We start from the raw sequence: 52,809 nt of genomic DNA, 5'->3' as shown, positions 1-52,809 counted from the left end.
TTGTGGACGATACAGGGATTGAACCTGTGACCCCTACCGTGTCAAGGTAGTGCTCTCCCGCTGAGCTAATCGTCCGAGGCGGAGACGGGAATCGAACCCGTGTACAGGGCTTTGCAGGCCCTTGCCTAAGCCACTCGGCCACTCCGCCATTGCCTTGAACACTAGCATCAAGACTTTGGCCTGAGCCCAAGGGGCCCTCTGCCGAGCGGACGACGAGATTCGAACTCGCGACCCTCACCTTGGCAAGGTGATGCGCTACCAGCTGCGCCACGTCCGCACCGCTCCGCGAAATTCTGGAACCTTTTGCCCTTTTGGGGCTTGTTGTTCCGGTCTTCCGTGGTGCTGAGGGAACTTTATTACACACACCGCGTCAGGATCAAATCGGGGTACCCGTAAAGCCGTTACGGGCCCCCGACCTCGGGTTTTCAGGTCAGGTCGTTGGAGATGAGGTGGGTCAGGGCCTCGTCGACGTTGACCCACAGGTGCTCGTTGCCGGGGACCACGACGTCGTAGGTGCGGTCGAGGAAGTCGGCCAACTCCTGGGCGGAGGCCTCGAACATGGCGTGGCCCGACGGGGAGCTGAGTTCGATCACCACCACTTCGGGGTCGTCGGCCGCGGGCCGGATGCGGACGTCGCCGTCCCCCGCGTCGGCGATCAGGCCGTCGGCGAGGAGGTCGCGGGCGTAGACCCACTCCACCCAGCCCGCTCGGCCGGTGCGGAACGCGGCTACCACCGCGTAGGGGTCCTTGGTGTCGTATCGGAGCTCGACCTGCACCGGAACGGCCGGGGTGCGTGGCGCCAGCAGGTCGAAGACCGCTGTCGAACGGAGCGTGACGTGATCGTTGCGCATCGTCGTTACCTTTTCTCCCTTCCCGGTCCAGGAAACGACCGAGCACCCATCTTGTGACGTCTATGTGGTGGAAAACGTATGGCGAGCCAGTTCGGATCACCCGATCGTGGCATCCGCGCTCCGTTCTGCGACTTGATCGCTGCGTTCCGTGGCCGCTCCGGGGTCGGCGCCACCCATCTTGCTGGGTTTAACCTGAACCTGGTACCGGCTGTTGTGCGAATGTTGGACGTGAGGACCTTTCTGGTGGCTGACTCGCCCGCTCCACCGCCGCAACCGATGCCCGCCGACCCCAGGTCGGCGGACGTCGGAGGCCGCGCTGGCCGACCAACCGACCCCGAACTGGTCACTCGACTGGCCCAGGGCGACAGGACCGCGTTCGGCGAGCTCTACGACAGGTACGGGAAGCCGGCGTACTCGCTGGCCAGGCGCATCTGCGTCGACCCCGACCTGGCCGAGGACATCGTCCAGGAGGCCTTCCTCGCGCTGTGGCGCAACCCCAGCCGCTTCGACGCGTCCCGCGGCGGGTTCGGCACGTGGCTGATGACCGTGGTGCACCACCGGGCCGTCGACGCCGTACGCAAGGAGAACACCCAGCGGAGGCGGAATGTTCCGCTGACCGACGAGCTGTCCGAGCGCAACGTCCCGCCCGCGCCCGGGTCGGACCTCGACGCGCTGAACAGCGTCGTCGGCGCCGAGGTGCGGGAAGCGCTGAAGAAGCTCCCGGAGGACCAGCGGCAGGTCATCGCCCTGGCGTACCTGGGCGGGTACACGCAGATAGAGGTGGCGAAGTTGACGGGCGTGCCGCTGGGCACGGTGAAGTCGCGCACGTTCGCGGCCATCCGCAGGCTCCGGGGATCGCTCTCGGCCGTCTGGACAGCGGAGACAGGTGGAGCAGGGGACCTCGCCACGCCGAACAACACCAAGGGAGCGCACCGGTGAGCGGGGACCGGAATACCGAGTGGTGCGACCAGGAGGAACTGGCCGTCGGATGGGCCATGCACGCCCTGGAGCCGGACGAGGAGGCGCTGCTGCGCGCCCACCTCCCGGAGTGCGCGACGTGCAGGCGAACGGTGCGGAACACCGAAGCGGTGACGGCCGCGATCGGCAGTTCGGTCGACCAGCACGACCCGCCCGCGCGGCTGAGGTCCCGCCTCATGGAGGCGATCGAGCACACGCCGCAGGAGCGGCCCGCGCCCGCCGTCGTCACGGTGCCGGACCGCCAGGAGGTGGCGGAGCCGGTCCGGCTCGACTCCCGGCGGAACCGCGGGTCGAACCGGGCGCGCGTGCTGCTCGCGGCAGCGGCTGTGATCCTCGTCGCAGTCGTCACGGGAGTGGTGGGGACGCAGCTCGGCAGCCTGTCCGAGCAGGTCGAGGCTCAGAAGTCCCGAACGGACCAACTGGAGCACACGTTCCGGCTGGCCACGGACCCCGTGACCAGGAAGGTGGTGCTCCGCTCGCCGGACGGAACACCGATGGCGGTCCTCTTCTCGGGTGACGACGACGCCGCGGTGATCCCGGAGGGGATGCCCTCGAACGACGCGGGCTCGCAGACCTACGTGGTGTGGGGCACCAGCGGTAACAGTCCGGTCGCGCTGGCGACGTTCGACGTACGTCCGGGCGCCCAGGACATCATGCTGGCCTGGAACAAGGACGCGTACGCGCACAGCGGCTTCGCCATCTCGCTGGAAGAGGGCAAGGTCGCGCCCGCGTCGCCGTCCGCGGTGCTAGCGGCGGGTCAGGCGACCCAGACCTGACCGGACACGGGAAGATCGGACGATGACGACCGACCAGCACGACGACACCACGCCAGGGACCGAGCGCGGTGGGCACGAGCACGGCCGAGGGCCGCGACACTGGTTCCACCGCAACCCGGCCCTCAACCTCGCCTACCGCATCGGCGTGGGCGTGGTCGGTGGACTCGTGCTGGTCGCGGGCATCGTGATGATCCCGTACCCCGGCCCCGGCTGGCTCGTGGTGTTCGCGGGCCTGGCCATCCTCGCCACGGAGTTCGAGTGGGCGGGCAAGGTCCTCAAGTTCGCCAAGCACTACTACGACCGGTGGGTCGAGTGGCTCAAGCGCCAGTCGCTCTTCGTGAAGTTCCTCGTGCTCGCGGCAACCGGCCTCGTCGTGCTGGCCACGCTCTGGTTGCTCGGCGCGTTGGCGCTGGTCGGCGGCTGGTTCGGCGTGCACGAACCGTGGTTGGACAGCCCGATTTTTGGGTCCAGGGGTTGATGTTGTAAGCTATCCACACACCGCGAGAGCGGGGAGTGGGAACAACTGAAGATGGGCGTTTAGCTCAGCGGGAGAGCGTTCCGTTCACACCGGAAAGGTCACTGGTTCGATCCCAGTATCGCCCACAGCAAGCAGAGAGGCCCTGACCGGGTAGGTCAGGGCCTCTCTGCTTTGTGCGCGCTGTTCGGCGCTGTCGAATTCGAGGCACCGGTGCCCGAGGTGGTGGGAAGTCGGGTGTTCGGCGGTTGACGCGTCGAACGTCGTTCGGGACCATCGGGGCATGATCGTTCGCCAGGAGACCGTTCCTGCGTAGACCGCCTCGGCGCGGACCTCCGGGACGGCGGGAGCACGAGACCACCCGCCCGCCCCTCGGAGACGAGCATGTCCGACAGCACGACGTTGCGGGAGCTGAACGAGCACGTCTGGTTGGCCTACCGAGCCGCCTACCGGGCGGGTGACGCCGCGGCGTTCCTCGCGTTGCACGACCCCGGCGTGATCCGCGCGGGTGGGCCCGCGAAACGGGTGTCCGGGTTCGCCGAGCTGGCGCTCGACACCACCCGGTGGTTCGCGGACCTGGCCGAGCGCGGTGGCTCCGTCGCCATCGACTTCCGGTTCACCGAGCGCATCGCCGGTGGTGGGGTCGCCAGTGAGCGCGGCGTCTACCGCCTGGTCGCGACGCGCGCGGGTGGGGACCGCAGGACGTTCCACGGTCGCTTCCACGTGTTCACCCGCCGGGTCGAAGGGCGTTGGCGCATCGTGGTCGACTACGACTCCGACGAGCAGGGCACGGTCACCGCGCCGGACTACGAGTCGGCCACCCCGCTCGACGACGTCTCCTCGTGGCAGGTGTCGGACGTCGACGCCGCCCGGTGAGGGGGGCGCCCGCCCCGCGAGTGCTCGAAGGCGTCCACCTCGACCATGGTCGTCATGGTGCTGTCCTCGCGCACGTCGCGCATCCCCGCGATCAGGCGTCGGTGTTCCGGGTCGCGCTCGTGCGCCCGGAACGACTCGGCGTCCGCCCAGTCGCTGCACACGTGGAACGTGCCCGCGTCGTCGCGGAAGAGCCGCTGGTCCAGGTTCGCCGGGTTCGCCGCGACCGCGGCGCCGATGGCGCGCACGACGTCGAGGAACCGGTCTTCGCGGCCGGGTGCGACGCGCATCGTCAGGACCACCCGGAACATCAGACTCCCCCGTCCACGTTGAGGGTCTCGCCGGTGACGTACCCGGCCAGGTCGCTGGCGAGGAAGAGGACGGCGCCCGCGACCTCGTCCACGCTGCCGAGCCTGCCCAGCGACGACTTGGCCTCGTAGGCGCAGCGGCGGTCGGCGGGGAGCGCGGCGGTCGCCTCGGTCTCGATGATGCCGGGCGCGACCAGGTTCGTCCTGATCCCGGCGGGTCCCAACTCCTTGCACAGGGCGCGCACCAGGCCGGTGAGGCCCGCCTTGGACGCGACGTAGTGCGCGGCGGCGGGCATGCCGGCCTGTGCGACCCGCGAGCCGACGACGATGATCGACGAGCCCTCGGACAGCAGGGGGAGGGCGCTGCGCACCAGCGTGAACGGGCCGGTGAGGTTCGTCGTGAGCGTGTGCTGCCACACCTCGTCGGTCAGTTCGACCACCGGGTGGTGGCTGACGGTGGCGGCGTTGCTGACCAGGGTGTCGATGCCGCCGAGGTGCCGGTGCGCCTCGGCGACCAGTTCCTCCACGTCCGCTCGCACGCTCATGTCGGCCCGCACCACGTGGTGGTCGCCGCCGATCTCCTTCAGCTCCAGCAGCAGGCCCGCCGCGGTGGTCTCGTCGCCGCGGTAGCACGTGAGCACGGACGCGCCCGCCTCGGCGAAGGCGGTCACGACGCGCCTGCCGATGCCCTTGGTGCCGCCGGTGACGACGACCCGCTTGCCGGTCAGGTCGAGCCTCACCGCGCCTCCCAGGTGTAGAACGGGGTGGCCATCGCGTCACGGGGTCCGCGCCAGTCCGGCGAGTAGGGCCGGACGTAGGGGCTCAGCTTGGTGTTCACGTCCTGGAACAGCGGGTGGTCGCGCACCGCCGCGATGTTCTCCCCGATGTCCACGGAGGACTCGATGAGGTGCAGGTACAGGTCGTGGAAGCGGAACAGGGTCCGCGACGAGGCGCCGAGCAGGTGCGGCATCTCGGTCCGGTCGGACTCGGCGAAGACCTTCGCGACGACGTCGGCGTCCTTCGGGTCGAACCGGGCGACGAGCAGACTTCGGTACATGGCAAGCCCTTCCAGCGCTTACGCGCGATCGGCGATGAGCACCCGCATCGGCACTCCGGGCAGGCGGTGCACCTCGGCCGCGGTGAACCCGGCCTCGGTCAGCATCCGGTCGTAGGCGCGTTCGGAGTGGACCTCGCCGCCCTTGGTCCACGCGAGCATCAGCACCGAGAACAGGTACGGCGCGGGGTCGGTGTCCGGTGGCTCGTCGGTCGTGGTGAAGCCGACGACCACGATCCTGCCGCCGGGTTTGATCGCGCGGGCGGCGCGCGCCAGCAGTTCGGTCGCCCGGTCCTCGGCGAAGTGGTGCAGCACGTTCGTCACGAAGACGACGTCGTACGGCCCGCCGAGCGGCACCTCGAACATGTCGCCCTCGATGAAGTCCACGCGGTCCCGCACGCCGAGCCGCGCGGCGTTCTCGGCGGCGATCGGCACGACGTGGGGCCAGTCGAGGCCCCACACGCGCAGCGCGGGCTGCCGGGCGGCGAGGGTGAAGCCGTACATGCCGTGTCCGCACGCGACGTCCAGCGCCGTCGGGTTCGGGCGTGAGCCCAGCCAGTCGGCCAGCTCGTCGGCGACGAGGCCCGCGGTCGGGCCGGTCGCGGCGGTGGCGAAGGTCGCGAAGTCCTTCCAGTACGCGAAGTCGGACGACTCGGCGTTGTCGTCGACCACCGCGCCGCCGCGTCGGACGGCCTCGTCGAGGACCTTCAGCGCGTCCCACTCCCAGTCGCTGGCGAGGATGGTCGCCAGGTGCGCGACCGACCTGGGGCCCGCCAGCAGCTCGTCGGCGCCGTCGACGAGGCGGAACTCGGTGTCCTTGCGCTCCAGCAGGCCGATCGCGACGAGCGCGTTCAGCAGGATGGTCGCGCCGCGCGGGTCGACCCGGAGGCGTTCGGCCAGTTCCCCGGCGTCGGCGGGTCCCTCCGCGAGGGAGGAGAACACGCCCAGCCGGATGCCCGTCCGCAGCAGGCTCGTGTTGCGATAGCCCTGCATCAGGTCGAACACCCGCTCACGGGTGAGCACTGCGTCGGTCACTGCCGTCACTTCCTCTCGATGTCCAGCACCTGCTCGACCAGTGATGTGGTGTGCTTCCCGTCGCGGAACAGCGGATGACCGAGGATCTCCGCGAGGAACGGGATCGTCGTGCGGACGCCCGCGCCGCGGACGCGGAACTCGGCGAGCGCGCGTTCCACCCTGGCCACGGCCTGGTCGCGGTCCGGTGCCCACGCGATCACCTTCGCCAGCAGCGAGTCGTAGTCGGGGGTCACGCGCGCGCCGGTGAACCCGTGGGTGTCGACGCGGGTGAACGGGCCGCCGGGAGGGACGAACTCCTCCAGCACGCCCGGTGCCGGGGCGAAGCCGCGGGACGGGTCCTCGGCGTTGACCCGGCACTCGATCGCGACTCCCCTGCGCTCCACCCGCTCCTGCGTGGTGGTGAGCGGTCTGCCCGCCGCGACCAGCAGCTGCTCGCGCACGAGGTCGATGCCGGTGACCATCTCGGTGACCGGGTGCTCCACCTGGATGCGGCAGTTGACCTCCATGAAGGTGAACTGGCCGTCGGGGTCGACCAGGAACTCGAACGTGCCCGCGCCGACGAACCCCGCCGCGAGCGCGCCGCGCACCGCGGCCTCGCCCATCCGCGCGGTCAGCTCGGGGCTCAGGCCCGGCGCGGGTGTCTCCTCGATGAGCTTCTGGTGCCTGCGCTGCACCGAGCAGTCCCGCTCCCCCAGCCAGATCGCGTTGCCGTGCTGGTCGCAGAGGATCTGCACCTCGACGTGCCGCGCGGCCTCCTGGTACCTCTCCAGGTAGACCCGGCCGTCCTCGAACACCGCCTGGGCGGCGGCGCGGGTGCGCTGGTAGTGCTCCAGGAACGCCCCCGGCTCGCGCACGACCGCCATGCCCCGGCCGCCGCCGCCTGCCGCGGCCTTGATGATCACCGGGTAGCCGATCTCGTCGGCCAGGGCCCGTGCCTCCGCGGCGCTGTCCAGGGTCTCGGTGCTGCCGGGCAGCAGCGGCAGGCCCGCGTCGGCCATCAGCTTGCGCGCGGTCGCCTTGTCCCCCAGCGTGCGCAGCACGGAGGCGGGCGGTCCGATGAACGTGAGCCCGTGCGCCTCGCAGACCTCGGCGAAGTCCGCGTCCTCGGACAGGAACCCGTAGCCGGGGTGGATCGCGTCGGCCCCGGTCTGCGCCGCCGCCTCCATGATCGCGGGCACGTGCAGGTAGCTCCGCCGCGCCGCCGGGGGTCCTATTTGGACAGCTCGGTCCGCGAGCCGCACGACCGCGGAGTCGCGGTCCGCCGTCGAGTGCACCGCGACCGTGCGCAGGTTCAGCTCGCGGCAGGTGCGGGCGACGCGCAGCGCGATCTCGCCCCGGTTGGCGATGAGCACCGTCTCGATCACCTCGTGGCCCTCCCGCTCACACCAGGAGTCCGACCACGTAGACGTTGATCACCAGTGCCAGGATCACCATGACCGCGCGCGCCGCGTTCCAGTTGCGCCAGCGCTCCATCGCCCGCGACTCGGCGAAGTCGCCGGGCAGGGCCTCGGGGTCCAGGGTGGCCAGCCACCTGTTGATCGGCACGTTCTTCGTCAGCGCGATGAGGATCGCCTTGAGCTGCAACGACGACGAGATGATCGTCAGCACGTGCGCGAGCGTGCTGCCCGCGAAGAACCCGGCCGCGCCGGTGAAGATGGTCCCGCCGACCAGCAGGGCGGGCATCAGCGGCTCGACCTTGGGCAGCAGCAGCTGGTGCACCTGGACGGAGCGCTCGTCCGGCAGGGCCAGCCGCAGCGGCGCGACGCCGATCATCGCGATCAGCAGTGCTCCGGCGGTCAATCCGTTGCACAGCAGAGCCAACGGCAACAGAATCTGCAGCATCGTCCTAGGCACTCCTCGTCCGGTTCGGTCCTGCCGCCAGATGCTCGCCGCAGGCGATCGCGGGCGGCTGACGAACGGCTCAGCGATCGAGCAGGTCCGCGTTCAGCGGGTCCTGACGCCTTCTTCAGGATTTCCCCACTCCGGTCGGTGACAGTCGCGGGCAACGACCGCCGACACACAGGAGCACCCTTGTCCACGCAGGAGATCGCGAAGGTCGCCGCAGCCGACGTCGAGCCGAACCGCCGTCGCGGCGGGGAGCTGCGGGTCGTGCTCGGTCCGAAGACCGCTGGCGCGACCACCGGATTCCTCGGCGTCCTCACGATGGCGCCGGGCGACTACGTGAGCGAGCACTACCACCCGTACTCCGAGGAGTTCCTGTACGTCGTGCGCGGGACGCTCCTGGTGCGGGTCGACTCGCAGCCCGTCGAACTGTCCGCGGGTGAGGGCCTGCTGGTGCCGATCAACGCGCGGCACAGCGTCCGGAACACCACCGGCGAGCAGGCCGAGGCGGTGTTCCACCTGTGCCCGCTGGCACCGAGACCCGAACTCGGCCACGTCGACACCGAGGCGCTGCCCCGCCCGGACGAGGCGCAGCCCGGTGTGGGGGCGACCAGATGACCGACCGGCGCGCGGTGATCACCGGCATCGGTGTCGTCGCTCCGGGTGGCATCGGCACGAAGGCGTTCTGGGACATGCTGATGGCGGGCCGCACGGCGACCAGGGCGATCTCGACGTTCGACGCGACCCCGTTCCGGTCCCGGATCGCCGCCGAGTGCGACTTCGAGCCGGACAAGGAGGGGCTGACCCCGCGGGAGGTCCGGCGGATGGACCGGGCGACCCAGTTCGCCGTGGTCAGCGCGCGGCAGGCGGTGGAGGACAGCGGCCTGGAGTTCGACGTGCTGCAACCGCACCGGCGGGGTGTGGCGATCGGCAGCGCGGTCGGCTGCACCATCGGGTTGGAGACCGAGTACGTCGTGGTCAGCGACGGTGGCCGGGAGTGGGTCGTCGACCACCGCTACGGCGTGCCCCAGCTCTACGACTACCTCGTGCCGAGCGTGTTCTCCGCCGAGGTCGCGCGGCTGTGCGACGCACGGGGGCCGGTCGCGACCATCTCCACCGGCTGCACGTCGGGCCTGGACGCGATCGGCCACGCCGCGGCGCTGGTCGAGGAGGGCTCGGCCGACATCATGATCACCGGCGCGACGGACGCGCCCATCTCCCCGATCTCGGCGGCGAGCTTCGACGCGATCAAGGCGACGTCGCCGAACAACGCCGACCCCGAGCACGCGTCCCGCCCGTTCGACCGGGACCGGGACGGCTTCGTGCTCGGTGAGGGCGCGGCCGTGCTGGTCCTGGAGGAGCGCGAGCACGCCCGCGGGCGGGACGCGCGGATCTACGCGGAGATCGCCGGGTTCGCCAACCGCAGCAACGCGTTCCACATGACCGGGCTGAAACCCGACGGGCGCGAGATGGCGGAGGCGATCGGCGAGAGCATGCGCACCGCCCGCGTCCGGCCCGAGGACATCGGCTACATCAACGCGCACGGCTCCGGCACCCGGCAGAACGACCGGCACGAGACGGCCGCGTTCAAGCTGAGCCTCGGGCACCGCGCGTACGGGGTGCCGGTCAGCTCGATCAAGTCGATGATCGGCCACTCGCTCGGCGCGATCGGGTCGCTGGAGGTCGCGGCGTGCGCGCTCGCGCTGGCGCACCAGGCCGTGCCGCCGACGGCGAACTACACGACGCCCGACCCCGAGTGCGACCTCGACTACGTGCCCCGCACCGCGCGCGACGCCGACCTCGACGTCGTGCTCAGCGTCGGCAGCGGGTTCGGCGGGTTCCAGACCGCGATGCTGCTGTCCCGACCGGGATGGACGGCGTGAGCGCCGTCGTCACCGGTCTGGGCGTGGTGGCGCCGACCGGGATCGGGGTGGAGCGGTACTGGGCGAACACCCTGGCGGGCCGCAGCGGGATCGCGGAGATCACGAGGTTCGACGCGTCGGACCACCCGGTGCGGCTCGCGGGCGAGGTGCGGGACTTCGACGCCACCGAGCACCTGCCGACCAGGTTGACGTTCCAGACCGACAGGTGGACGCAGTTCGCGCTGTGCGCGACCGAGGAGGCGCTGCGCGACGCGGGTGCGCACCCGCCCGCGGACTGCGGTCTCGGCGAGTACGAGATGGCGGTGGTGACCGCGAGTTCCAGCGCGGGCAACGAGTTCGGCCAGCGTGAGCTCGGCAGGCTGTGGTCGGAGGGACCCCAGCACGTGACGGCGTTCCAGTCGATCGCGTGGTTCTACGCGGCCACGACCGGCCAGACGTCCATCCGGTTCGGGATGCGCGGCCCGTGCGGGGTGATCGCGAGCGAGCAGGCGGGCGGGCTCGACGCGCTCGGGCAGGCGAGGCGCGTGCTGGGCGCCGGTGCGCGGCTGGTCGTCAGCGGGGGCACCGAGGCGCCGCTGTCGCCGTACGCGCTGGTGTGCCAGCAGGTGACCGGTCTGCTCAGCCGGTCGCGCGACGCGGCCCGCGCGTACCTGCCGTTCGACCCGGACTCGGCCGGGTACCTGCCGGGAGAGGGTGGCGCGATCCTCGTCGTGGAGGACGAGGACAGCGCGAGGGACCGCGGCGCGCCGCACGTGTACGGCCGGATCGCGGGGTACGCCGCGACCTTCGACGCCGGAGGCGGGCCGGAGCTGCGCGGGGCGGCGGAACTCGCCATGGCCGACGCCGGGGTCGCCGCCGCCGACGTGGACGTCGTCTTCGCCGACGCCGCGGGCCTCCCCGACCTCGACCGCGCCGAGGCCGACGCCCTGGTTGCGCTGTTCGGTCCGCACGGGGTTCCGGTCAGCGCGCCGAAGACGGCCACCGGCCGGTTGTACGCGGGCGGGTCCTCGCTCGACGTCGCGGCGGCGCTGCTGACCATCAGGACCGGGCTCGTGCCGCCGTCGGTGAACGTCCGACCCGACGGCCGCTACCGCCTCGACCTCGTCGTCGGCGCGCCGAGGGCGCTGCCCGTCCGGACGGCGCTCGTGATCGCCAGGGGCTACGGCGGGTTCAACGCCGCGGTCGTCGTCACCGCGGCCTGATCGGGCCGACCTCTCTGATTGGAGCCAACAATGACCTCGACGCTGCTGCGTTCGCTCGACACCGTCGGCCTCGCCGACGTCGGCGACGTCGGCCGGAAGTCCGCGGTGCTCGGCGAACTGCGGGCGGCGGGGCTGCCGGTGCCGGAGGGGTACGTCCTGCCCGCCGAGGTGCTGGACCGCCTGCTCGCGTCCGGTCGGACCGACGCGCTCGAACTGCCCGGCGACGTCGTCGAGGAGCTGGACGCGCTCGCGCTCCGGCTCGGCGGCACGGCGGTCGCCGTCCGCTCCTCGGCCGTCGAGGAGGACCTGCCCGGCGTCTCCTACGCGGGCCAGTACGAGACGGTGCTGGACGTGGCGGGGGCGGGTGACCTCATCGCGGCGGTGCGCACCTGCTGGGCGTCGGCGTTCTCCGACCGCGTCGCGACCTACCAGGGCACGCGCGCCCTCGGCGCGGGCCGCCGGATCGGCGTGCTGATCCAGCACATGGTGCCCGCCGAGGCCGCGGGCGTCGCGTTCAGCGCGAACCCGGTGACCGGCGACCGGAACGAGGTGCTGGTCAGCGCCGTGCGCGGGCTCGGCGACCGGCTGGTGTCCGGGCAGTCCACTCCGGACGAGTGGTCGGTGCGCGACGGCGTCGCCGTGCTCGCGTCCGGCGCGGAGCGGGCGATCACCGCGGAGCAGGCGGCGCTGGTCGCCGACCTGGCCCAGCGCATCGAGCTCCGCTTCGGTGCGCCGCAGGACGTCGAGTGGGCCATCGCCGACGGGACGCTGTGGCTGTTGCAGGCGCGGCCGATCACCGCGCTGCCCGATCCACCGCCCGACGTACCACCCGGTTCCTGGCAGCGGTCGAACTACTCGACCAAACCGCTGTCCCCCATGGGACGGTCCACGGTGTTCCGCTGCCAGGCCGACGGCATCGGGCACCTGCTCGCCTACAGCCTCGGCGAGAAGCTGGAGTTCCGCGAGATCGGCGGCTGGCTCTACTCGTCGTTCGTCATGACCGAGGGCGTGGACCGGATCAGGGCGAAGCTGGCCACGATCATGGCGGGCGTGCGCGCCGACGAGCCCGCGGCGTCCTGCCTGCGGTGGCACGAGGAGTGGCGGCCTGCGCTGTCCGGCGAGCTGGCCGCGGAACGCGCGACCGATCCGGCCGCGTTGACCGACGGCGAACTCCGGGCGCGGCTCGACCACGTGGTCCGCCTGTCCGCCAGGGCCTCGGAGGTCCACTTCCGGCTCGGCGGCGCGGGGATGCTGCTGCTCGGGCAGCTCGGCCTCGCCTGCCAGGAGCTGCTCGGCTGGGACGCGCCGCGGACCATGGCGCTGCTCACCGGGCTGCCCGGCAGCACGACGGCGCCGTCCCACGCGCTCGGCGAACTCGTCCGGCTCGCGGAACGCCATCCCGAGGTGCGGCGACTGGTCCGGACCGGCGGCGACGCCGCCGCGTGCGCCGAGGCCGACCCGGAGTTCGGCGCCGCGCTGCGCGACTACCTGGACGAGTACGGCTTCCGGACCGTCGGCATGGACATCACCGCCCCCACCACGGCCGAGAACCCCGCGCTCGTGCTGTCCCTCGTGCGCGGACAGCTCGGCAGGGGCTTCGACCCCTCCCGCGCCGCGGACGACCTGTCCGCGAGCCGCGAGTCGGCCGTGGCCGAGGCGAGCACGGCGCTGGCGGACCGACCGGACGACCTCGCGCGGTTCGAACGGGCGCTGGAGCGCGCGCAGGCCGCCTACCCGTTGCGGGACGACAGCGTCCTGCTGTCCCAGACGGCCTTCGCGCTGATCCGCCGCGGTGTGCTCGACCTCGGCCGCAGGCTGGCCGAACGCGGGCAGCTGCGCGACGCGCAGGACGTGTTCATGCTCGAACTCGACGAGGCGCTGTCCGCGCTGCGCGACGGCACCGTCGTCGACGGGCTGGTCAGCCGCCGCGCCGCCGAGTTCGCGCTGGCTCAGGCGAATCCCGGTCCGCGCGGCTACGGGCGGCCGGTTCCGCCCTCGCGGCCACCCGGCGAGTGGCTGGGGATGCTGCCGCCGGACGTGCGGGAGGTCGTCGCGGCGGGCATGTGGGTGTGGCGGGAGGCCGGGGGCAACCTGACCACCTCCGGTCGCGGTGCCGACGACGACGCGGTGGTCAGCGGGATCGCCGCGTCCAACGGCACCTACACCGGCCCGGCGCGGGTCGTCCTCGACGAGACGGACTGGCACGAGCTGCGGCCGGGCGACGTCCTGGTCTGCCCGCAGACGACGGCCGAGTGGTCGGTGCTGTTCCCCAACGTCGGCGCGCTCGTCACCGACCACGGCGGCCTGCTGTCCCACCCGGCGATCATCGCCCGCGAGTACCGCGTCCCGGCCGTGCTCGCCACCGGGGACGCCACCCGACGCCTGCGCAGCGGTCAGCTCGTCACCGTCGACGGCTCGCGGGGAGTCGTCGACATCATCGATTCACCAACCGCCGAGAAGGAGCAGTGAACAATGAACGGTCCGCGTGCGGAATCGCGTCCCAATCCCGCCGCCATCGTGGAACTCGGTACCGCCTTCTGGGGCGCGAAAGTGCTCCTGAGCGCGGTGGAAATCGACCTGTTCTCCACTTTGGCGGGTGAACCGCTCACCGCGGTCGAGATCCGCGAACGACTGGGTCTGCACCCCAGGGCGCTCGACGACTTCCTCGGTGCGCTGTGCGCGCACGGATTGCTGATCAAGAAAGAGGACCGCTTCCACAACAGCGCCGAGGCCGACATTTATCTCGACCGCGCGAAACCGACGTACCTCGGCGGCTTCCTCACGATGGTGAACTGGCAGTACGTCGGGTGGAGCAAGCTCGGCGACCTGTTGCGCACCGGCCGGATGCAGAACGACCGCGCGGCGAACTTCGAGGCGTTCTACCAGAACGAGGACGTGCTCCGGCGGTTCATGGCGGCGATGGACGGCGCCAGCGCGGCCATCGGCCCCGCGCTGGCCGACGCGGTCGACTGGACGCGGTTCACGTCGGTCGTCGACCTCGGTGGCGCGCGCGGCAACCTCGTCGCCGAGATCGCCAAGGCCCACCCGCACCTGGAGGCGGGCTGCCTCGACCTGCCGCCCATCGAGCCGCTGTTCGACGAGCACATGGACCGGTTGAAGCTGACCGGGAAGGTGCGCTTCCACCCGGCGGACTTCTTCGCCGACGAGCTGCCGAGCCCGGACGCCTTCGTCTGCGGGCACGTGCTGCACGACTGGGACGGCGAGCACAACCAGCGGCTGGTCGCACGCGCGTACGAGGCGCTGCCGCCCGGCGGGGCGCTGTTCGTCTACGACGCGATGATCGACGACTCCCGCCCGTCGACGCGGCGCAACCGGCTGCTCAGCCTCAACATGCAGCTGCTCACCGAGGGCGGTGCCGAGTACCCCGTGGCCGCCTACGAGGCGTGGTTCCGCACGGCCGGGTTCACCGACGTGCGGGCGCGGCCCCTGACCGCCTCGGACACCCTCGTGACGGGCGTCAAGCCGATCTGATCACGAAATCCCCACCTGGATTACCCCCGGACGGCCGCGTGTCCGGGGGTAATTCGGTCTACACACGGATGTCACGCACCACGGGCAAATGTTCATATATCATTCCCCCGTTGTTCAAGCCACGTTCAACTGGGGGCCTCTGGTGAAATTTCACGTACTCGGACGGTTACGGGTGACCGACGGCGGCAGCACCATCACCCCCTCGGCACCGCGATTACGCATCGTGCTCGCACTGCTATTGCTGCACAACGGCCACGTCGTTTCCCCGGAACTGATCGGCGAGGAACTCTGGCCGCACGACCGGCCCGTCAACAGCGGGACCGCCGTTCGGACCTACGTCTACCAACTGGGAAAGCTGTTCAACCGATCGCGCACGGTCGTCGGTGTCGAGCAGAACGGCTACGCGGCGCACGCGGAACGCCGCGAACTCGACCTCGCGGAATTCGAGTGGCTCGCGGACGGGGGCCGCCGGGCGCTGCGGGAGGGCAGGGTCCGCGACGGTTCCGCGACCCTGCGGCGGGCCGTGCGGCTGCGGTCGGGCGCGACGCTGTGCGACGTGCCGCACGGCCCGGTGCTGACCCCGCTCGTCGACGCCGTCGAGACCCGCGTGCACGCGGTCGAGGCGCTGACCGCGGCCGCGGTCGGGCCCGCGCGGTTCGCCACCTGAGCGGCGCCACCCGCGACACGCCGCTAGACCGGTTCCAGCAGGAGCAGCGGCTGCCCGTACTCCACCGGCCGGCAGTCCGGGACGAGCACCCGCACCACCCGTCCCGGCGCCGTCGCCTCGACCGCGTTCATCAGCTTCATCGCCTCGACGATGGCCACCTGCTGCCCGGCCTCGACCACGTCGCCGACCGCCACGAACGGCGCCGCGCCCGGTTCCGGTGCCGCGTAGAACGTGCCGACCACGGGTGCGCAGACCTCGTGCGTCCCCGGCTCCCGGTCCTCCTCCTCGACGGCGGCGGGCCGCACCGCGGGGCGGTCGTCCGCCGGTCGCTCGCCCCAGTCGACCTCGATCCGCGCCGCGCCGAACGCGATGTCGATGCGGCGCGGCGGGTGGGCGACGCCGCGCGTCATCTCACCCACCACGCGGGACAGTTCCGCGAGCACCGCCGGGTCGTCACTCATCACCACTCCCCTTGTCCACGAAGGACAGTCCGTACCGGCGGAACCGCTTGCCGCGCCGGGAGATCAGGTCTGCCGAGGGCACGCCGCGCAGCTCGCGCAGCGCGCACACCACCGCGCGGCGCACCAGTTCGCTGGCCGCGGAGGGGTTCTCCTGCGCGCCGCCGTCCGGTTCGGGCACGACGCCGTCCACCACGCCGGACGCCAGCAGCCAGCGGCCGTCGATCCGCAGCGCCTCGGCGGCCACCGACGCCGCGGACGCGGACTTCCACAGGATCGCGGCACACCCCTCCGGGCTGATCACGGAGTAGGTCGTGTTGGCGCACATGAGGACTCGGTCCGCGACGCCGAGCGCGAGCGCGCCGCCGCTGCCGCCCTCGCCGGTCACGACGGTCACGATCGGGACCGGCAGCGTGCACATGAGACGGAGGTTCTCGGCGATGGCCATCGCCTGCCCCTGCTCCTCGGCCTCCACCCCCGGGTGCGCGCCGGGTGTGTCCACCAGCGTCACCACCGGCAGTCCCAGCTTGGCCGCGAGCCGCATCAGCCTGGCCGCCTTGCGGTAGCCCGCGGGGGACGGCATGCCGAACCGGCGTGCCACGAGTTCGCGCGTCGTGTGGCCCTTCTGGTGGCCGATCACCACCACGGGCTGCCCGTCGAGCCCACCGATGCCGCCGACCACCGAGGGGCAGTCCGCGCCGAGCCGGTCACCGCGCAGCTCGACGAACCCGTCCAGCCAGTGCCCGATGTGGTCGAGCGCCGTCGGTCGGCGCGGATCACGGGCGAGCAGCACGGTTTCCCAGGCCGGACGCGTCTCCAGCGCCTCGGGGTCGCGGATCACCGGGTCCACCACGTCCACGCCCCAGCCCGCTCCGGGGCCGCGCCGGGTGGCGAGCAGCCTGGCCAGCATGACGCGCAGCTCCGACCGCGCCCAGATCGCGTCCACGGCGCCGTGGTCGAGCAGGAAGTCCGCGGTCTGGAAGCCCTTGGGCAGCTCCTGCCCGATCGTCTGCTCGATCACCCTCGGGCCGGCGAACCCCATGCGGGCACGGGGTTCCGCGACGACGACGTCCGACAGCGTCGCGAACGACGCCGCCACACCGCCGTAGGTCGGGTCGGTGATCAGGCTGACCGTGAGCAGTCCGGCCCGGTCCAGCTCGGCCATCGCGCCGCTGGTCTTGGCCATCTGCATCAGCGACAGCACGCCCTCCTGCATGCGCGCGCCACCGGAGGCGGTCACCAGCAGCAGCGGAACCCGTGCGGCGAGGGCGGTCTCGGCGGCCGTCGTGATCGCCTCGCCCTCGGCGACGCCCAGACTTCCGCCGAGGAAGCGGAAGTCCATGACCGCGGCGACGAGTTCGGCGCCCTCGACGCGGCCCCGCACGACCCGCACCGCGGTGGGTTCTCCCGTGCTCGCCACCGCCCGCGTGAGCCGGTCCGGGTACGCGTGCTGGTCGACGAACCCCAGCGGGTCGTGCTGCGTGCGCGCCAGGGGGACCGTGCGGTAGCCCTCGTCCAGCAGCTGCGCCACGCGTTCCCGCGGGTCGAGCCTGCCGTGCGCGCCGCAGTCGGAGCACACGCGCAGCAGGCGGTCGTACCGCTTGCGGTAGACCACCGCTCGGCACTCCGGGCAGACGAACCAGTCCTCCGCCCCCGGCTCGCGGCGCGCGGTCGCGCGCGTGCCGGCGGTCATCGCGCCCGCGCGGCGCGCGCGGCCGCCTCCACCTTCTGCTTGATCAGCTCCAGCTGCACCGGGCTGTTGGCGTTGATCCGCCCGGTCATGCCCTCGTCGTCCACCGGCGCCTCCGGCTTCATCTCGAAGTCCTGCACCCAGCGCAGGCGAACGCCGTCCGGGTCCGGCAGGTACTCCCAGAAGAGGGACATGTACTTGAACGGCCCGGTCTCCACGCGTGCGGCGCGCACCGTCCTGGTCACGGGGTCCGGTGTCCGCTCGGACACCCAGCTCCACACGCGCCCCTGCTCGTCGGGGTGCATGACCAACCGGAACACCACCGTCGCGCCGCGGGTGGCGAGGACCTCGGCCGCGGCGTACTCGCTGAACAGCCCCGGCCAGTCCTCGACGTCGTTCGTCATGTCCCACACCAGGTCCATGGGCGCCTGGATGGTGATCGCGTTCTCCGTGTGCCCGGCCACCTCACGCCTCCGCGAGTCGGTTGTTGATCAGCTCGACGGCCCGGCCGGGCGTCGGCACCTCCAGGATGGCGTCGTCCGGGATCGGCACGCCGTACTCGCGCCGCACCTGCGCGGCCAGTTCCAGCAGGGCCAGCGAGTCGTAGCCGAGACCGTCGAACTCGACGTCGGAGATGTCGCTGTCCAGGTCGACGCCCGCGTCGACACCGACGCTCGTCCGCATGATCCGGCGCAGGTCGTCCAAGGTGAAAGCGTGGCGGGTGCCCGGCGTTGCCGTCATCGTCAGTGGCTCCGTTCCTCAGGGTGCTCCTCCGGTCCACGGTGCCACCGGGGTGTCCAGGAGGCGTCCAGCGCCGCTGAAGAGGATGTCGAGCGGTGTCAGAGCCTGCGGTAGTCCAGGAGCGTGAACTCCTGGCCCACCAGCACCACCTCCAGTTCCGCGCACCCGTCGTACCCGGCGGTCCACGTGCGGCTGGACGCGGCGAGCGAGCGGGCGGCGGCGACCGAGAGCACCGGGCACGACACCTGTTCCGGTGGCACGTCGACGGTGTGCGTACCACCGTCGGCGGGCACCGTGGCGGTGTGCTTGCGCTCGACCAGGCAGTGCTCGACGACGAGCGACGGGCCGCGGAACTCGAAGCGGTCGAAGTAGAGCCGGTCGGCGTGGGTCTCGGCCAGTCCCCGGCAGGCGCGCACGTGGACCCGGTGCCCGCTGTCCGCCACCCACACGAGCAGCGAGGCCACCGCGGGGACGAAGCGCTGGAGGGAGAACGCGAGCCGGTGGCCGGAGACGTCGCCGACCACCTGCCGCGCGGCGATCCCGGCCAGCTCGACGACGCCCTCCCACACCGCCTCCGGGTCGATGTTGTTCCACGCCGGGTTCTGCCACACCGACTCACCCGAGCGGTCCACGTCGCTCACCAGCAGCCTGCACCGGATCGACAGCGGCACGCCCGCCTGCCCGGTGAACGGGAGGGGCGGGCTCGTCGACCGCGTCCACGGGTTCCGCCGCCACACGGCGAGCGGCGCGGTGATCACGTCCGTCCCCGGCACCGGCGCGCGGTCCGCCATCCCGGCGAGCGCCGCCAGTTCGGCGCCGACCAGCCGGGTGTCCCGACATCGCGGGTCGTCCAGCCCGAAGTGCAGGTAGTCCCCGTTCGCCCGCGCCTGCCCCACCCGTTCGCGCCAGCCTGTGATCACGTCAGTTCCCTTCTCACTTCGGGTTCGCGGCGGCGGAAGAGCGACTCACACGGGCGCACCTGTCGCCCGCAGTTCTCGCACGGGTCTCAGTCCGATGGCAGGCGACCGGGTGGAGCCGGGAGGCGCGGCGACCATGGTCGCGGCCTTCCTCAGCACCGGCCGGAACCAGTAGCGGAAGTTGTCCGGGTGGTGGCCGAGTTCCGGCCCGTCGACCTCCAGCAACCCGAACTCGACGAGCTCGTCGAGCAGTCCCTCGGCGTCGAACTCCCCGATCAGCAGGGCCTCGGCCACGCGGGCGGCCGTGATGTCCCCGTCGATCTCCGCAGCCCGGCGCACGGCGTGGAACGCCTCGGGCGACATCATCCGGCAGGTGCGCTCCACACCGGCCAGCAGATCGAGTTCGGGCACACCGGTCTGCATCACGAACGCCGGTTCCCGCGCCGCGCGGTCGACCACCTTCCGGATCGGCCAGTACGGCCGCAGCTCCAGCCGCCACAGCGCGGCCCGGATCACCTGGGGGAAGCCGTCGGAGAGCTCCGCGAGCCGCACCGCGGCCTTCGGCTCCTCCGCGAGCCGCCGCCTGCCCAGGACGTTGACCATGAGCTCCAGCGCGTCGACCGCGTCGAGCGGGCCGAGGCTGATCGACCGCATGACCGCCGGGTCGGCGAGCCTGCGCCTGCTGGTCACCAGGACCGCGCAGCCGGGACCGCTCGGCAGCAGCGCCCGCAGCTGGTCGTCGGACACCACGTCGTCGAGGACGATCAGCGTGCGCTGGCCCGCGGTCCAGCTGCGGAACATCCGGACGCGCTCGTCGAGCGACGCCGTCCCCACCTCCTCGGCGGACGCGCGGCTCCCCCACGCCCGCAGGAAGCCCGCGAGCACGTCGGCCGGGTCGACGGGGTCGCCGGAGGGCGTGACGAGCCGCGCGTGGAGCTGCCCGTCGGGGAACTCGGCGCGCACCCGGTGCGCGGTGCGCACCCCGAAGGCCGACTTCCCGACACCCGGAGGTCCGAACACGACCACCACCGCGGGCGCGGACCGCCCCGGCGAGGTGAGCACCTCCGTCGTGCGCGCGATCTGGGCGTCGCGGCCGATCAGCAGCGTCACGTCGGGCGGGAGGTGGTAGGGCGGCTCGGCGAACCTTCCCGTGCTCGCGGGCGCGGCGTCCGGCGCGACCGGGTCGAACGAGTCGTCCGCGGCGAGCACCACCCGGTGCGCCTGGCGCAGGTCGAGGCAGGGTTCGAGCCCGAGTTCGTCCCGCAGCACCGTGCTCGCCCGCTGGTAGACCTCCAGCGCCTCGCACCGCCTGCCCGCCCGGTACAGCGCGAGCATCAGCTTGGTCTGGAAGCCCTCGTGCGTCGGGTTCGCCGCGGCCAGACCGGTGAGCTCACCGATCAGCTCGTGGTGGCGGCCGAGTTCCAGCTCCAGGTCGATCCGCTGCTCCATGATCCCGCGGCCGAGTTCTTCCAGCAGCACCGCTTCCGCCTGGAGGACGGGACCGCGCCTGATGTCCGAGAGCACCGAGCCGCGCCACAGCCGCAGCGCCTCGCGCAGGGTCGTCACGGCGGCGACGGCGTCCCCCGCCGCGAGGTGGGCGCGGCCCCGCTGCACCTCGGCGCTGAAGCGGTCGACGTCGAGCGCGTCGGGCGGCAGTTCGAGCAGGTAGCCGCCGCGGGACGTGTGGAGCCCGACCGGTCCCGAGTCCGGCTTCCCGACCAGGCGCAGCGTCTTGCGGAGCTGGTAGGCGTAGGTCTGCACCGTCGTGGTGGCGGTGGACGGGGGACGGTCCTCCCACAGTTCGTCGATGATCTGCTCCATGCGCACCGTGCGGTTCGCCTGGAGGGACAACAATGCGAGCAGTTGCCGCAGCTTCGGCGCCGAAGGAGTCAGCTCCACACCGGACACGATTATTTCGAATGGACCGAGCAGGCCTACCTTCATGAAAGCCCCCTAGAATCGGCTCGAATCACCTTCGGCGATGCCCCACCCCGGCATGCACACCGCTCCGTGGAATAAGTGTGGTTTGTTTTCTCACGCTCTTCAAGCACAACGGAGCGATTCCACCCCTCGGCGCATGAGCCGGTGGGAATCAGCCGCAGATGGCCAGCATGGTGGACAGGTCGGTGAGTTTCGCCCGCGTCCGGCCCTGGCGCCTGCCCAGCTCGGTCTCGTGCGCGTCGAGGCGCGTCCACCCCTCCCACGTCACGGGACGCACACCGCGCCGTCGCAGCAGCGCGGTCACCGCGGCAGGGTCCGGCTCCGCGGCGCGCGGCAGTCCGGGCAGGTCGGCCAGCAGGGAGGCGACGGTCTCCCCGGCGTCGGCCTTGTTGGTGCCGATCACGCCGGTCGCACCGCGCTTGAGCCACCCGGCGACGTACGCCCCCGGCACGCCGACGACCCGGCCGCACTCGTGCGGAACGGTGCCGGTGACCTCGTCGAACGGCAGTCCGGGGAGCGGCGTGCCGCGGTGCCCGATGGCGTACAGGACGGCGTCCACCGGCAGCGTCTCCCCGCCCGGTTCCAGCAGCAGGGCGTCGACCCGGTCCCGTCCGCACACCTCGACCAGCCGCGTGCGGAAGCGCACGTGCAGGCGTCGGGACGCACCCCGTTCGGGACGCCTCGCCCACTCGCGGAGGATCTCGACGTTGGTCCGGGCGGTGCGGTCGCCGGCGACGGTCCGCACCTCGTCCGGGGAGAGCACCAGGTCGTCGGGCCGCACCAGCACGTCGACGCCCAGTTCTCCGAGTTCGCGCAGTTCGACGGGGGTGAACCTCGCCTGGGCGGGACCGCGCCGGGCGATCAGGTGCACGTCGGTGACCCGGCTGCGGTCCAGCGCCGCGAGCACGGCGTCCGGCAGTTCGGTGTCGGCCAGGGCGCGGACGTCCTTGAGCAGCATCCGGGCGGTGTCGAGCGCGACGTTGCCCGCGCCGATCACCGCGATCCGCCTCGCGTCGAGCAGCCGCTCCGCGCTGACGGCGTCCGGGTGGCCCCCGTACCAGGCGACGAAGTCCGCGGCGGGCGCGCTGCCGGGCAGGTCGTCACCGGGAACGCCCGGCCGCAGGCCCCGCGCCGCACCGGTCGCGTAGACCACCGCGTCGTAGTGCTCGCGCAGGTCGGCCGCGGTCAGGTCGACGCCGACCGCGACGTTGCCGAGGAAGCGCACCGACTCCGCCGAGAACGGCCTGGCCAGCACCCTGGTCACCGATTTGATCTTCGGGTGGTCGGGTGCGACGCCGTACCTGACCAGGCCGTACGGCGTCGGCAGGCGGTCGGCCACGTCCACGCCGACGTCGGCCGCCGCCAGCGTGGCCGCGGCGTAGAGCCCGGCGGGCCCGGCGCCCACGACGAGGACGCGGCGACTCACGACGGGCCACCCGACCCGTAGAACGACCGGGCGGCCTCGATCGAGTCCTGCTCCTCGGCGGGCACCTCGTCCTCGGTGAAGATCGCGTCCACCGGGCAGATCGGCACGCAGGCGCCGCAGTCGATGCACTCGACCGGGTCGATCATCATCTGCTCGCCCGCGTCGTGGATGCAGTCGACCGGGCAGACGGTCACGCAGGACTCGTCCTTCGTGCCGACGCAGCGGCTCGTGATCGTGTAGGTCATGGCGGCTCTCCCGTCACTCCGACTTGGCTACCACTCGGTCACCGCGAACCGGGGCGGGACCCCGGCGCGCGGCGCGCAGCCTGCGTCCTCGGTAGATGGCGAACCCGATCGCGGCACCCAGCGTGAGCAGCGGGTAGTCCACCCGTGCGAGGTACTCGACGATCGGGACGGCGAGCGCGACGAGGAACACCCACGCGTCCGGGCTCCACTCGGCTCGCCGCACCGCGGCGCGCTTCGCCCGCTCCTCGCCGGCGTGGCGCCTGCCCCACGGCTTCTCGATCGAGATCCACACCATCAGCGCCAGCGTCGCGAGCGTCCAGCCGGTGCCGATGAACATCGGGGTGACCGACCAGCTCTCCCCCGCCTTCGACGCCTCCACGACGCGCTCCAGCGTCTTGCCCAGGTAGATGCTGCCGAGCAGGATCGCGATCAGCGTCAGCCAGAACTTCACGGTCACCCACCAGTGCCGGAAGTAGCCCCACGGGGTGAGCGCGGACAGCATCAGCCCCGTGTACGCGGTGCTGATCCCCAGGGGGTCCAGGATCTCGTTCTCCAGGAACAGCGAGGTCTCCAGCGTGACCAGCTGGTCGTGCGGGTCCATGCCGAGCACCCGCCCGAGCAGGACCAGCTGCACGACCGCCATCGCGCACCAGCCGACCGACGAGATCACGTGTAACCAGACCATCAGGTGCTTGGCGTGCTTTGCCGTGAATTTCTTCATGCGACAACCCTGCCGAAACTCGGGAACGGCGACCATCAGGACATTCCCTGACCGTCGGAGAATTCGTCCCTTAAGGGTGAAATAGGACGTAAATCGACACCACGAATAGACCGGACATCGCCCGGTCCACAGTCACGAAATATTCCCTATGAGCGTTCTACGACGCGCAGCAGAATTGCGTGCAGCTCTTGCCGCTCGGTGTCGTCGAGAGTGCCGAGAACGGGTACGCCAACGGCGAGCCGCTGCCGCAACCGCGTTTGCAGCCGCTTCCCCTCCTCGGTGAGCACGACCTGCTTGACCCGCCGGTCGTTCGGGAGCGCCTGCCGCTCGACGAGACCCCCCGCGTGCAGCCCGTCGATGATGCCGGTCATGTTCGAGGCGTCGCACCTCAGCCGGGCCGCGAGATCGCGCATCGACACGGGGCCGTTGATCCTCAGCAGCGCTCGGGCCTGGGGCACCTGGAGCTGGAGCGATCCGGTGACCATCGCGAACTGCGCCTTGACGCGGTCGGTCAGCTCGAAGAGCAGGTCGACGACCTCGACCACCGGCGCCGGTCGCTGCTGAGATCCAGGGGTCATAGCGGCGAGGCTAACCTCCGGCAACCTCCGCACGCGCCTGGTCACCCTCCTTCGCCACCTCGTAGACCCGTCGTTCGAGGACCCGCCAGTACGGCCGCATCGGCGTGGTCGTGTCCCGGTGCACCGGGGCGTCCTCCCAGGCCAGGAAGTGCTCGGTGCTCTCCCACTCGCTGAGCAGGACGTAGCGCTCCGGTTCCTCGTGGTCGCGCAGCAGCTGGTCGCCCAGGTGCCCCGGCACGTCGGCGACCTTGCTGGTCACCTCGGCGTACGCCCTCTCGAACGCCTCCGCGTGCTCCACGGCGACCCGCGCGGACACCATCACCCGTGCAGTCATGCCTCCCCCTCCGTCGGTCTCGGCACACACGATCCGGCAGATACTGGTTGAGGTCAACTATTGTTAGCGAGAGCAAACGTCAGGCCCGCTCGGTGGTGACGTCAGTCGGAGTAGCCGGTGTCCGCCGCGGGCACGGTTCGCAGCAGCAGTTCGTGCAGCACCGCCCGCTCGCCCTCGTCCAGCTCCCCCAGCAGTTCGGCGTGCGCCTCCGCCACGAGCCGGTCGGCCAGCACCAGCGCCCGCTCCCCCGCCGCGGTCAGCCGCAGCGCGTACCGGCGGCGGTCACCGCGGTCGCGCGTGCGGGAGATCAGGTCCGCCGCCTCGGCCTCGTCGACGACGGCGATCATCGTGGTGCGGTCGATGCGGAGCAGGTCGGCGACGGCCTGCTGGGAGATCGGCGTGCGCGCGTGGACGACGGCGAGCACCGCGTGCAGCCGGGGGTTCAGCCCCTCGGTCCGGAGCCTGCGGGCGAGCAGCACCCAGCCGCGCTGCACGGCCCTCGACATCACGTACATCGGCCAGCGCGTCAACTCCTCCGGGAGCCGGGGACCGCTCGCGTACAGGTCCGCGTCCGACGGCGTTTCCCGAACCCGCTTCTCCATCGGGCCATCATCGCGCATACTCACAAACCATCAGCTCTACTGAGGATCAGTCAGACTGACGATTGGAGCACCGTGCGCCAGTGGGCACCGTTGTGGGCGGTCTGCGCGGGAGCCGCCATGCTGCTGCTCGACGTGACGATCGTGCACGTGGCGCTGCCGAGCACCGGCGCGGACCTGGACGCCTCGCTCAGCGACCTCCAGTGGGTGGTCGACGTCTACGCGCTCGTGCTCGCGGCGCTGCTGCTGACCTCGGGCGCGCTGGCCGACCGGTTCGGCGGGCGCAGACTCTTCACGCTGGGGCTCTGCGTGTTCGGGGCCGCGTCGCTGGCCTGCGCGCTCGCGCCGACGCCCTGGTTCCTGATCGCCGCCCGCGCGGTGCAGGGCGCGGGCGCGGCGTGCGTGTTCGCCACCGGTCCGGTGCTGCTGCACCAGGCCTACGAGGGACGGGCGCGGGGCGTCGCGTTCGGTGCGTGGGGCGCGGTCAGCGGTGCCGCCGCGGCGGCGGGCCCGCTGCTCGGCGGAGTGCTCACCCACCAGTTCGACTGGCGGTGGGTCTTCCTGGTGAACGTCCCGGTGAGCGTGCTGGCCGCGGTGCTCGCGATGACCGGTCTCGCGAGGTCCCCCACCGCCGCCGACCGCGGGCTCGACCTGGCGGGCACGGTGTGCTTCGCCGTCGCCACCGGCTCGGTGGTCTACGCGCTGATCCGCGGCGACCTGATCCCGTTCGGCGTCGCGCTGGTCGCGCTGGTCGCCTTCGTCCTGGTGGAACGGCGGCACCCGCACCCGGTGCTGGACCTGCGCCTGGTGCGGAGCCCCGCGTTCACCGGTGTCAGCCTGGCGGCGTTGACGCTGTCCCTCTCGGCGTACTCCGGTCTGCTGTACGTGTCGCTGCGGCTGCGGGACGACGGCCTGTCCGCGCTCCAGACCGGACTCGCGCTCGCGCCGCTCGGCGTCACCGCGCTCGTGGTGTCGTCGCTCTTCGGGCGGAGGCTGCACCGCACCCCACCGCGCCTGCCGATCGCGGGAGGGCTGCTGCTCGTCGCCGCGGGAGCGCCGGTGACGGCGGTGTCGACCTGGCAGTGCGTGGTCGTCGGCACCGCGGTCGCGGGCACGGGCATCGGGCTGGTGAGCCCGATGCTGGCCAAGACCGCCATCGGCGCGGTGCCCGGCGACCGCGCGGGCATGGCCACGGCCGCCAACGCCGCGTGCCGCCAGTTCGGCACCGCCGTCGGCATCGCGCTGCTCGGCCCCGTCTTCCAGGCCCACGGGCTGCGAGCGGCGTTCGCCGTGTGCGCGGGCACGGCCCTGCTCGGGGCCGCGCTGTCGTTCGCGCTGCTGCGCGGCCCACAGGACGCTCTACCCCGACAACCAGTCAGGAGCACCCCATGAGAACCCCATCCCGATTACGGTTGCTGGCCGCGACGGTCGGGCTCGCCGCCGCGGCAGTCATCGCCGCACCCGCGACCAGCTCCGCACAGGACGTGTCGCGCGCCGGGCTGTTCCTCTGCCAGAGCAGCCTGCTGAAGGTGTCCAGCCAGTCGTGGACGCAGGCCAACCCGACGCTGAACCCGTGCGCGGACGACTTCCGGGCCGTCGACCGGCAGGACATCACGGTCGCCTCGATCGCCCGGTTGCAGACCAGCCTCATCGACGTGCGCACCGACCAGACCCCCAACGTGCTCACCGCGTCCCCACCCGCGGCCGACGACCTCGCGTTCGCCAGCGCCCGCGTGGCCTCCATCCGGCTCACCGCGACGGCGATCGGCACCGTCGAGTTCGGCGTCGTCCACGCCGACGCGACCGCCACCTGCGTGCCCGGCGACGGCGGCCTCGTGCCCGCGTTCACCGGGCGGTCCACGATCACCACGTTGCGCGTCAACGGAACCCCGGTCGTGAACCTCACCGGCCCGGTGAACGTCCCGCTGTCCTTCGGCACCCTGCGGCTGAACCAGACCGAGACCACGTCGACCGGTCTCGTGCGCAGGGGTGCGGTGTGGGACACCCCGCTCTTCGACGTCATCCTCGCCGAGGCGAGGGTCAGCGTCTCCGGCAACCCGTGCCGGACCTGAACCGCACGCCGTGCTCGTGACGCGGGCGCACGCCCTCGGCGTCACGAGCACGGCCCGGGAGCACGGCTCCTCCGGGTCGGCGCGGGCTGGTGAGCGGGTACCGCTCGTCGGAGGGCCCTGTCGTCCCAGAAGCGCCGCACATCGCTGGTCGTGCGGCCCAGCGCGCCGGACGGCACCGACGGTTCCCCACCTACGACGCGGGCACGACCTTGACCGACGCGAACATGTCCGCCATGAGCGCGGCCATGTCGTCGCTGCCCCCCGGACCCGTCACGCCCGCCGCGGGGACGTGGGCGGCGGCGTAGCTGATGGTCTGGAGCACGGGCTCGTCGGCGGTCCGCCGCACCAGGCTCCGCACCAGCGGGTGGTCGGCGTACTCCTCGGTGCCCTCGACCAGGCAGCGGCTCGTGCCGAGGGTGTGGCCCGGCCAGACGAACCAGCCGAACCTCCCGTCCGGCCGCGGTTCGCGGGTCGGGATGGGGGTGGTCGGGCCGTCCACGAGGAGGCGGAGCTGGGCCGTGGGCATCCGCACGCCCGTCGCCAGCTCGAACGTGTCCACCACGCCCGCGCCGCCGAACCTGGCACCGACCTCCAGGAACACGAGCCCCCGCGCGGACTCGATGGCCTCCAGGTGGAACGGGCCGGTCCTGATGTCCACCGCGGCCAGGCAGCGCAGCACCCAGTCGACCACGGCGGGGTCGGCGTCGACCTGCACCGATCCGAGCGGTTCCCCCTTGGCGAAGTCCAGGCAGGTGCCCACGTACCGGCTCACCACGACGGCGACCGCGGCACCGTCGGCCACGACGCCGTCGACGTGGATGATCGGCCCCTCGACGAACTCCTCGACCTCGTAGGCGTCCGGGGCCAGGCCGGCGCTCCGCACCGCCTCCAGCGCGGCGGCCGCGGTCCGGTGGCTGCTCACCCCCTCGCTGGACACGCCGGACAGCGGCTTGAGGACCGTCGGCCCGGACCACGGCACGTCGCCCGGAGCCGCCAGTGCGGACGACACGCCCAGGAAGCGGGGCGTGCGCAGCCCGTGCGCGGCGACGGCGGCCTTCATCGCCACCTTGTCGCGGTAGGGCAGCACGTCGTCCACGGTGGGGCCCGCGACGCCGAGCGCCTCCCGCACGCGGGCGGCGGTCAGCAGGTCGTACTCCGACAGCGCGACCACCACGTCCGGAGCGGGTTCTCCCGCGAGCGCCGCGAGGACCTCCCCGTCCTCCGGCCCGGTCCCCGGACGGCTGAGACGACGGGCGCGCACACCGGCGGGCATGGTGTCCACCCGGTCCGGGGCGCCGAGGTAGGTGACGTCGTGGACGTCGTGGTCGAGGCCCTCCGCGTACCGGATCACGCTGTCCGGGATGCGGTGCAGGACGAGGATGCGCATGGAGGTCTTCCGGTCGGCCGTGCCGCGTGCGCGACACCCCGCGGCGCGGGGCGCGGGCGAGCGTAGACCACCGGCACGCACCCTCCACACTAGACCGAACAGCCCAGTGGAAACCGCTGTCCAGCCTATGCGCGAACGCTTCCGCGCATCAGACCTCGGCCAGGATCCGGGCAAGTTCGACCGGTTTGGTGATCATCGGCCAGTGGCCCGAGTCGATGTCCACGAGCTCGACGTGCTTGGCCGCGGCCAGTTCCGGCACGTCGCCCGAGGCGATCCACCCGCGCGCCTGGTCCGGGCCGAACTCGGGGCAGACCAGGACGACCGGCACGTCGAAGCGGCGTTCGTCGGTCAGGCGCACCAGGCCCTTGGCGACACCGGCGGGCACGGGGATCGCGGCGGAGGCGAGGGCGTGCCGCGCCCGCTCGTCCAGGTCCGCGGCGTCCGGGCCCTCGAACGGGTCCCAGCCGGGGAAGGGCATGGCGCCGTCGACCAGGTCGAAGAAGTCGGCGTAGGGCTTGCCGTCCGACGTCGGGAAACCGCCGATCATGACGACCTTCGCGACCCCGTCCGGTCGCGCGTCGGCGGCCAGCCACGCCAGCGTGGAGGCGGCGGAGTGCCCGACCACCACCGGTTTTCCCTCCGCCGCGTCCACGGCGGCGAGCACGGCGGCGACCTGGTCGTCGAGCGTGGCGGACGCGGCGCCGTCACCCTGGCCGGGCAGGGTCAGGGGTACGGGGCGGTGGCCCAGCGCCTCCAGGGCGGGCACGACCTCGTCCCAGGCCGATCCGTCGAGCCAGAGGCCACCGATGAGCAGGACGTCCACGGTCAGTTCTCCTTCGCCAGTGCGGTCAGGTCTCGTTCGGCGTACAGCCGGTGCTCCCACTCCTCGTTGAGGACGATGCGCAGGCACGTCTTGAGGGGGAAGGCCTCCTCCCTCGGCCAGCCGGGTTCGGTGCGGGTCACCTCCGAGGCCAGCCGATCGTCGGTCAGGGACGCGATGACGTCGCGGACCATCGTCCCCCGGTCACGCCGGACCGCCAGCACCTCGTCCAGCGAAGGACGGGCCTCGCGGTCCCACGGGATGTCGTCCCAGCCCGGCGCCTCGTCCCACGGCAGGTCGAGCGGGTGCCACGGCGAGACGACGCCGAGGACCATCCGCCCCACCCACGCGGCACTGGCGAAGTTGAGGTGCCGCAGGGTCTGGATGAACGACCACTCGCCGTCCACGCTGGTGTGCAGCGCCTCCTCGGGGAACGTCCGCGCCCGCGCGACGGTCTCCTCCCAGCGGCGTTCCAGGACGTCCCACGCCTCGCGGAAGCCGTCCGGGTCCTCGGGGCGCATCTTCGCCCGTTCGGGTGTCCGGCGGTCCAGCTCGGCCTCGACGAGCGGGGCGATGTCGACGCCGTTCACGACGACGCCGCGCAGCTCGCCGCTGATCCGCACGTCGACCAGCTCGACGCCGCGCAGGTGGGTGCCGCGGACCACCGCGCCGTGGATCAGCGCGCCGCTGAAGTCGACCGCGTGCAGGGAGGAGTCGGTGAAGCGCACCCTCCTGAACGTGGAGTCCCGCAGGCTCACGTTCTCGAAGTGCGCCCCGGTGAGGTCTTGGTCGTGGAACTCGGTCATGGTGCGCCACCGTAGGACGTATTCCGGACGTTCTGCTTCCGGTTCACCTACGCTCCTCCCGTGTCGAGCGACATCAGCCCCACGGCGCGGGCCCTGCGCGCCCTGGAGGTGCTCCGGAACCGCCCCGGTGCCACGGCCGAGGACCTCGCCGCGTGCCTGGGCGTCACGGAACGCGCCGCGCGCCGGTACGTCGGGATCCTCCGCGAGGCGGGCATCCCGGTCGAGTCGACCAGGGGCCCGCACGGCGGGTACCGGCTCGGGCGCGGGACGCGGCTGCCGCCGGTGGTGTTCACCGAGCCCGAGGCGCTCGGGCTGGTCATGGCGGTGCTCGACAGCGGTCCGGCGGCGGACGACCTCGTCCGTTCGGCGCTGGGCAAGGTGGTCAGGGCGCTGCCCGAGGACGTCGGCAGGCGGGCGGCGGCGCTGCGGGAGCACGCGTCGGCGGTGCCCGACCGGCAGGCGGCCCACCCCGACCCGGCCACGGTCAGCGCGCTGGTCGCCGCCATCGCCGCCCGGTGCCGCGTGGTGGTCGCCTACCGCGGCGAGTCCGGCGACGAGTGGGAGGCCGAGGTGGACCCGTGGGCGGTGGTCGTCCGGCACGGGCGCTGGTACCTGCTGTGCCACTCGCACCGCGCGGACGCGGTCCGCACCTACCGGGTCGACCGGGTCCGCGCCGTCGAGCGCACCGCGCACGGGTTCACCCCGCCCGACGGGCTGGACCCGGCCGCGGCCGTCGAGGAGAACCTGGGCACGGGCTGGAAGTTCGCCACCCGCGTGGTGTTCGACGCGCCGCTCGCGGAGGTCCGGCCGTGGATCCGGCCGCCGATGGGCGGGCTGGAACCGCTGGGGGACGGCTGCGTGCTCGTCGGCAGCACCAGCAACCCGGCGATGTACGCGCAGGAGTGGCTGGCGACCGTGCCGCTGGCGTTCCGCGTCGAGGGCGGGCCGGAACTCCGCGCCGCGGTCGCGACGCTGCTCGCGCGCCTCACCTCGGCCCTGGACCCGCCAGCGCCCCGGCCAGGCGCCGAGCGCCCTCGGTGAGCCGGTCCGGCCCGTGGAAGCTCCACGAGAGCCGGATGGCGGCGTTCGCGCCGCGACCGAAGCGGGAGCCGGGCAGGACCGGCGCCCCGGCCCGCGCGGCGGCGGCGACCGCGGCCTCCTCGGTGACACCGTCGGGCAGCGTGACCCAGAGGAAGAACCCGCCCCCCGGGGTGGTGAAGCGGAACTCGGGCGGCAGGTGCGCGCGCAGGGTCGAGACCAGCGCGTCCCGGCGCAGGCGGAACTGCTCCCGCAGCCACACCACGTGCCGGTCGTAGGCCCCGCTCTCCAGCAGGCCCGCCACGGCGACGGCCGCGAGGTGGTTGAGGCCTCCCCCGCTGCTGAACGCGGCGCTCTCCGCGAAGCCCTTCGCGGTGGCGGCGTCGGTGACCAGCCAGCCGAGGCGCAGGCCGGGCGCCAGCGACTTGGAGAACGTGCCGAGGCGGACGACGTCGCGGTACCCGGCCAGGCCCGCGACGGACGTGGGCGGCGGCGGGCCGAGGACGACGTCGGCGTAGGCGTCGTCCTCGACGATCCGCACGCCGTGCCGCCGCGCCACGGCGATCAGCTCCCGGCGGCGCTCGACGGGCACCACCAGGCCGGTCGGGTTGTGGAACGTCGGCAGCAGGTACACCAGCGCGACCCCGGAGCCCGCGGCGTCGAGGGCCTCGTCGAGCGCCGACGGCACCATCCCGTGGGTGTCCATGGGCACCCGGACGGCGTCGAGGCCGCGGTCGGTGAAGACGCGCATCCCGTGGTCGTAGGCGAACGCGTCCGCCACGACGGTGTCCGCGTCGGGGACGGCCCAGCGGGCCAGCAGGTCGAGCGTGGTGGAGGTGCCCGCCGTGATGACGACCTGGTCGGCGCGGCACGGGACGCCGTCGGCCGAGGAGACGCGCCGGGCCAGCGCCTCCCGCAGCGGCAGCGGCCCCTGGTTCTCGCCGTAGGTCAGGCCCGCGGGCCCGTAGTCGTCGAACGCGTCGGCGTACGCGGTCCGCAGCAGGTCCGTCGGCAGCAGCGCCGGATCGAGGTGGCCCGGACCGAGGTCCACCACCCCGTCGGGCTCGACGATCTGGACGACGCCTTCCCGCCACCGCGTCACGGGTGCTCCCCTCACTGGTCCGCCGCGCCACCAGTGTGCCCTCCGCGGCGTAACGGTCGGGGCCGGACGGTCGAACCTGGTGTCATGAGGTTCGCCATCGCGCCACTGCTGCTCGCCGTGCTGGCCACGGGCTGTTCCAGCGTCGTCACCGGATCCGGCTCGGGTACGAGCACGTCGTCCCCCGCTCGCCCGGTGACGACCACCGAGCGGGGGACGACCACGACCGCGGCCGAGCCGACCCCGCCGCCCGCCACCGTGGACGAGAGCGCCCCGGCGCGGTACTGCGACCGGCCGTTCACCGGTGCGCTGGGACAGGAGATGCTCGCGGTCGTCGTCGAGACCCCGGCGGGCAGGCTCAACTGCGACCAGGCCGAAGCGGTCCTGGTCGACTACTACGCCCAGCGCTCCGAGCCGCAGGTGGGCCTGCCACCCGTCGCGATCGGGCCGATGTCGTGCAACCAGGTGCCCGAGGGCTCGATGCCCCAGGTGGTGTGCTCGGACGGCGACAACCTCATCTACTCGATGTGGCAGCAGCGCTGACGTGCTCGGCGAAGGCCCGCACGACCGTGGCCACCACGGTGTCCGGGTCTTCGCGCCACACGTCGGCGTTGAAGATCTCGACCTCGACGTCCCCGGTGTAGCCCGCGGCGGCGACGAGGCCCGCGATGTGGCGGAAGTCGATGTGGCCGTCGCCCATCATCCCGCGGGCCAGCAGCGCGTCGGCGGGCAGCGGGGTGATCCAGTCGCACACCTGGAACGACGCGATGCGGTCGGCCGCCCTGGCGACCTGGCGCTCCAGGTCGGGGTCCCACCAGACGTGGAAGGTGTCCACGACCACGCCGACGACGGCGGGGTCGTGCCGCTCGGCCAGGTCGAGCGCCTGGCCGAGGGTGGACAGGACACCGCGGTCCGCCGCGTAGATCGGGTGCATCGGTTCGAGGGCCAGGCGGACGCCCCGGTCGGCGGCGTAGGGCACGAGTCGCGCCAGGACGTCGGCGACCCCGGCCCTGGCGGCGGCGAGGTCGCGGCTGCCGGGTGGCAGACCGCCGACGACCAGGACCAGGCAGTCGGCGTCCAGCGCCGCCGTCTCGTCGATCGCGCGCCGGTTGTCGGCCAGCACCTCGTCGCGGTCGGGCGCGGTGAAGAACCCGCCGCGGCACAGCGACGAGACGCGCAGCCCCGCGTCGGCGAGCAGGGCGGCCCCCGCCTGGACGCCGAACTCGTGCAGCGGCTCCCGCCAGACGCCGATCGACGTGATGCCCGCGCGGACGCACGCGGCGACGGCCTCGGGCAGCGAGCAGGAGTTGACGGTCTTCTGGTTGAGCGACAGGCGGTTCACCGGACGACTCCGTGGACGTCGAGCAGGGACGACAGGCGGTGCAGGGCCAGCTCGGGATCGGGGATGAGCCCGGCCTGGTCGGCCAGGACGTAGGTCTCGGCCAGGTGGGGCAGGCTCCGGGCGCTCTGGAGACCGCCGACCATGGTGAACCCCGGCTGGAGGCCCGAGAGCCACGCCAGGAACGCGATCCCGGTCTTGTAGTAGTGCGTGGGGGCGCCGAAGACGTGGCGGGCCAGCGGGAGCGTCGGGGCGAACGCCGCGTCGTAGGCCGCGGGGTCGCCGTCGTCCAGCGCTCGCAGCGCCGCGGAGGCGGCCGGGGCGATGGCGGCGAAGATGCCGAGCAGGGCGTCGCTCGCGGCCGTGCCGTCACCCTTGATCAGCTCGGGGTAGTGGAAGTCGTCGCCGGTGTAGAGGCGGACGCCCGCGGGGAGCGCGGCCCGCAGCGACCTCTCGTGCTCGGCGTCGAGCAGGGAGACCTTCACGCCGTCGACGTGGGCGGCGTGCGCGTGCACCAGGTCGAGGAGCGCGGCGGTGGCCTCGCCGACGTCGGCCGAACCCCAGTAGCCCTCCAGCGCCCGGTCGAACACCGGTCCGAGCCAGTGCAGGACCACCGGCGCGTGGGCGTTCGGCAGCAGCCGGTCGTAGACGTGCCGGTAGTCGGCGGGGCCGGTGGCGAGGCGGGCGAGGTGCCTGCTGGCCATGACGACGACCTGCGCACCCGCGTCCTGGACCACGTCGAACTGCTCCGCGTACGCGCGCACGACCTCGTCCAGCGTCGTCGCGTCGGCGTGGTCGGTGCCCGCGCCCGCGGCGATGCGGCCACCGACGGCCTTCGCCTCGGCCGAGCTGCGGCGGATCAGCTCACGGGTGGCCGCCCAGTCCAGGCCCATGCCGCGCTGCGCGGTGTCCATCGCCTCGGCGACCCCGAGGCCGTAGGACCACAGGTGCCTGCGGAACCCGAGGGTGTGCTCCCAGTCGATCACCGCGGGCGCGCCGGGGCCGTTGTCCCCCAACGGGTCCGCGACGACGTGCGCGGCGGCGAACGCGATCCGGGACACCGGCGGCGCGGCGGGCTTCGGCCACGGCACGGGCTCGCGCGGCGCGTACTCGCGCAGGCCGCCGTCGAGGGTGGGGAGGGTGATCACAGCTCGACCCTGCGGTTCGTGCGCGACGACTCCAGGCCCGCCCTGGCGAGGCGGATCCCGCGGACCCCGGCCAGGAAGTCGTACGGGTGCGGGGCGTCCTCGACGACGTGCCGGACGTACTGCTCCCACTGCGCCTTGAAACCGTTGTCGAAGTCCGCGTTGTCCGGGACCTCCTGCCACTGGGCCCGGTAGGAGCGGGTCTCCTCCAGGTCCGGGTTCCACACCGGGCGCGGGGTGGCCTCGCGGGGCTGCACGACGCACCTGCGCAGGCCCGCCACGGCGCTGCCGCGCGTGCCGTCGACCTGGAACTCGACCAGCTCGTCGCGGTGGACGCGGACGCACCACGACGAGTTGAGCTGGGCGACCACGCCGCCCTCCAGTTCGAAGATGGCGTACGCGGCGTCGTCGGCCGTGGCCTCGTAGGGCTGTCCGGCCTCGTCGACCCTGGTGGGGATGTGGGTGGCGGTCTTGGCGATCACCGAGGCCACGGGGCCGAACAGGTTCTCCAGCACGTAGTTCCAGTGGCAGAACATGTCCACGGTGATGCCGCCGCCGTCCTCGGCGCGGTAGTTCCAGCTCGGCCGCTGCGCGGGCTGCCAGTCGCCCTCGAACACCCAGTAGCCGAACTCGCCGCGCACGCTGAGCACCCGGCCGAAGAACCCGCTGTCCACCAGCCGCTTGAGCTTGAGCAGGCCGGGCAGGTACAGCTTGTCGTGCACGACGCCGTTCTTCACGCCGGCCTCGGCGGCGCGGCGGGCCAGCGTCAGCGCGCCCTCGACGGACTCGGCGACCGGCTTCTCGGTGTAGACGTGCCTCCCGGCGTCGATGGCCCGCAGGATCGACTTCTCGCGCACGGCCGTGAGCTGCGCGTCGAAGTACAGCGGGCAGGTGTCGTCGCCCAGCGCCACGTCGAGGTCGGTCGTCCAGCGGGTCAGGCCGTGCCGCCGCGCCATCTCGGCGAGCTTGGCGGCGGAGCGGCCGACCAGGACCGGTTCCAGCTGGACCCGTGAGCCGTCGGACAGCTCGACACCCCCCTGCTCCCTGATCGCGAGCACCGAGCGCACGAGGTGCTGCCGGTATCCCATCCGTCCGGTCACGCCGTTCATCACGACGCCCAGGGTCCGCGTGGACATTCGACCTCCCGTGGAAAGCGCTTTCCAAGTTACCGTACAACAGTCGTCCCACTAGCGGGAGGAGTACCGCGCGAACCACCCGGCCGCCGGCCGCAGCGGCTCGTCCACCTCGGCGATCCCCTGGGGCCAGACCCTCTCCCACTCCGGCGAGACCCGGCCCGACCGCCCGGACAGCAGCGCGCCGGCGGGACCAGCCCCTCCCCCGGTGCGAGGTCCGCGTCCTTCACCCGGGAGTGGCCCAGGTGCTCCCCCAGCACCTCCCGCGTCCGCGCGGGCGGCTCGCCGCGCCGCCACGGGTGCGGCGCGTCCCACAGCACGGCGACCAGCTCCGGTGCGCCGAACGGCCGCACGAGCGCCGCGGCGGCCTCGCCCGCGGGGGTGGGAGTCGTGCGTCTCCACCGGCAGCCGCACCCCGGACGACCGCAGGTCGTCGAGCACGGGGCCGTCCGGTCCGGGCGCGCGGAACTTCGCGCACCCCGCGAGGCACGCCACGACGAGCCCGTGCGCGGGCCCGCCCCACCTCGCGGGACGGGAGTCCGATGTGGACCTGCTCGTCGGGGTGCGCCCCGACCTCCAGGCCGCCGCAGCCGTACGCGGCGGCCTCCTTGAGCGGTAGACCGGGCATTCCGAGCGTGCTGACGGCGAACCGCCACATGCGGTACCCCCTCGGGTGCGCCTTCTGCTGGAACACCAGGTGGCGCAGGTCCGATGCCGCTCTCGTCGCCGAACCAGCGGACGACCGGCTGGGAGCCGACGGCCCAGTCGACCTCGACGCTCGTCCTGTTCGCGCGGGCGGCGGGCCGCGCGGTGGTCGGGGTGGGCGACCGGCCGAAGTGGACCGGTGAGCCGTCACCGTCGAGCAGGGGGAGAAGCCCGCCAGGTGTGCGCGCAGCCGGTCGTCGTGCCGGGTGCCCGCCAGGTGGTTGTCCAGCACCGGGTGCAGGTGCAGCGCCCAGCCGTTGCAGTGGTCGAACGCGCGGTCGTCGCCGTCGGTGTACCAGCCCTCGCCCCGGTACCAGGTCTCCAGCAGTTCCAGCGCCCGCGTCCCGGCTCGGGCCGTCTCCGCGTCGCCCCGGCCGACCGAGTCCGGGAACCCGCGACGGTGAGCGGAGTCCGTCCACACGGCGAGGGCCGCGCGGGCATCGGGTGGCCTCCTGGCTCAGGTTTCCTGAAGGATTCCTGATCAGTTGACCGCCAGACGGTCAATAGTGGCTCAAAAGAAGCCACAACGGTCAAACGATCGCTGTTGACCCGCGGACCTTGAGTTCCGGCAGCAGTTCGACCCGCCGGGTGCCGGTCCCGCCCGCTAGCTTGCGCAGCAGCAGGTCGGCGGCCACCCGGCCCACCTCGGCCTTCGGGGGTGCCACCGCGGTCAGCGGCGTGCCGCCCAGTCCGGCCACCACGTCGTCGTAGGCGACCACCGAGCAGTCCGCCGGCACCCGCACACCGTGTTCCACGAGGTGCTGCACGAGCATCAGCGCCTCCACGTCGCCGTGCAGCACGACGCCGGTGATCCCGCGCTCGCGCACCTGGTCCGCGAAGTCCGCGACCGGCTCGGCGCCGGGACCGGGTCCGGCGTCGGGCGCGCTGAGCACCGCGGCCCAGTCGTCGACCTCCGGCCGTGCCGCCACGACCTCCTCGAACGCCGCCCGAAGGGCCCGTGCCGTCGGGCTGTCGTCGCGCGCGGCGAGCAGGATCCGCCGGTGCCCCAGCGACACCAGGTGCTCCACCGCCAGGTGCACGCCGAACCAGTGGTCAGAGCACACCGAGTCCACCGCGTGCAGCGCGCTGCCGCGCGGTGGCCGCCGTTCCACCAGCACCGTCGGCACACCGGCCCCGGCCAGCCAGCCGTGGTCGGCCTCCTCCGCGGCGGCCGACCGCCAGCGCGGCGCGATCAGCAGCCCCCGAGCACCGTCCGCCAGCGCCCGCTCCACGATCGGCCGCTCAGCTCCCGTGACCTGCGGCGCGATGTGCAGGGCCACCCGCAGGCCAGCGGCCTCCACCACCGCCCGCGCCCCGTGCACGACCTCGGCGAGGTACGTGTGCCGCTCCGGCACGACCACCGCCACCGCCCCACCGACCACCGGCTCGCCCACGGCCACCACCGACCGCACCACCCCGTGCCCGCGCCGCACCAGCCCGGCCTGAGCCAGTTCCTCGACGTCCCGCCGCACCGTGACGACCGAGACCTCCAGTTCGGCGGCGAGCTCACCGACCCGCACGGTGCCCCGCGACCCGACGACCCCCAGGATCCGCTGACGCCGCACGTCGCTCGGTTCTCGCATGTCGTGGCCCCGATGTTCGTTCGAGCGTTTGAGCGAGAACGCAACTATCGACGGTGCTGATCACGCCAGGTCACGCCGGTGCTTCTCGTCGCCCTCCGCGAACCGCGGGGACATGACCACGCCGTCCGACCGCCAGGACGTGGTCCTCCAACCACCCGACGAAACCCCTGAGCACAGCGACCTCCCGAGGCCCCACGGCTTCGCCTGCCTGCCGCGGCGAGCAGAGGGGTACGACGATCGTGGAACCGCCGGTGCTCGAAGTCCATTCAGCCCGTGCATCAACGCGATGCACGGGCCGGTGGGCGTGGAATCCTCAGCCGCAGGTGGCCAACGACCTGTCCAGCGCCGCCCGCTCCTCCGCCCGCACACTCAGCCCGTACTCCGCCTTCACCCCGACGTAGACCCTGGCGTACGAGCACGCGTACGCGGGGTTCGGGGGCATCCACTCGTCCGGCGTCTTGTCGCTCTTGGACTGGTTGACCTTGCCCGTCACGGCGATCAGGTTGTTGAGGTCGTTGGCGGCCGCCGCGCGGCGTTCGGGGGTCCACGCGGCGGCGCCGCTGCGCCACATCTCGGCGAGCGGGACGACGTGGTCGATCTGGATCTTCGACGTGCTGGTCAGCGTGTCACCGGTGTAGGGGTCGAGCAGGGTGCCGCCGGTGACGGCGCAGCGGCCCTCCTTGCGGACGACGTCGGTCATGTCGCGGGCGAGGACCTGGCTGCGCTGGTCGCAGCCGTCGCCGTCCACGTCGAGCCACGGCCTGCCGAAGACGCACGCGGCGCCGTCGTCGCAGTCGCGCTCGTAGCCGTCCATCCTGCCGAGGCCGCCCTCGGGCAGCTGGGCCAGCTGCGCCTTGGCGGTGGCGGCGTCCGGTGTCCCGTCCGGCACGCGGTCGACCGTGACGGCCGCACCGGAGCCCCCCACCGGGCCGGTTCCGACGGCCGTCGGGTCGCAGCCCGCCAACAGGAACGCCAGAGCGGTCAACGCCGCGGCGGTGCGCCGGGTCATCGGGGCCTCCAGGGGATCACCGTGCTCGATCACCTGGTACCCCGCGGAGGCCCTGGTCAACCACGATTTTCCCACCACCGCTGAGAATGGGCCGTTCGGACCAACGACCATCCACAGTGGACCAGACGAACCGGACGCGCGCACCGCCGGGGAACGGCCGCGCCGGGCGGGTGCGCGTCGACGAAGTCGCCGCGTCTACGTTGACGCCCGCGTCGATCCGGCGGTCGTGGACCACCGTCTCCCCCGCGGCGCAACCGCCGGCGTCATGCACGGGGCCCGCGGGCCGACGTCCCCGGCGGAGCAGGTGACCGCACGACCCGCCCCGTGCCGGGACGGGCATCCGTCACGGGGTGCCGAGCGCCTCGGAGGCGAGCCAGGCGTCGGGCCCGAAGACCTCGTAGTGGATGCGCTCCGCGGGCAGACCGCGGTCCAGCAGGGAGCGGCGGACCGTGCGCATGAACGGCAGCGGGCCGCACAGCAGGGCGTGGGCGGCCGGGTCGACGGGGATCAGGTCGGGGTCGACGAAGCCGGAGCGGACGTGCGCGCCCGTCTCGGGCACGGAGTTCCGCTCGTACCAGAGGGAGAGCGACGCGCCGGGGAGCCCGCCGACGGCGTCGAGCATGTCCGCGCGCAGCGGGTGGGTGTCGGGGGCGCGGTCGGCGTGCACGACGGTGATCGGGCGGTCGGCCGCCCCCTCGGCGAGGTGGCGGAGCGCGGAGACGATCGGCGTGGTGCCGACGCCCGCGCTCGCGAGCAGCAGCGGACCGTCGCCCGCGGGCAGGGCCAGGTCGCCGAACGCCGGGCTGACCTCCAGCCGGTCTCCCACGCGGACGGTGTCGTGCAGGTGGTTCGAGACCACGCCCCCCGGACGGCCGTCGGCGGCGCGGTGGCGCTTGACCGTGATCCGCAGCGCGGGCTCGCCGGGGGCGGAGCTGATCGTGTACTGGCGGATCTGCCGCCCGGCGCCGGGCAGGTCGACCGCGACGCTGACGTACTGCCCCGGCCGGTGCGGGTGGACTGGACCGGCGGGTTCCAGCAGGAACGAGGTGACGTCCTCGGTGTCCCGGTGGACCCCGGTGACGGTGTGCGGGGCCAGCGACCGGGCCGAGTCGGTGCCCGCGCGCTCGTACTGGCGGGACTCCTCGGCGACGAGCAGGCAGGCGAACAGCCAGAAGACCTCGTCCCACGCGGCGATCACGTCCGGGGTGGCGGCGGAGCCGAGCACCTCGCCGATGGCGGCCATCAGGTAGCGGCCCACCAGGACGTACTGGCCGGGCTGGACGCCGAGCGAGGCGTGCTTGTGGGCGATCCGGCCGATGATGGCGTTCAGCGGCACCGGCGCCGTCCCGGCGAAGTGGGCGGCGACCGCCGCGACGGACATCGCGAGCGCCTGCCGCTGCTCGCCGTTGGCCTGGTTGCCGCGGTTGAACAGGTCGAGCAGTTCCGGGTGCGCCTCGAACATCCGGTCGTAGAACAGACCGGTGATCTGCGCCCCGTGACGCACGACGGTGTCGGCGGTGGCGCGGACGACGAGCACGGACTCGGGCGAGAGCATGGGGGAACCTCCGGAGATCGACTAGAAAAAACGTATCAGCGGTACCTCTTTAAAGCCGGCCCCTACCAACGTGATCACGGCCTCTTGGCAGGAAAAGCCACTAACGCGATACTGGTTTGCTACGCTGCCGGCCATGCGGCTCACACGGGGAACGGACATCGCCCTGCGCGTGCTCATGCTCACGGCCGTGCAGGACGGGCAGACCACGGTCGACGAGCTGGCCACCGCGCTGGACGTGCCCCGCAACCACGTGGCGAAGGTCGTGCAGCGGTTGGCGCACAGCGGATTGCTGCTCACCGTCCGCGGCCGGTCAGGCGGGCTGCGGATCGCCCCGGAGGCCCTCGGCTGGTCGGTCGGTCAGCTCGTGCGCGACTTCGAGGGCGACGACGAGGTCATCGACTGCGAGGCCCAGCAGTGCCCGCTGAGGGGCGCGTGCAGGCTGCGGGGCGCGCTGCGGCGGGCGCACCAGGCTTTCCTCGCGGAACTGGACGCGGTGGCGCTGCGCGACCTCGTCGCGCAGCCGACCGGGTCGCTGCTGCTCCAGCTCAGCGCCCCGACGCGGTAGGCCAGCGGTCGTGGAACTCGTCGATCCGGTACGGGTGCGCGTGCCGCCACCGGCCACCGACCCGTGCCGCGTCGCACAGGTGCTCGTGGTCCGGCGCGAGTCCGTCGTGCTCGTGCTCGACGACCTCGGGGTCGTGGCGCGGCCAGAGCCTCACCGCGGCCGCGGTCGAGCAGGCCGTGATCGCGCCGAGCACGAGCAGCGCGGCGGGCAGACCCGCGACCGTGGACACCACACCCGTCAACGGGTAGCAGAGCAGCCAGCAGGCGTGCGAGAGCGCGAAGTCCGCGGCGAAGAGGGCCGGACGGTCCGGGGAGTCCGCTGACCGGCGCAGCAGCCGCGCGCCGGGGGTGAGCACCAGCGCTCCCCCGGCGCCGATCGCGGCCCACAGCCCCAGCAGCACGGGCCAGCCCCACGAGAGCGCGGGCACCGCGACGAGCAGCGTCACCGACAGCAGTTGCGCGGCCCGCACCACGACCAGCCGGTCGCCGTACCGGTCGAGCAGAGCGGGCAGGGCCAGCGCGGCGAGCAGCGAGCCGCACCCACCGGACCCCAGCGCGACCGCGACGTCGACCGCCCCTCGACCGAGCACGTCGCGGACGTGGCCCACCGTCCCGACGAGCACGATCGACCCGGCGGCGGCCGCGGCGAGGTGCACCGCCAGCAGACCGCGCAGCCGCGGTGTGGCGAGGTAGATGCGGACGCCCCTGGTGACGGGCCTGCGGACGCGGCGGCGCGCGGGCGGCTCGGACGGCAGCAGCGCGGCCACCACCAGCAGCGCGGACGCGGCGAACCCGAGCGCGGTGCCCAGGAACAGCCGCTCGAAGCCGACGACGAGCAGCACCGCGGCGGCCAGCAGCGGGCTCAGCAGGCTCTCCAGGTCGTAGGCGAGCCTGCTCAGCGTCAGCGCCGAGGTGTAGTCGCGCTCGTCGGGCAGCACGTCCGGGACGGTGGCCTGGAACGTCGGCGTGAACGCGGCGGACGCGGCCTGGAGCACGAAGATCAGCAGGTGCACCTGCCAGACCTCCCCCACCCACGGCAGGACGAGCGCCACGCCCGCCCGCACCAGGTCGAGGCAGACCAGGAAGGCCTTGCGCGGCAGCAGGTCCGCGAGCACGCCCGCCAGCGGGGCGACGACCACGTAGGCGATCATCTTCACCGCCAGCGCTGCGCCGAGCACGATCCCCGCGTCCGGCCCCGCCAGCCGGTAGGCCAGCAGGCCGAGCGCGACCGTGGCCAACCCCGTGCCGGTCAGCGCGACCACCTGGGCCGCGAACAGCCTCCGGTAGGTCCGGTTCCGCAACGCCGCGAACATCCGCAGTGCCTCCTCACGCGTCCAGAGGTGGCACCATACGTGCTCATGTACGCACGCGACGACGTTGCAACAACCACCGACTGGCGGCAACTCCCGGCGGACGACCACGTGGACACCGCCGTGGACGTGTTCCGGATGCTCGCCGACGGCACCCGCCTGCGCGTGCTGTGGCTGCTGTGCGGCGCCGAGTACGACGTCACGACGCTGGCGGCCGAGGTCGGCACCGCCCGTCCCGCCGTCTCGCAGCACCTCGCCAAGCTGCGCCTGGCAGGTCTCGTGTCCACCCGCCGCGACGGCCGCCGCGCCGTCTACCGGGCCAGGGGCGGCCACGTGCGCCACCTGCTCGGCGAGGCGATCCAGGCGGTCGACCACCACCTCACCGGAGCGCCCGATCACGACTAGCCCGAAACGCCGGTGCGGAGCGGACCGGGCCGGGAGACTCTGGCGCATGGCGGTCAAGAGGCGGAGGACGTCGGCGTTCGACGTGGCGGCGGTCGCCGCGCGGGCGAGCAGGGACGCGCGCGGAGCCCCGGCGGAACTGCTCGACGGCTACCTCGACGTGCTGGCGGCGATCAGCGTGTCCGGGCACCGGATCGGCGAGGACCAGAAGCGGCTGCGGCACGACATCGGGGGCCGGGCGGCCGGGATGGGCGTGGCGCTGCGGGACCTGATCGACCTGTACCTGACGGCCACCTGGCTCGCGTGGCCGTCGTTGCCGGGTGTCGGCGAGGCGACCGGGCCCGAGGGGTTCAAGGCCGTCGGGGAGGCGGTGTTCCGGGCCGCGGACGCGACCGTCGTGGAACTGGCGGAGGGCTACGAGCAGGCGCAGCGGTGGTCGGTGCGGCAGGAGGAGTCGTTCCGGCGCGAGTTCGTCGACGACCTGCTGGACGGCCGCAACCTCGGGCACCTGGCGGAACGGGCGGAGCGGTACGGGTTGCGGCTGGCCGCGAGCCACGTGGTGGCGGTGGTCTCCTCACCCGAGCCGTTCATCGACGGCGGTGGCGTCGCCCGGCAGGTGGAGGCCGCGCTGCACCACCGGCTCGGGTCGCGGGACGTGCTGGTGACGACGAAGGACAGCCTGCTCGTGTGCGTCGTGCCCGAGACGCTGGCGGGGGCGGCCGACGAGTTCGTCCGGCAGGTCGGGGTGGCCGTGGCACCCGGAACCGGGTGGCGCGCGGGCGTCGGCCGGGCGCAGTCGGGCCCCGGCGGCGCGGTGCGGTCGTTCGAGCAGGCGAGGAACGCGGTGGAGACGGCGGGCCTGCTCGGTCTGCCGGGACAGGTGCACAAGGCCGTCGACCTGCTGGTGTACCAGGTGTTGCTGCGCGACTCGGCGGCGCTGGCGGAACTGGTGTCCGCGGTGCTGGACCCGCTGCGCACCGCCCGGTCCGGGGCCCGGCCGCTGCTGGACACCCTGTCCGCGTACTTCGCCAGCGGGCGGGTCGCGACCGCCACCGCCCGCGAGCTGACCGTCGGGGTGCGCACCGTGACCTACCGGCTGCACCGGGTGAAAGCCCTCACCGGGTACTCGGTCGACGACCCCGAGCAGGCGTTCGCGCTCCAGGTGGCCGTGCTGGGGGCGAAGCTGACGGGATGGCCCTCCTTGCCGGGCACCGGCAAGGAAGGGGCTCCCCGACGGCCCGCGGCCAGCCTGCCCGTGCGCGCTCCCGCACGCCAGGATGGATCAACACCACGCCGCCTGGAGGACCCGTGATACACCCGCACTGGCATTGGCCGCCCGGCGTACCGCACGCGTCGTCCGTCGTGCCCGTCCTGATCGTCACAGCCCTGCTCGTGGGGACGTGGGCCGTGCGCCACCACGCGCTCCTGCGCCTGTTCGACCAGCCCGAGCCGCGCCGTCGCCCCGACCCTGCCGCCAGGGTCACGTCACTGTCCTTCTCGGACGAGGACCTGCGGGAGCTGGTCGAGCGGGACGAGGAGTCGCTCAGCCCAGTTTCGTCCCGGTGAGCTGGAACAGCCGGGCGAGGTGCGGGTACGGGGGCCGGGCGGTGACCGCCAGCTCCAGCCGCTCCAGGTCGGCGAAGAAGGCCGGATCGGCCTTCGACTGGTCGTCGGCCATGTAGTCGCAGAACGCGCGGATGCCGTAGTGACCGGTCACGGGACAGCCGAGCGCGGCCAGCCGGTCGCCGAGGTCCTCGGCGGTGTGCAGGGTCTGCGACGCGTCGAGCGTGACCGAACGGGACTGGTCCGTCTCCAGCGCCGCGAGCGCGGCCACCGGATCGGTGTCCCGGATCGCGGCCAGCAGCGGCGCCGACCGCTGGTTGAGGGCCATCACCGACAGCAGCCCGCCGACCCGCAGCGGCGCCAGCGCCAGGGCCAGGCACGCGGTCGCGTCGTCCGCGTGCTGGACCAGGTTGTGGCACAGCACCACGTCGAAGCCGTCCAGGCCGTGCTCGGCGACGTCGGCCTCGACGAGGTCCAGCGCCACGCCCGCCGCGTCGGCGTGCTCCTTCGCGGCGACGAGCATGTCCGCGGACCGGTCGACGATCGTCACGGCGTGGCCGCGGAGGGCGAGCGGGACGGCGTCGCCGCCGTCACCGCCCGCGAGGTCCAGCACCCGCAGCGGTTCCGGGCCGAGGTGGCGGGCGAGGTTGGTCTCGGCGAGCGTGTAGCGCAGGCGCCCCCAGGGGCTCTCGCGCCACTGCCGCCACGCGGTCATCGTGGAGTCCGACATCCCGGTGACGTTAGGCGAACAGCGCGTCCCGGTGCCGCCAGGCCAGTGCGAGCAGGGCGGCCCCGGCGGCCTGGGTGGGTTCGTCGTGGACGAAGCGGTGCACGGTCGCCGCCGTGAAGGGCAGCGCCTCCAGCACGCGTCCCTCGTCGTTGTGCGCCACCAGGTCTCCGAACAGCTCGTCGAACAGCGGCGCGTCGATCACCGCGACGGTGAGCAGGTCGGTGGCGAAGGTGAGCGGGTCCACGCCCATGCCGAGGTACGACACCCTCACCCGGTCGCCCAGCTCCGCGGTCAGGCGGGCCGCGAACGGCCAGGCCGCGTAGTCGATCGGCCCCAGGTGGGCGCCGTGGTCCTCCGAGGCGCCCAGCAGCTCCTCGGCGAACTCGCGGACCAGGCAGCGCCACAGGGAGAAGTCGTTCGCGGTGTTCCACGGCTCGTCGCCCGCCGCCTGGAACACCCCGACCGGCAGCACCTGGTAGAGCCCGCCCGCGTGCCCGACCTTCGCCGGGTCGCGCCAGTGCAGGTGGAACACCGCCTCGCCGGTCGCGCGGTCCAGCCGCAGCGTGAGCGTGCTGATGGCGACGTTCACCGGCCGACGCGCCGGGTCGCACGGGTCGCCGACGGCGGCGCGCAGCGGCAGCGCGTCGAGCAGGCCGAGGTCGCGGGCCGCGTACTCGTGCGCGCTCGCCTCGCCGACGTCGACGCCGTCGAAGTAGCGGCCGGTGCCGAAGTCGAGCGACGGCTCCGCCAGGTCGGCCGCGAGCAGGCGGTAGGTGGACCGGTTGGTGAACACGGAGGGTGACGCGTGCGCGGCGACGGCGGCCGAGTACGTCGGCGACCCCGGCGGCAGCACCGCGTGCTCCGTGCCGTCGACGCCGCCGAACACGTGGTCCGGGTGGTGCCGCAGGACGACGCCGTCGAGCGGCACCGGGCCCGGCGGCATCCACCGCGGGTCGGTGAGCAGCGGCGTACCCGCCACGGTGGGGGTGTCCGGGTACTCGTCCGCGGCTCGCACGGCGAGCGCGTGGCGGTGCCGGACGAGGTGTGCCCGCACGGCGAGCCACTGGTCGGTTTGGGACGTCATCGTGCGGGAAACGCTACCGGTGGAGTTCTTTTCCGAGAACGTCGCGGGTGGCGGGTCCTCGCACGTCAGAGATCCCGGCTGGTCCTGACGGGCGGTGGCCCGCAGCCCCACTGGAACATGCGCCCGGCGGTCGGGGTGGTTACCCTGGGCCGAGTGCAGAGTGCTACAGAGAGGGATTTTTCCGTCCGAGTGCGGCAGGTCACCGGAGCCACGGTGGTGACCGTCGTCGGCGAGGTCGACCTCGACACCGCACCTGAACTCGAATTCCGCATCGCCGGCGCGACCGACGGAGCGGACCCACTGGTCATCGACCTCAGCGGAGTCACGTTCTTCGCGTCGGCGGGGCTCGCGTGCCTGCTCATCTCGCAGGGCCAGGGTCAGAGACCGCACCTCGTCCCGTCACCCGCCGTGGCGAAGGTGCTGAGCCTGTCCGATCTGGACGACCACCTCCCGCGCAGCGCGTCCCTGGCGGACGCGCTGGCCCGGATCGGCCGCTAGGCCTCACAGCGGAAGGGCCTGGGCGAAGTCCTCCCACAGGTCCTCGACGTCCTCGATGCCGACCGAGACCCGCACGGTTCCTTCGCCGATGCCCGCCGCGAGCAGGGCGTCGGCGTCGAGCTGCCGGTGCGACGAACTCGCCGGGTGCACCAGCGTGGTCTCCACGCCACCGAGCGACACGGCGAGCCTCGCCAACCGCACGGCCTTCGTGAAGGCGTACCCGGCCTCGCGGCCTCCCGCCAGGTCGAACACCAGCGTTCCCCCGAACCCCGACAGGTGGCCGCGCGCGACCTCGTGGTCGGGGTGGTCCGGGTGCCCCGGCCAGCGCACCGACACCACCGCGGGGTGCTCCGCCAGGCGTTCGGCGAGCACGGCCGCGTTCGCGCAGTGCTGCCGCACCCGCAGCGGCAGCGTCTGGATGCCCCGGATCGTCAGCCAGGCGGCGAACGGGTCCGCGGCGGCGCCCAGTTCCATCGCGTGGTGCCACACCTCGCGGTAGCGCCGGTCGTCGGCGAACACCAGCGCGCCGCCCGTCACGTCGGAGTGCCCGCCGAGGTACTTCGTGGCCGAGTGCACCACGACGTCCGCGCCGTGCTCGATCGGCCTGCACAGCAGCGGCGTCGCGAAGGTGTTGTCCACCACCGCCACCAGCCCCGCCGCGCGACCGGCGGCGAGGAACGCGGGCAGGTCGACGACCTTGGTGACCGGGTTCGCGATGGTCTCCAGGTACAGGACCCTGCTGGTGGGGCGGACCGCCGCGGCGACCTCGGCCGGGTCGTCGCCCGCGATGTAGGTGACGTCGACGCCGAAGCGGGCCGCGAGGTCGTTGAGCATCGCGTACGTGCCGCCGTACAGGCAGCTCTGGGCGATCACGTGGTCGCCGGAGCGCAGCGTGGACAGCAGGACGGCGCTGATCGCCCCCATCCCGGACGCGGTGCACACCGCGGCCACCCCGCCCTCCAGACGGGCAAGCTGGTCCTCCAGCGCCCGGACCGTCGGGTTGGCGTAGCGGGTGTAGACGAACCCGCTGTCCGGCGATTCGAGGGCCTCCGCGAGCGCGTCCGGGTCGTCGAAGGCGAAGTTCGACGTCTGGTAGATCGGGACGCTGACCGGGCGGGAGTTCGGCAGCGGCGGGACTGGCACGTGGACGGCACGGGTGGCGGGGCGCATGATCCCCAGTCTCGCCAGCCCACTGAGGGCCGGACAGCGCCAATTCCGGCTAAATTGGTTTGGTGACGGAGCCAATACCGTGGCCGGTCGAGCGCCTGGTCGCCCAGCTCGGCCGCTGGTCGGTCAGCCGGGGTCCGCTGTACCTGCTGCTCGCCGAACGCCTGCGGCAGCTCATCGACTCGGGCCAGTTGCCGCCGCGGGCCGCGCTGCCGCCGGACCGCGTGCTCGCCGACCGGCTCGCCGTCGGCCGCACGACGGTGGTCGCCGCGTACGACCGGCTGCGCCAGGAGCGCAAGCTGGAACGGCACCAGGGCCGGGGCACGTGGGTCTCGCCCGCCGTGTCGGCCGGTCCGTGGCCCGGTGCGCTGCCGCGGGCGAACCCGCTGTTCGTCAACTACCTCGAACCGGCCGAGGGCGTGATCCCGCTGGCGTGCACCGCTCCTCACGGTCCGCCTGCGGAGCTGGTCGCGGCCTACGGGCGGGCGGTCGCCCGATTGCCCGGTCCGGACAGCGGCGACATCGGCTACCACCCGCTGGGGCTCCCCGCGCTGCGGTCCGCGCTGGCCGAGCGCTGCACCGCGCGCGGTGTCCCGACCACCCCCGAGCAGGTCCTGGTGACCACGGGCGGCCAGCAGGCGCTCTCGCTGCTCGCCCGGCTGTTCGTCGCCCCCGGCGACACCGTGCTGGTGCAGGGGCCGACCTACCCCGGCGCGCTGGAGCTGTTCCGGGACGCCGCGGCGGTGCTCGAACCCCTGCCCGGCGACGACGTCGCGGCGTGGACGACCGCGCTGGCCGCCCGGCCCCGGCTCGCCTACCTGAACCCGACCAACCACAACCCGACCGGCTCCACGACGTCGCCGCTGGTCCGCCGCAGGCTGGTGGAGGTCGCGGTGGCGCACGGGGTTCCGCTGATCGACGACGAGGTCCTCGCCGGGCTGGCGTTCGACGGGTCGTGCCCGCCGGGGCTGGCGGCGTTCGGACCGGCGATCACCGTCGGCTCGTTCAGCAAGTCGGTGTGGGGCGGTCTGCGCACCGGCTGGATCCGGGCGTCCGAGGGCGAGATCGCCCAGCTCGCCAGGATCAAGGCGGTCCAGGACCTGGGCAGCCCCGCGTTCGACCAGCTCGCGGCCGTCGAACTGCTGCCGCTGCTGGACGACGTGACCCGCAGCCGGGGTGCGGAACTCGGGCGGCGGCACGACCACCTGTGCGCCGCGCTCGCGGAGTCCCTGCCGTCGTGGGACTTCCGCCGCGTCGACGGCGGCCAGTGCCTGTGGGTGCGGCTGCCCTCCGGTGACGCGTCGGCGTTCGCCCAGGTGGCGCTGCGGCACGGCGTGGCCGTGCTGCCCGGTGGCGCGCTGGACGCCGCGGGCGGCAGCGCGGACCGGCTGCGGATCCCGTTCACCGCGACTCCCGGTGAGCTCACCGAGGCCGTGGGTCGTCTCGCCCTCGCGTGGGACGCCTACCAGCGCGCGGAAGGCCCCGCTCCGGCGGCGGTCCACGCGATCGTCGTCTGACCGGCGGTCGCTGGTAGCGTTCGCGCCGCACGCCGCACGACCAGGGAGGTGGGACCCCATGACCGCTCGACCAGGTCGGGTGCTCTCCCACCGCGCGAGTCGCTGATCGCGGGAGATCGCCCGCTCGGCACTCCCGAAAGGCACCTCTCCCCGTGGTCACCGCCCTTCCCCCCGTCATCGCCCGCCTGCGCGCCGCCGGGTGCGTGTTCGCCGAGGACGAGGCCCGTCTCCTCCTCGACGCCGCCGGGTCCGACGCCGAACTCACCGCGATGGTCGACCGCCGCGTCGCGGGCCTCCCGCTGGAGCACGTGCTCGGCTGGGCCGAGTTCTGCGGCCTGCGCGTCCTGGTCGACCCCGGTGTCTTCGTCCCCCGTCAGCGCACCGGGTTCCTGGTCCGGCACGCCGCGGCGCTGGCCAGGCCCGGAGCCGTGGTCGTCGACCTGTGCTGCGGGTCCGGCGCGGTCGGGGCGGTGCTCGCCTCGCTGGTCGACGGCATCGACCTGTGGGCGGCCGACGTCGACCCCGCCGCCGTCCGGTGCGCCCGCCGCAACATCGCCGCTCACCGGGTGGTCGAGGGCGACCTGTTCGACCCGCTGCCGACCGCCCTGCTCGGCCGGGTCGACGTGCTCGTCGCCAACACCCCTTACGTGCCGACCGGGGCCATCGCCCTGATGCCGCCGGAAGCGCGCGACCACGAGCCGCTGGTGGCCCTGGACGGCGGTGGTGACGGCCTGGACGTCCAGCGGCGCGTGGCCGCGCGGGCACCCCGGTGGCTCGCCCCCGGCGGGCACCTGCTCGTGGAGACCAGCGAGGAGCAGGCACCGCGCGCGGCCGAGGTGTTCGCCCGGTCCGGTCTGCGACCGCGGGTGGTGTCGTCGGAGGAACTGGGCGCGACCGCGGTCATCGGCACGCGGCCCGCCTGAGGGAATTGGAATTGTGGCGCACGCCATTCCAGCAATTGTTGCATCGACAATTGCTCATGCGTTCGACACGGTCCGATGCACACACCGATGCACGTGCAATCTGCACGTGCGCAAGCCCCTGAACTGGGGCGATGATATTCCGCACTATTCGGTCTCAATAGCATTCGCCCGCTTGCCGGGATCTGGCAACCGTTCGGCGACGAGCCACTGTCACCCGATGGATTTCCGAGCGGGGAGTGGGGCACCATTGGTCCCATGATCGATCGGGAACAGTCGTCGAGCGACCTCGGCGACGTGCGCGGGGACCGCGAGCGGCCGGTGCGGAGAACCATCACCCTGCACGACCGCGGCGTGGCGCCCGCACCCCGGTCCGTGGCACTGCTGCCCGCTCCGACGCCCGCGCCCGTGCCGCCCCCGCCCGCGGGGGTCCGGGGGCCGCGCCGCGTCACCCTTCAGGCCGTCGGCGTCCTCGTCGTGTTCGGCGGCCTGGCCGCGATGATCGTGATCGCCTTCGGCGTGACCGGGGTGCTGATGCTCATCGGCCTCTGCGTCGCGCTTCGATTGATGTGGACCGACAGGGCAGGTCGGTAGCACGTCAACCTGCCGGAGGCCGCGTCCACACCGTGGACGCGGCCTCCGCTCGTACTCCGGTCGGTCCGGGGCGTCAGTGGTCGGTTCGGCTGAGCCCTGGCAGGTCGACGTCGCCGAACACCCAGGTGCCGGGCGCGTCCGGGTCGTCGCCCGCCCAGAACTCGGCCCACAGCAGGGCGAACTCCTCCTGGGTGATGCGGCCGTCGCCGTCCAGGTCGAGCCGGGCGAACACCGCGTCGGTGTCGGTCCGGCGGCCGGTCCACGCCTCGATGAGCTGGCGGTACTCCCCGGCGGTGATCTCGTTGTCCGCGTTCTCGTCGATGGCCTCGAACATGACCCGCGCGGTGGTGGTGACCACGTCCAGCATGGAGGGCAACCGGTCGACGACGAGCAGGACCTCGTCGGGGGTCACCTTCTCGTCGCGGTCGGTGTCGGACGCGGCGAGCAGCGTCTCCCACCAGCCCATCATGATCGACGACAGCCGCTGGTGGTCGCGGGTGCCCGGCGCCGCGCGGCGCAGCTCGGTCCACCGCATCGTCAGCTCGGTGAAGTCGGACTCGGTCAGGAACCCGTCGCCGTCGGTGTCCATCGCCTCGAACACGACCGCGACCTTGCGTCTCTGGAACTCGCTCGCCATGAGACACAAGGTGACCCGCCGGGCCCCACTGCGACAATTGGCCACTCGGGTTCCACCGACTACACGACCAGGTGACGCAGGCCATTACTCCGAGTGCCCGAGCGCCAGCCAGGCTTCCCGGCGTTCGCGCTGGCGGACGGGGTCCGCGACCGGTGCCGCCGCGAGCAGCCTCCGCGTGTACGGGTGCAGCGGCTCGGTCAGCACGTCGTGCGCGGGCCCGGTCTCCACGACCCGGCCCCGGTAGAGCACGGCGACCCGGTCGGCCAGCCGCTCGACCACGGCGAGGTCGTGGCTGATGAACAGGCACGCGAACCGCAGCTCGGCCTGGAGCGACCGGAACAGGTCGAGCACTCGGGCCTGGACGGACACGTCGAGCGCGCTGGTCGGCTCGTCGGCGATCAGCAGTTCCGGGTCCAGCGCGATGGCCCGTGCGATGCCGACCCGCTGCCGCTGCCCACCGGACAGCTCGTGCGGGTACCGCTCGCGCAGCGACGGCGAGAGCCGCACGGCGTCCAGCAGCTCGTCGACCCGCCGCGCGAGGGCGTCGCCGCGCAGGGAACCGTGCAGCAGCAACGGGGACGCGATGCTGCGGGCGATGGTGGCGCGCGGGTTCAGCGACGACGCGGGGTCCTGGAACACCATCCCGATCCGGCCGCGCGCCTGCTTCAGCGCCCGGCCGCGCAGCCGTGCGAGGTCCTGGCCCGCGAGGCTGATCACCCCGCCGCTGGCCCCGACGAGCCCCGTGACCGCGCCCGCGATGCTGCTCTTGCCTGAGCCGGACTCCCCGACCAGGCCGAGGACCTCACCCCGGCCGACGTGCAGCCCGACGCCGTCGACCGCGCGGAACCGGCCGTAGGTGACGGAGAGGCCGGTCAGCGCGAGCACGGGGTCGTCGCCCGGTTCGTCCGGAGTGGACAGTTCCCCCGACGTCACGGCCACGTGCGCGCCCCGTGCCACGACACCGGGCGAGACCTCGACGGCGGCGGGCGGGTCCGAGGGCGGCGGGGTGCTCAACGACACCACGGCGGCCAGCAGCGACCGCGTGT

Annotated in this window: 58 protein-coding genes and 4 tRNA genes (1 of these 62 running past the window's edge); 23 read left to right on the top strand and 39 right to left on the bottom strand. The window is 72.9% G+C overall.

What is annotated here, in order from left to right:
• Positions 1-3 precede the first annotated feature (3 nt).
• The 4 genes from AC156L_RS09840 to AC156L_RS09825 form a co-directional block, all read right to left on the bottom strand.
• Positions 4-75, bottom strand: a tRNA-Val gene (locus AC156L_RS09840).
• Position 76: 1 nt separating this feature from the next.
• Positions 77-148, bottom strand: a tRNA-Cys gene (locus AC156L_RS09835).
• A gap of 56 nt (positions 149-204) precedes the next feature.
• Positions 205-277 (bottom strand) — tRNA-Gly (locus AC156L_RS09830).
• A gap of 148 nt (positions 278-425) precedes the next feature.
• On the bottom strand, positions 426-851 hold the full coding sequence (locus AC156L_RS09825; RefSeq protein WP_106189084.1) for an SsgA family sporulation/cell division regulator: 426 nt from the start codon (positions 849-851) through the stop codon (positions 426-428).
• 243 nt (positions 852-1,094) lie between these two features.
• On the opposite strand from AC156L_RS09825, the gene AC156L_RS09820 reads away from it, so the two are divergent.
• From AC156L_RS09820 to AC156L_RS09800, 5 genes are all read left to right on the top strand, one after another.
• A complete protein-coding gene (locus AC156L_RS09820; protein ID WP_330879950.1) occupies positions 1,095-1,790 on the top strand; it encodes an RNA polymerase sigma factor in 696 nt (231 codons plus the stop codon).
• The gene (locus tag AC156L_RS09815; protein WP_330879952.1) at positions 1,787-2,605 is read left to right on the top strand and encodes an anti-sigma factor; all 819 of its coding nucleotides are present in this window, start codon (positions 1,787-1,789) and stop codon (positions 2,603-2,605) included. Before AC156L_RS09820 ends, AC156L_RS09815 begins: the two co-directional genes overlap by 4 nt.
• A gap of 22 nt (positions 2,606-2,627) precedes the next feature.
• The gene (locus tag AC156L_RS09810; protein WP_330879955.1) at positions 2,628-3,083 is read left to right on the top strand and encodes a TIGR02611 family protein; all 456 of its coding nucleotides are present in this window, start codon (positions 2,628-2,630) and stop codon (positions 3,081-3,083) included.
• Between the two features lie 53 nt (positions 3,084-3,136).
• Positions 3,137-3,208: transfer RNA gene (locus tag AC156L_RS09805), tRNA-Val, on the top strand.
• A 256-nt stretch (positions 3,209-3,464) separates the two neighbouring features.
• On the top strand, positions 3,465-3,956 hold the full coding sequence (locus AC156L_RS09800; protein WP_330879957.1) for a YybH family protein: 492 nt from the start codon (positions 3,465-3,467) through the stop codon (positions 3,954-3,956).
• Here AC156L_RS09800 and AC156L_RS09795 read toward each other — a convergent pair.
• Genes AC156L_RS09795 through AC156L_RS09770 form a run of 6 tightly spaced genes read right to left on the bottom strand, consistent with a single transcriptional unit; the run spans position 3,887 to position 8,192 of the window.
• Positions 3,887-4,264, bottom strand: a complete 378-nt coding sequence (locus tag AC156L_RS09795; RefSeq protein ID WP_330879959.1) for an antibiotic biosynthesis monooxygenase family protein — start codon at positions 4,262-4,264, stop codon at positions 3,887-3,889. The genes AC156L_RS09800 and AC156L_RS09795 overlap by 70 nt on opposite strands.
• Complete coding sequence (locus AC156L_RS09790; protein ID WP_330879960.1) at positions 4,264-5,001, bottom strand: SDR family NAD(P)-dependent oxidoreductase; 738 nt, start codon at positions 4,999-5,001, stop codon at positions 4,264-4,266. The genes AC156L_RS09795 and AC156L_RS09790 overlap by 1 nt, the downstream gene beginning before the upstream one ends.
• Positions 4,998-5,318, bottom strand: coding sequence for a TcmI family type II polyketide cyclase (locus AC156L_RS09785; protein WP_330879962.1), 321 nt, complete (start codon positions 5,316-5,318; stop codon positions 4,998-5,000). The genes AC156L_RS09790 and AC156L_RS09785 overlap by 4 nt, the downstream gene beginning before the upstream one ends.
• Positions 5,319-5,336: 18 nt before the next feature.
• Positions 5,337-6,350: a class I SAM-dependent methyltransferase gene (locus AC156L_RS09780; protein ID WP_330879964.1), complete on the bottom strand. Its 1,014-nt coding sequence runs from the start codon at positions 6,348-6,350 to the stop codon at positions 5,337-5,339.
• 5 nt (positions 6,351-6,355) lie between these two features.
• Positions 6,356-7,714: an acetyl-CoA carboxylase biotin carboxylase subunit gene (locus tag AC156L_RS09775; RefSeq protein WP_330879967.1), complete on the bottom strand. Its 1,359-nt coding sequence runs from the start codon at positions 7,712-7,714 to the stop codon at positions 6,356-6,358.
• Positions 7,715-7,730: 16 nt separating this feature from the next.
• Positions 7,731-8,192, bottom strand: a complete 462-nt coding sequence (locus AC156L_RS09770) for a DUF1772 domain-containing protein (RefSeq protein WP_330879969.1) — start codon at positions 8,190-8,192, stop codon at positions 7,731-7,733.
• Positions 8,193-8,381: 189 nt separating this feature from the next.
• Here AC156L_RS09770 and AC156L_RS09765 point away from each other — a divergent pair, with 189 nt between their 5' ends.
• From AC156L_RS09765 to AC156L_RS09740, 6 genes are all read left to right on the top strand, one after another.
• Positions 8,382-8,810, top strand: a complete 429-nt coding sequence (locus AC156L_RS09765; RefSeq protein ID WP_330879971.1) for a cupin domain-containing protein — start codon at positions 8,382-8,384, stop codon at positions 8,808-8,810.
• On the top strand, positions 8,807-10,075 hold the full coding sequence (locus AC156L_RS09760) for a beta-ketoacyl-[acyl-carrier-protein] synthase family protein (protein ID WP_330879973.1): 1,269 nt from the start codon (positions 8,807-8,809) through the stop codon (positions 10,073-10,075). Before AC156L_RS09765 ends, AC156L_RS09760 begins: the two co-directional genes overlap by 4 nt.
• A complete protein-coding gene (locus AC156L_RS09755) occupies positions 10,063-11,277 on the top strand; it encodes a beta-ketoacyl synthase N-terminal-like domain-containing protein (protein ID WP_330879975.1) in 1,215 nt (404 codons plus the stop codon). The genes AC156L_RS09760 and AC156L_RS09755 overlap by 13 nt, the downstream gene beginning before the upstream one ends.
• A 30-nt stretch (positions 11,278-11,307) precedes the next feature.
• Positions 11,308-13,746: a PEP/pyruvate-binding domain-containing protein gene (locus tag AC156L_RS09750; RefSeq protein WP_330879977.1), complete on the top strand. Its 2,439-nt coding sequence runs from the start codon at positions 11,308-11,310 to the stop codon at positions 13,744-13,746.
• A gap of 48 nt (positions 13,747-13,794) precedes the next feature.
• Positions 13,795-14,769 (top strand): methyltransferase, encoded by a 975-nt coding sequence (locus AC156L_RS09745; RefSeq protein ID WP_484406760.1) that lies wholly within the window; start codon positions 13,795-13,797, stop codon positions 14,767-14,769.
• A 172-nt stretch (positions 14,770-14,941) separates the two neighbouring features.
• A complete protein-coding gene (locus tag AC156L_RS09740; RefSeq protein ID WP_330879981.1) occupies positions 14,942-15,436 on the top strand; it encodes an AfsR/SARP family transcriptional regulator in 495 nt (164 codons plus the stop codon).
• Between the two features lie 23 nt (positions 15,437-15,459).
• Here the strand turns inward: AC156L_RS09740 and AC156L_RS09735 are convergent, their stop codons facing one another.
• From AC156L_RS09735 to AC156L_RS09680, 12 genes are all read right to left on the bottom strand, one after another.
• On the bottom strand, positions 15,460-15,897 hold the full coding sequence (locus tag AC156L_RS09735; RefSeq protein ID WP_330879983.1) for an acetyl-CoA carboxylase biotin carboxyl carrier protein: 438 nt from the start codon (positions 15,895-15,897) through the stop codon (positions 15,460-15,462).
• Positions 15,890-17,587, bottom strand: coding sequence for an acetyl-CoA carboxylase carboxyl transferase subunit alpha (gene accA, locus AC156L_RS09730; RefSeq protein ID WP_330879985.1), 1,698 nt, complete (start codon positions 17,585-17,587; stop codon positions 15,890-15,892). The genes AC156L_RS09735 and accA overlap by 8 nt, the downstream gene beginning before the upstream one ends.
• Positions 17,584-18,048, bottom strand: a complete 465-nt coding sequence (locus AC156L_RS09725; protein WP_330879987.1) for an SRPBCC family protein — start codon at positions 18,046-18,048, stop codon at positions 17,584-17,586. The genes accA and AC156L_RS09725 overlap by 4 nt, the downstream gene beginning before the upstream one ends.
• A gap of 1 nt (position 18,049) precedes the next feature.
• A complete protein-coding gene (locus AC156L_RS09720) occupies positions 18,050-18,325 on the bottom strand; it encodes an acyl carrier protein (RefSeq protein ID WP_330879989.1) in 276 nt (91 codons plus the stop codon).
• A gap of 98 nt (positions 18,326-18,423) precedes the next feature.
• Positions 18,424-19,245 (bottom strand): hypothetical protein, encoded by an 822-nt coding sequence (locus AC156L_RS09715; RefSeq protein ID WP_330879991.1) that lies wholly within the window; start codon positions 19,243-19,245, stop codon positions 18,424-18,426.
• A 45-nt stretch (positions 19,246-19,290) separates the two neighbouring features.
• Positions 19,291-21,141 (bottom strand): AfsR/SARP family transcriptional regulator, encoded by a 1,851-nt coding sequence (locus tag AC156L_RS09710; protein WP_330879993.1) that lies wholly within the window; start codon positions 21,139-21,141, stop codon positions 19,291-19,293.
• Between the two features lie 193 nt (positions 21,142-21,334).
• Positions 21,335-22,609: an FAD-dependent oxidoreductase gene (locus tag AC156L_RS09705; RefSeq protein WP_330879996.1), complete on the bottom strand. Its 1,275-nt coding sequence runs from the start codon at positions 22,607-22,609 to the stop codon at positions 21,335-21,337.
• Positions 22,606-22,854, bottom strand: a complete 249-nt coding sequence (locus AC156L_RS09700) for a ferredoxin family protein (RefSeq protein ID WP_330879997.1) — start codon at positions 22,852-22,854, stop codon at positions 22,606-22,608. The genes AC156L_RS09705 and AC156L_RS09700 overlap by 4 nt, the downstream gene beginning before the upstream one ends.
• A gap of 13 nt (positions 22,855-22,867) precedes the next feature.
• Positions 22,868-23,575, bottom strand: a complete 708-nt coding sequence (locus AC156L_RS09695; protein ID WP_330879999.1) for a hypothetical protein — start codon at positions 23,573-23,575, stop codon at positions 22,868-22,870.
• A gap of 146 nt (positions 23,576-23,721) precedes the next feature.
• Positions 23,722-24,153: a MarR family winged helix-turn-helix transcriptional regulator gene (locus tag AC156L_RS09690; RefSeq protein WP_330880001.1), complete on the bottom strand. Its 432-nt coding sequence runs from the start codon at positions 24,151-24,153 to the stop codon at positions 23,722-23,724.
• Between the two features lie 10 nt (positions 24,154-24,163).
• The gene (locus tag AC156L_RS09685; protein ID WP_330880003.1) at positions 24,164-24,487 is read right to left on the bottom strand and encodes an antibiotic biosynthesis monooxygenase family protein; all 324 of its coding nucleotides are present in this window, start codon (positions 24,485-24,487) and stop codon (positions 24,164-24,166) included.
• Positions 24,488-24,588: 101 nt separating this feature from the next.
• On the bottom strand, positions 24,589-25,089 hold the full coding sequence (locus AC156L_RS09680; protein WP_330880005.1) for a MarR family winged helix-turn-helix transcriptional regulator: 501 nt from the start codon (positions 25,087-25,089) through the stop codon (positions 24,589-24,591).
• Between the two features lie 72 nt (positions 25,090-25,161).
• Here AC156L_RS09680 and AC156L_RS09675 point away from each other — a divergent pair, with 72 nt between their 5' ends.
• Positions 25,162-26,478, top strand: coding sequence for an MFS transporter (locus AC156L_RS09675; protein ID WP_330880008.1), 1,317 nt, complete (start codon positions 25,162-25,164; stop codon positions 26,476-26,478).
• A 20-nt stretch (positions 26,479-26,498) separates the two neighbouring features.
• Positions 26,499-27,158, top strand: coding sequence for a hypothetical protein (locus AC156L_RS09670; protein WP_330880010.1), 660 nt, complete (start codon positions 26,499-26,501; stop codon positions 27,156-27,158).
• A gap of 190 nt (positions 27,159-27,348) precedes the next feature.
• Here the strand turns inward: AC156L_RS09670 and AC156L_RS09665 are convergent, their stop codons facing one another.
• From AC156L_RS09665 to AC156L_RS09655, 3 genes are all read right to left on the bottom strand, one after another.
• Complete coding sequence (locus tag AC156L_RS09665) at positions 27,349-28,545, bottom strand: ATP-grasp domain-containing protein (RefSeq protein ID WP_330880012.1); 1,197 nt, start codon at positions 28,543-28,545, stop codon at positions 27,349-27,351.
• A 148-nt stretch (positions 28,546-28,693) separates the two neighbouring features.
• Positions 28,694-29,368, bottom strand: a complete 675-nt coding sequence (locus tag AC156L_RS09660; protein ID WP_330880014.1) for an alpha/beta fold hydrolase — start codon at positions 29,366-29,368, stop codon at positions 28,694-28,696.
• Positions 29,369-29,370: 2 nt separating this feature from the next.
• The gene (locus AC156L_RS09655) at positions 29,371-30,171 is read right to left on the bottom strand and encodes a DinB family protein (RefSeq protein WP_330880016.1); all 801 of its coding nucleotides are present in this window, start codon (positions 30,169-30,171) and stop codon (positions 29,371-29,373) included.
• 60 nt (positions 30,172-30,231) lie between these two features.
• On the opposite strand from AC156L_RS09655, the gene AC156L_RS09650 reads away from it, so the two are divergent.
• Entirely contained in the window at positions 30,232-31,212 is a 981-nt protein-coding gene (locus AC156L_RS09650; RefSeq protein ID WP_330880018.1) for a helix-turn-helix transcriptional regulator, read from the top strand.
• Here AC156L_RS09650 and AC156L_RS09645 read toward each other — a convergent pair.
• Positions 31,157-32,311, bottom strand: a complete 1,155-nt coding sequence (locus AC156L_RS09645) for an aminotransferase class I/II-fold pyridoxal phosphate-dependent enzyme (protein WP_330880020.1) — start codon at positions 32,309-32,311, stop codon at positions 31,157-31,159. The genes AC156L_RS09650 and AC156L_RS09645 overlap by 56 nt on opposite strands.
• 84 nt (positions 32,312-32,395) lie before the next feature.
• Between AC156L_RS09645 and AC156L_RS09640 the strand changes: the two genes are divergently transcribed.
• Positions 32,396-32,851, top strand: a complete 456-nt coding sequence (locus tag AC156L_RS09640) for a hypothetical protein (RefSeq protein WP_330880023.1) — start codon at positions 32,396-32,398, stop codon at positions 32,849-32,851.
• Here AC156L_RS09640 and AC156L_RS09635 read toward each other — a convergent pair.
• The 7 genes from AC156L_RS09635 to AC156L_RS09605 all read right to left on the bottom strand — a co-directional run bounded on the left by AC156L_RS09635 (position 32,823) and on the right by AC156L_RS09605 (position 40,777).
• Positions 32,823-33,650: a sugar phosphate isomerase/epimerase family protein gene (locus tag AC156L_RS09635; RefSeq protein WP_330880025.1), complete on the bottom strand. Its 828-nt coding sequence runs from the start codon at positions 33,648-33,650 to the stop codon at positions 32,823-32,825. The two genes, AC156L_RS09640 and AC156L_RS09635, sit on opposite strands and share 29 nt — an antisense overlap.
• Positions 33,647-34,795 (bottom strand): dihydrodipicolinate synthase family protein, encoded by a 1,149-nt coding sequence (locus AC156L_RS09630; RefSeq protein WP_330880027.1) that lies wholly within the window; start codon positions 34,793-34,795, stop codon positions 33,647-33,649. Before AC156L_RS09630 ends, AC156L_RS09635 begins: the two co-directional genes overlap by 4 nt.
• Complete coding sequence (locus tag AC156L_RS09625; RefSeq protein WP_330880029.1) at positions 34,792-35,928, bottom strand: Gfo/Idh/MocA family protein; 1,137 nt, start codon at positions 35,926-35,928, stop codon at positions 34,792-34,794. Before AC156L_RS09625 ends, AC156L_RS09630 begins: the two co-directional genes overlap by 4 nt.
• Before the next feature lie 223 nt (positions 35,929-36,151).
• The gene (locus AC156L_RS09620) at positions 36,152-37,051 is read right to left on the bottom strand and encodes a DUF2264 domain-containing protein (RefSeq protein ID WP_330880031.1); all 900 of its coding nucleotides are present in this window, start codon (positions 37,049-37,051) and stop codon (positions 36,152-36,154) included.
• 109 nt (positions 37,052-37,160) lie between these two features.
• A complete protein-coding gene (locus AC156L_RS09615; RefSeq protein WP_330880033.1) occupies positions 37,161-38,213 on the bottom strand; it encodes a substrate-binding domain-containing protein in 1,053 nt (350 codons plus the stop codon).
• Positions 38,214-38,526: 313 nt separating this feature from the next.
• On the bottom strand, positions 38,527-39,282 hold the full coding sequence (locus tag AC156L_RS09610) for an HNH endonuclease family protein (protein WP_330880035.1): 756 nt from the start codon (positions 39,280-39,282) through the stop codon (positions 38,527-38,529).
• Between the two features lie 283 nt (positions 39,283-39,565).
• Entirely contained in the window at positions 39,566-40,777 is a 1,212-nt protein-coding gene (locus tag AC156L_RS09605) for a globin domain-containing protein (RefSeq protein ID WP_330880037.1), read from the bottom strand.
• Positions 40,778-40,910: 133 nt separating this feature from the next.
• On the opposite strand from AC156L_RS09605, the gene AC156L_RS09600 reads away from it, so the two are divergent.
• On the top strand, positions 40,911-41,342 hold the full coding sequence (locus AC156L_RS09600) for an RrF2 family transcriptional regulator (protein ID WP_330880039.1): 432 nt from the start codon (positions 40,911-40,913) through the stop codon (positions 41,340-41,342).
• Here the strand turns inward: AC156L_RS09600 and AC156L_RS09595 are convergent.
• Positions 41,323-42,654 carry an MFS transporter gene (locus AC156L_RS09595; RefSeq protein WP_330880041.1) on the bottom strand — a complete coding sequence of 444 codons (1,332 nt, stop codon included), beginning with the start codon at positions 42,652-42,654 and terminating at the stop codon, positions 41,323-41,325. The two genes, AC156L_RS09600 and AC156L_RS09595, sit on opposite strands and share 20 nt — an antisense overlap.
• Before the next feature lie 45 nt (positions 42,655-42,699).
• Here AC156L_RS09595 and AC156L_RS09590 point away from each other — a divergent pair, with 45 nt between their 5' ends.
• From AC156L_RS09590 to AC156L_RS09580, 3 genes are read left to right on the top strand one after another with little or no spacing between them, the layout of a single operon-like run.
• Complete coding sequence (locus AC156L_RS09590; RefSeq protein WP_484406756.1) at positions 42,700-43,056, top strand: ArsR/SmtB family transcription factor; 357 nt, start codon at positions 42,700-42,702, stop codon at positions 43,054-43,056.
• A 46-nt stretch (positions 43,057-43,102) separates the two neighbouring features.
• Positions 43,103-44,365 (top strand): PucR family transcriptional regulator, encoded by a 1,263-nt coding sequence (locus AC156L_RS09585; RefSeq protein ID WP_330880045.1) that lies wholly within the window; start codon positions 43,103-43,105, stop codon positions 44,363-44,365.
• Positions 44,366-44,415: 50 nt separating this feature from the next.
• The gene (locus tag AC156L_RS09580; protein ID WP_330880047.1) at positions 44,416-44,619 is read left to right on the top strand and encodes a hypothetical protein; all 204 of its coding nucleotides are present in this window, start codon (positions 44,416-44,418) and stop codon (positions 44,617-44,619) included.
• Here AC156L_RS09580 and AC156L_RS09575 read toward each other — a convergent pair.
• Positions 44,597-45,346 carry a methyltransferase domain-containing protein gene (locus tag AC156L_RS09575; protein ID WP_330880049.1) on the bottom strand — a complete coding sequence of 250 codons (750 nt, stop codon included), beginning with the start codon at positions 45,344-45,346 and terminating at the stop codon, positions 44,597-44,599. The two genes, AC156L_RS09580 and AC156L_RS09575, sit on opposite strands and share 23 nt — an antisense overlap.
• A gap of 10 nt (positions 45,347-45,356) precedes the next feature.
• Positions 45,357-46,430, bottom strand: a complete 1,074-nt coding sequence (locus tag AC156L_RS09570; RefSeq protein ID WP_330880051.1) for an XRE family transcriptional regulator — start codon at positions 46,428-46,430, stop codon at positions 45,357-45,359.
• A 117-nt stretch (positions 46,431-46,547) separates the two neighbouring features.
• On the opposite strand from AC156L_RS09570, the gene AC156L_RS09565 reads away from it, so the two are divergent.
• Positions 46,548-46,928, top strand: a complete 381-nt coding sequence (locus tag AC156L_RS09565; RefSeq protein WP_330880052.1) for an STAS domain-containing protein — start codon at positions 46,548-46,550, stop codon at positions 46,926-46,928.
• Positions 46,929-46,931: 3 nt separating this feature from the next.
• Here AC156L_RS09565 and AC156L_RS09560 read toward each other — a convergent pair whose 3' ends face one another.
• A complete protein-coding gene (locus AC156L_RS09560) occupies positions 46,932-48,098 on the bottom strand; it encodes a trans-sulfuration enzyme family protein (protein ID WP_330880054.1) in 1,167 nt (388 codons plus the stop codon).
• A gap of 62 nt (positions 48,099-48,160) precedes the next feature.
• On the opposite strand from AC156L_RS09560, the gene AC156L_RS09555 reads away from it, so the two are divergent.
• The 3 genes from AC156L_RS09555 (at position 48,161) to AC156L_RS09545 (ending at position 51,126) form a co-directional block, all read left to right on the top strand.
• Positions 48,161-49,612 (top strand): aminotransferase-like domain-containing protein, encoded by a 1,452-nt coding sequence (locus tag AC156L_RS09555; RefSeq protein ID WP_330880056.1) that lies wholly within the window; start codon positions 48,161-48,163, stop codon positions 49,610-49,612.
• Positions 49,613-49,764: 152 nt separating this feature from the next.
• Positions 49,765-50,535 (top strand): putative protein N(5)-glutamine methyltransferase, encoded by a 771-nt coding sequence (locus AC156L_RS09550; RefSeq protein ID WP_330880058.1) that lies wholly within the window; start codon positions 49,765-49,767, stop codon positions 50,533-50,535.
• Positions 50,536-50,790: 255 nt separating this feature from the next.
• On the top strand, positions 50,791-51,126 hold the full coding sequence (locus tag AC156L_RS09545; protein ID WP_330880060.1) for a hypothetical protein: 336 nt from the start codon (positions 50,791-50,793) through the stop codon (positions 51,124-51,126).
• A 73-nt stretch (positions 51,127-51,199) separates the two neighbouring features.
• Here AC156L_RS09545 and AC156L_RS09540 read toward each other — a convergent pair whose 3' ends face one another.
• Together AC156L_RS09540 and AC156L_RS09535 are read right to left on the bottom strand one after the other, a co-directional pair.
• Entirely contained in the window at positions 51,200-51,763 is a 564-nt protein-coding gene (locus AC156L_RS09540) for an EF-hand domain-containing protein (RefSeq protein WP_330880062.1), read from the bottom strand.
• 84 nt (positions 51,764-51,847) lie between these two features.
• Positions 51,848-52,809: the 3' portion of an ABC transporter ATP-binding protein gene (locus tag AC156L_RS09535; RefSeq protein ID WP_330880064.1), read on the bottom strand. The gene runs 727 nt beyond the window's last position; only the last 962 of its 1,689 coding nucleotides appear in the window; the start codon falls outside the window, past its right edge — the gene reads right to left on this strand; the stop codon is at positions 51,848-51,850.

The organism is Umezawaea sp. (assembly GCF_057122925.1).
This window is presented reverse-complemented; position numbering and strand designations above follow the sequence as displayed.

Excerpts from the sequence above, each read along its gene's own strand:
- AC156L_RS09825 (WP_106189084.1), bottom strand. The coding sequence starts at position 851 with ATGCGCAACGATCACGTCACGCTCCGTTCGACAGCGGTCTTCGACCTG.
- AC156L_RS09810 (WP_330879955.1), top strand. The coding sequence starts at position 2,628 with ATGACGACCGACCAGCACGACGACACCACGCCAGGGACCGAGCGCGGT.
- AC156L_RS09800 (WP_330879957.1), top strand. The coding sequence starts at position 3,465 with ATGTCCGACAGCACGACGTTGCGGGAGCTGAACGAGCACGTCTGGTTG.
- AC156L_RS09795 (WP_330879959.1), bottom strand. The coding sequence starts at position 4,264 with ATGTTCCGGGTGGTCCTGACGATGCGCGTCGCACCCGGCCGCGAAGAC.
- AC156L_RS09785 (WP_330879962.1), bottom strand. The coding sequence starts at position 5,318 with ATGTACCGAAGTCTGCTCGTCGCCCGGTTCGACCCGAAGGACGCCGAC.
- AC156L_RS09770 (WP_330879969.1), bottom strand. The coding sequence starts at position 8,192 with ATGCTGCAGATTCTGTTGCCGTTGGCTCTGCTGTGCAACGGATTGACC.
- AC156L_RS09760 (WP_330879973.1), top strand. The coding sequence starts at position 8,807 with ATGACCGACCGGCGCGCGGTGATCACCGGCATCGGTGTCGTCGCTCCG.
- AC156L_RS09755 (WP_330879975.1), top strand. The coding sequence starts at position 10,063 with ATGGACGGCGTGAGCGCCGTCGTCACCGGTCTGGGCGTGGTGGCGCCG.
- AC156L_RS09750 (WP_330879977.1), top strand. The coding sequence starts at position 11,308 with ATGACCTCGACGCTGCTGCGTTCGCTCGACACCGTCGGCCTCGCCGAC.
- AC156L_RS09735 (WP_330879983.1), bottom strand. The coding sequence starts at position 15,897 with ATGAGTGACGACCCGGCGGTGCTCGCGGAACTGTCCCGCGTGGTGGGT.
- accA (WP_330879985.1), bottom strand. The coding sequence starts at position 17,587 with ATGACCGCCGGCACGCGCGCGACCGCGCGCCGCGAGCCGGGGGCGGAG.
- AC156L_RS09720 (WP_330879989.1), bottom strand. The coding sequence starts at position 18,325 with ATGACGGCAACGCCGGGCACCCGCCACGCTTTCACCTTGGACGACCTG.
- AC156L_RS09700 (WP_330879997.1), bottom strand. The coding sequence starts at position 22,854 with ATGACCTACACGATCACGAGCCGCTGCGTCGGCACGAAGGACGAGTCC.
- AC156L_RS09695 (WP_330879999.1), bottom strand. The coding sequence starts at position 23,575 with ATGAAGAAATTCACGGCAAAGCACGCCAAGCACCTGATGGTCTGGTTA.
- AC156L_RS09690 (WP_330880001.1), bottom strand. The coding sequence starts at position 24,153 with ATGACCCCTGGATCTCAGCAGCGACCGGCGCCGGTGGTCGAGGTCGTC.
- AC156L_RS09685 (WP_330880003.1), bottom strand. The coding sequence starts at position 24,487 with ATGACTGCACGGGTGATGGTGTCCGCGCGGGTCGCCGTGGAGCACGCG.
- AC156L_RS09680 (WP_330880005.1), bottom strand. The coding sequence starts at position 25,089 with ATGGAGAAGCGGGTTCGGGAAACGCCGTCGGACGCGGACCTGTACGCG.
- AC156L_RS09665 (WP_330880012.1), bottom strand. The coding sequence starts at position 28,545 with ATGCGCATCCTCGTCCTGCACCGCATCCCGGACAGCGTGATCCGGTAC.
- AC156L_RS09655 (WP_330880016.1), bottom strand. The coding sequence starts at position 30,171 with ATGACCGAGTTCCACGACCAAGACCTCACCGGGGCGCACTTCGAGAAC.
- AC156L_RS09640 (WP_330880023.1), top strand. The coding sequence starts at position 32,396 with ATGAGGTTCGCCATCGCGCCACTGCTGCTCGCCGTGCTGGCCACGGGC.
- AC156L_RS09625 (WP_330880029.1), bottom strand. The coding sequence starts at position 35,928 with ATGTCCACGCGGACCCTGGGCGTCGTGATGAACGGCGTGACCGGACGG.
- AC156L_RS09615 (WP_330880033.1), bottom strand. The coding sequence starts at position 38,213 with ATGCGAGAACCGAGCGACGTGCGGCGTCAGCGGATCCTGGGGGTCGTC.
- AC156L_RS09605 (WP_330880037.1), bottom strand. The coding sequence starts at position 40,777 with ATGCTCTCGCCCGAGTCCGTGCTCGTCGTCCGCGCCACCGCCGACACC.
- AC156L_RS09600 (WP_330880039.1), top strand. The coding sequence starts at position 40,911 with ATGCGGCTCACACGGGGAACGGACATCGCCCTGCGCGTGCTCATGCTC.
- AC156L_RS09595 (WP_330880041.1), bottom strand. The coding sequence starts at position 42,654 with ATGTTCGCGGCGTTGCGGAACCGGACCTACCGGAGGCTGTTCGCGGCC.
- AC156L_RS09590 (WP_484406756.1), top strand. The coding sequence starts at position 42,700 with ATGTACGCACGCGACGACGTTGCAACAACCACCGACTGGCGGCAACTC.
- AC156L_RS09585 (WP_330880045.1), top strand. The coding sequence starts at position 43,103 with ATGGCGGTCAAGAGGCGGAGGACGTCGGCGTTCGACGTGGCGGCGGTC.
- AC156L_RS09575 (WP_330880049.1), bottom strand. The coding sequence starts at position 45,346 with ATGTCGGACTCCACGATGACCGCGTGGCGGCAGTGGCGCGAGAGCCCC.
- AC156L_RS09570 (WP_330880051.1), bottom strand. The coding sequence starts at position 46,430 with ATGACGTCCCAAACCGACCAGTGGCTCGCCGTGCGGGCACACCTCGTC.
- AC156L_RS09565 (WP_330880052.1), top strand. The coding sequence starts at position 46,548 with ATGCGCCCGGCGGTCGGGGTGGTTACCCTGGGCCGAGTGCAGAGTGCT.
- AC156L_RS09560 (WP_330880054.1), bottom strand. The coding sequence starts at position 48,098 with ATGCGCCCCGCCACCCGTGCCGTCCACGTGCCAGTCCCGCCGCTGCCG.
- AC156L_RS09545 (WP_330880060.1), top strand. The coding sequence starts at position 50,791 with ATGATCGATCGGGAACAGTCGTCGAGCGACCTCGGCGACGTGCGCGGG.
- AC156L_RS09540 (WP_330880062.1), bottom strand. The coding sequence starts at position 51,763 with ATGGCGAGCGAGTTCCAGAGACGCAAGGTCGCGGTCGTGTTCGAGGCG.